The sequence below is a fragment of the Saprospiraceae bacterium genome, from assembly GCA_016713025.1.
Lineage (GTDB): Bacteria > Bacteroidota > Bacteroidia > Chitinophagales > Saprospiraceae > OLB9.
Genome location: JADJPZ010000004.1, coordinates 1326444 through 1384114 on the forward strand (window position 1 = coordinate 1326444; position 57671 = coordinate 1384114).

Annotated in this window: 55 protein-coding genes and 2 pseudogenes (2 of these 57 cut by a window edge); 23 read left to right on the forward strand and 34 right to left on the reverse strand. The window is 36.5% G+C overall.

Going from position 1 to position 57671, the window contains the following annotated elements; translation table 11 throughout:
* The 4 genes from IPK35_12010 to miaA form a co-directional block, all read right to left on the reverse strand.
* On the reverse strand, positions 1-1094 hold the 5' portion of the coding sequence (locus IPK35_12010; protein MBK8053963.1) for an MFS transporter. Its footprint begins 133 nt before the window's first position; 1094 of the gene's 1227 nt are visible here — the first part of the coding sequence; it begins with the start codon at positions 1092-1094; its stop codon lies off the left edge, out of view.
* 1 nt (position 1095) lies between these two features.
* Positions 1096-2751, reverse strand: coding sequence for a DNA repair protein RecN (gene recN / locus IPK35_12015; protein ID MBK8053964.1), 1656 nt, complete (start codon positions 2749-2751; stop codon positions 1096-1098).
* Positions 2752-3582: 831 nt separating this feature from the next.
* A complete protein-coding gene (locus IPK35_12020; GenBank protein ID MBK8053965.1) occupies positions 3583-4146 on the reverse strand; it encodes a YceI family protein in 564 nt (187 codons plus the stop codon).
* A 216-nt stretch (positions 4147-4362) separates the two neighbouring features.
* Positions 4363-5289 carry a tRNA (adenosine(37)-N6)-dimethylallyltransferase MiaA gene (gene miaA, locus IPK35_12025; protein ID MBK8053966.1) on the reverse strand — a complete coding sequence of 309 codons (927 nt, stop codon included), beginning with the start codon at positions 5287-5289 and terminating at the stop codon, positions 4363-4365.
* A 55-nt stretch (positions 5290-5344) separates the two neighbouring features.
* Here miaA and IPK35_12030 point away from each other — a divergent pair, with 55 nt between their 5' ends.
* From IPK35_12030 to IPK35_12065, 8 genes are all read left to right on the forward strand, one after another.
* Complete coding sequence (locus tag IPK35_12030) at positions 5345-6589, forward strand: 1-acyl-sn-glycerol-3-phosphate acyltransferase (GenBank protein ID MBK8053967.1); 1245 nt, start codon at positions 5345-5347, stop codon at positions 6587-6589.
* Positions 6590-6697: 108 nt separating this feature from the next.
* Positions 6698-6970, forward strand: a complete 273-nt coding sequence (locus tag IPK35_12035; protein ID MBK8053968.1) for a hypothetical protein — start codon at positions 6698-6700, stop codon at positions 6968-6970.
* A gap of 386 nt (positions 6971-7356) precedes the next feature.
* Positions 7357-8862, forward strand: coding sequence for a S8 family serine peptidase (locus IPK35_12040; GenBank protein MBK8053969.1), 1506 nt, complete (start codon positions 7357-7359; stop codon positions 8860-8862).
* A 728-nt stretch (positions 8863-9590) separates the two neighbouring features.
* The gene (locus tag IPK35_12045; GenBank protein ID MBK8053970.1) at positions 9591-12386 is read left to right on the forward strand and encodes a S9 family peptidase; all 2796 of its coding nucleotides are present in this window, start codon (positions 9591-9593) and stop codon (positions 12384-12386) included.
* A 3-nt stretch (positions 12387-12389) separates the two neighbouring features.
* On the forward strand, positions 12390-12902 hold the full coding sequence (locus IPK35_12050; GenBank protein ID MBK8053971.1) for a hypothetical protein: 513 nt from the start codon (positions 12390-12392) through the stop codon (positions 12900-12902).
* 399 nt (positions 12903-13301) lie between these two features.
* Positions 13302-13640 carry a hypothetical protein gene (locus IPK35_12055; GenBank protein ID MBK8053972.1) on the forward strand — a complete coding sequence of 113 codons (339 nt, stop codon included), beginning with the start codon at positions 13302-13304 and terminating at the stop codon, positions 13638-13640.
* Positions 13598-14308 carry a transposase gene (locus IPK35_12060; GenBank protein ID MBK8053973.1) on the forward strand — a complete coding sequence of 237 codons (711 nt, stop codon included), beginning with the start codon at positions 13598-13600 and terminating at the stop codon, positions 14306-14308. The genes IPK35_12055 and IPK35_12060 overlap by 43 nt, the downstream gene beginning before the upstream one ends.
* 14 nt (positions 14309-14322) lie before the next feature.
* Positions 14323-14547: a hypothetical protein gene (locus IPK35_12065; GenBank protein ID MBK8053974.1), complete on the forward strand. Its 225-nt coding sequence runs from the start codon at positions 14323-14325 to the stop codon at positions 14545-14547.
* 406 nt (positions 14548-14953) lie between these two features.
* On the opposite strand, the pseudogene IPK35_12070 reads toward IPK35_12065, so the two are convergent.
* From IPK35_12070 to IPK35_12085, 4 genes and pseudogenes are all read right to left on the reverse strand, one after another.
* A pseudogene (locus IPK35_12070) lies at positions 14954-16166 on the reverse strand (IS256 family transposase).
* A 258-nt stretch (positions 16167-16424) separates the two neighbouring features.
* Positions 16425-16589, reverse strand: coding sequence for a hypothetical protein (locus IPK35_12075; protein ID MBK8053975.1), 165 nt, complete (start codon positions 16587-16589; stop codon positions 16425-16427).
* Positions 16564-17514, reverse strand: coding sequence for a transposase (locus tag IPK35_12080; protein MBK8053976.1), 951 nt, complete (start codon positions 17512-17514; stop codon positions 16564-16566). Before IPK35_12080 ends, IPK35_12075 begins: the two co-directional genes overlap by 26 nt.
* A gap of 132 nt (positions 17515-17646) precedes the next feature.
* Entirely contained in the window at positions 17647-17808 is a 162-nt protein-coding gene (locus IPK35_12085; GenBank protein MBK8053977.1) for a hypothetical protein, read from the reverse strand.
* A 485-nt stretch (positions 17809-18293) separates the two neighbouring features.
* On the opposite strand from IPK35_12085, the gene IPK35_12090 reads away from it, so the two are divergent.
* Positions 18294-18920: a rhomboid family intramembrane serine protease gene (locus tag IPK35_12090; protein ID MBK8053978.1), complete on the forward strand. Its 627-nt coding sequence runs from the start codon at positions 18294-18296 to the stop codon at positions 18918-18920.
* Between the two features lie 18 nt (positions 18921-18938).
* On the opposite strand, the gene rfbD is transcribed toward IPK35_12090, so the two are convergent.
* The 3 genes from rfbD to der form a co-directional block, all read right to left on the reverse strand.
* Positions 18939-19829, reverse strand: a complete 891-nt coding sequence (rfbD, locus tag IPK35_12095; protein ID MBK8053979.1) for a dTDP-4-dehydrorhamnose reductase — start codon at positions 19827-19829, stop codon at positions 18939-18941.
* 157 nt (positions 19830-19986) lie between these two features.
* Positions 19987-20538 (reverse strand): dTDP-4-dehydrorhamnose 3,5-epimerase, encoded by a 552-nt coding sequence (rfbC, locus tag IPK35_12100; GenBank protein MBK8053980.1) that lies wholly within the window; start codon positions 20536-20538, stop codon positions 19987-19989.
* A 6-nt stretch (positions 20539-20544) separates the two neighbouring features.
* Positions 20545-21858 (reverse strand): ribosome biogenesis GTPase Der, encoded by a 1314-nt coding sequence (gene der / locus IPK35_12105; GenBank protein ID MBK8053981.1) that lies wholly within the window; start codon positions 21856-21858, stop codon positions 20545-20547.
* Positions 21859-21965: 107 nt separating this feature from the next.
* Between der and IPK35_12110 the strand changes: the two genes are divergently transcribed.
* Positions 21966-23027, forward strand: coding sequence for an AI-2E family transporter (locus tag IPK35_12110; protein ID MBK8053982.1), 1062 nt, complete (start codon positions 21966-21968; stop codon positions 23025-23027).
* A gap of 79 nt (positions 23028-23106) precedes the next feature.
* Here IPK35_12110 and IPK35_12115 read toward each other — a convergent pair whose 3' ends face one another.
* From IPK35_12115 to IPK35_12195, 17 genes and pseudogenes are all read right to left on the reverse strand, one after another.
* Complete coding sequence (locus tag IPK35_12115; GenBank protein MBK8053983.1) at positions 23107-23787, reverse strand: hypothetical protein; 681 nt, start codon at positions 23785-23787, stop codon at positions 23107-23109.
* A gap of 635 nt (positions 23788-24422) precedes the next feature.
* On the reverse strand, positions 24423-25352 hold the full coding sequence (locus IPK35_12120; GenBank protein ID MBK8053984.1) for a DUF3570 domain-containing protein: 930 nt from the start codon (positions 25350-25352) through the stop codon (positions 24423-24425).
* A gap of 33 nt (positions 25353-25385) precedes the next feature.
* Positions 25386-25616 (reverse strand): DUF4266 domain-containing protein, encoded by a 231-nt coding sequence (locus tag IPK35_12125; GenBank protein ID MBK8053985.1) that lies wholly within the window; start codon positions 25614-25616, stop codon positions 25386-25388.
* Positions 25594-26544: pseudogene (locus tag IPK35_12130) on the reverse strand (FAD:protein FMN transferase). The gene IPK35_12125 and the pseudogene IPK35_12130 overlap by 23 nt, the downstream one beginning before the upstream one ends.
* Before the next feature lie 6 nt (positions 26545-26550).
* Positions 26551-26826 carry a T9SS type A sorting domain-containing protein gene (locus IPK35_12135; GenBank protein MBK8053986.1) on the reverse strand — a complete coding sequence of 92 codons (276 nt, stop codon included), beginning with the start codon at positions 26824-26826 and terminating at the stop codon, positions 26551-26553.
* A 14-nt stretch (positions 26827-26840) separates the two neighbouring features.
* The gene (locus tag IPK35_12140; protein MBK8053987.1) at positions 26841-27359 is read right to left on the reverse strand and encodes a hypothetical protein; all 519 of its coding nucleotides are present in this window, start codon (positions 27357-27359) and stop codon (positions 26841-26843) included.
* Between the two features lie 244 nt (positions 27360-27603).
* On the reverse strand, positions 27604-27762 hold the full coding sequence (locus IPK35_12145) for a hypothetical protein (protein ID MBK8053988.1): 159 nt from the start codon (positions 27760-27762) through the stop codon (positions 27604-27606).
* Positions 27763-27780: 18 nt separating this feature from the next.
* Entirely contained in the window at positions 27781-28101 is a 321-nt protein-coding gene (locus IPK35_12150) for a hypothetical protein (GenBank protein MBK8053989.1), read from the reverse strand.
* Positions 28102-28164: 63 nt separating this feature from the next.
* Positions 28165-29265: a VIT1/CCC1 transporter family protein gene (locus IPK35_12155; protein MBK8053990.1), complete on the reverse strand. Its 1101-nt coding sequence runs from the start codon at positions 29263-29265 to the stop codon at positions 28165-28167.
* Positions 29266-29267: 2 nt separating this feature from the next.
* Positions 29268-29966, reverse strand: coding sequence for a DUF1003 domain-containing protein (locus tag IPK35_12160; GenBank protein ID MBK8053991.1), 699 nt, complete (start codon positions 29964-29966; stop codon positions 29268-29270).
* Positions 29967-30000: 34 nt separating this feature from the next.
* Positions 30001-31143, reverse strand: coding sequence for an efflux RND transporter periplasmic adaptor subunit (locus IPK35_12165; GenBank protein ID MBK8053992.1), 1143 nt, complete (start codon positions 31141-31143; stop codon positions 30001-30003).
* 45 nt (positions 31144-31188) lie between these two features.
* A complete protein-coding gene (locus tag IPK35_12170) occupies positions 31189-32421 on the reverse strand; it encodes a TolC family protein (protein ID MBK8053993.1) in 1233 nt (410 codons plus the stop codon).
* 28 nt (positions 32422-32449) lie between these two features.
* Positions 32450-35605 (reverse strand): efflux RND transporter permease subunit, encoded by a 3156-nt coding sequence (locus IPK35_12175; protein MBK8053994.1) that lies wholly within the window; start codon positions 35603-35605, stop codon positions 32450-32452.
* Positions 35606-35803: 198 nt separating this feature from the next.
* Complete coding sequence (locus IPK35_12180) at positions 35804-36190, reverse strand: hypothetical protein (protein MBK8053995.1); 387 nt, start codon at positions 36188-36190, stop codon at positions 35804-35806.
* A gap of 122 nt (positions 36191-36312) precedes the next feature.
* The gene (locus tag IPK35_12185) at positions 36313-36936 is read right to left on the reverse strand and encodes a carbonic anhydrase (protein MBK8053996.1); all 624 of its coding nucleotides are present in this window, start codon (positions 36934-36936) and stop codon (positions 36313-36315) included.
* Positions 36937-36998: 62 nt separating this feature from the next.
* Positions 36999-38594, reverse strand: coding sequence for a SulP family inorganic anion transporter (locus IPK35_12190; GenBank protein ID MBK8053997.1), 1596 nt, complete (start codon positions 38592-38594; stop codon positions 36999-37001).
* A 158-nt stretch (positions 38595-38752) separates the two neighbouring features.
* Entirely contained in the window at positions 38753-39073 is a 321-nt protein-coding gene (locus tag IPK35_12195; protein MBK8053998.1) for a hypothetical protein, read from the reverse strand.
* A gap of 175 nt (positions 39074-39248) precedes the next feature.
* Between IPK35_12195 and IPK35_12200 the strand changes: the two genes are divergently transcribed.
* The 4 genes from IPK35_12200 to can all read left to right on the forward strand — a co-directional run bounded on the left by IPK35_12200 (position 39249) and on the right by can (position 43102).
* Entirely contained in the window at positions 39249-40214 is a 966-nt protein-coding gene (locus tag IPK35_12200) for an IS30 family transposase (protein ID MBK8053999.1), read from the forward strand.
* A gap of 22 nt (positions 40215-40236) precedes the next feature.
* Positions 40237-40527 carry a hypothetical protein gene (locus IPK35_12205; protein ID MBK8054000.1) on the forward strand — a complete coding sequence of 97 codons (291 nt, stop codon included), beginning with the start codon at positions 40237-40239 and terminating at the stop codon, positions 40525-40527.
* 287 nt (positions 40528-40814) lie between these two features.
* The gene (locus IPK35_12210; protein ID MBK8054001.1) at positions 40815-42452 is read left to right on the forward strand and encodes a SulP family inorganic anion transporter; all 1638 of its coding nucleotides are present in this window, start codon (positions 40815-40817) and stop codon (positions 42450-42452) included.
* 11 nt (positions 42453-42463) lie between these two features.
* The gene (gene can / locus IPK35_12215; GenBank protein ID MBK8054002.1) at positions 42464-43102 is read left to right on the forward strand and encodes a carbonate dehydratase; all 639 of its coding nucleotides are present in this window, start codon (positions 42464-42466) and stop codon (positions 43100-43102) included.
* A gap of 437 nt (positions 43103-43539) precedes the next feature.
* Here can and IPK35_12220 read toward each other — a convergent pair whose 3' ends face one another.
* Positions 43540-44604: an agmatine deiminase family protein gene (locus IPK35_12220; protein ID MBK8054003.1), complete on the reverse strand. Its 1065-nt coding sequence runs from the start codon at positions 44602-44604 to the stop codon at positions 43540-43542.
* Between the two features lie 339 nt (positions 44605-44943).
* Between IPK35_12220 and IPK35_12225 the strand changes: the two genes are divergently transcribed.
* Positions 44944-45951 (forward strand): sensor histidine kinase, encoded by a 1008-nt coding sequence (locus tag IPK35_12225; GenBank protein MBK8054004.1) that lies wholly within the window; start codon positions 44944-44946, stop codon positions 45949-45951.
* Complete coding sequence (locus tag IPK35_12230) at positions 45948-46706, forward strand: LytTR family transcriptional regulator DNA-binding domain-containing protein (GenBank protein ID MBK8054005.1); 759 nt, start codon at positions 45948-45950, stop codon at positions 46704-46706. The genes IPK35_12225 and IPK35_12230 overlap by 4 nt, the downstream gene beginning before the upstream one ends.
* 259 nt (positions 46707-46965) lie before the next feature.
* On the opposite strand, the gene IPK35_12235 is transcribed toward IPK35_12230, so the two are convergent.
* The 3 genes from IPK35_12235 to IPK35_12245 all read right to left on the reverse strand — a co-directional run bounded on the left by IPK35_12235 (position 46966) and on the right by IPK35_12245 (position 47851).
* Positions 46966-47238, reverse strand: a complete 273-nt coding sequence (locus IPK35_12235) for a hypothetical protein (GenBank protein ID MBK8054006.1) — start codon at positions 47236-47238, stop codon at positions 46966-46968.
* A 137-nt stretch (positions 47239-47375) separates the two neighbouring features.
* A complete protein-coding gene (locus tag IPK35_12240) occupies positions 47376-47639 on the reverse strand; it encodes a Txe/YoeB family addiction module toxin (GenBank protein ID MBK8054007.1) in 264 nt (87 codons plus the stop codon).
* The gene (locus tag IPK35_12245; protein ID MBK8054008.1) at positions 47630-47851 is read right to left on the reverse strand and encodes a hypothetical protein; all 222 of its coding nucleotides are present in this window, start codon (positions 47849-47851) and stop codon (positions 47630-47632) included. The genes IPK35_12240 and IPK35_12245 overlap by 10 nt, the downstream gene beginning before the upstream one ends.
* 433 nt (positions 47852-48284) lie before the next feature.
* Between IPK35_12245 and IPK35_12250 the strand changes: the two genes are divergently transcribed.
* Together IPK35_12250 and IPK35_12255 are read left to right on the forward strand one after the other, a co-directional pair.
* A complete protein-coding gene (locus tag IPK35_12250; protein MBK8054009.1) occupies positions 48285-48515 on the forward strand; it encodes a hypothetical protein in 231 nt (76 codons plus the stop codon).
* A complete protein-coding gene (locus tag IPK35_12255; GenBank protein ID MBK8054010.1) occupies positions 48496-48912 on the forward strand; it encodes a putative toxin-antitoxin system toxin component, PIN family in 417 nt (138 codons plus the stop codon). The genes IPK35_12250 and IPK35_12255 overlap by 20 nt, the downstream gene beginning before the upstream one ends.
* A gap of 330 nt (positions 48913-49242) precedes the next feature.
* Here IPK35_12255 and IPK35_12260 read toward each other — a convergent pair whose 3' ends face one another.
* Positions 49243-50376 carry an agmatine deiminase family protein gene (locus tag IPK35_12260; GenBank protein ID MBK8054011.1) on the reverse strand — a complete coding sequence of 378 codons (1134 nt, stop codon included), beginning with the start codon at positions 50374-50376 and terminating at the stop codon, positions 49243-49245.
* Between the two features lie 50 nt (positions 50377-50426).
* Entirely contained in the window at positions 50427-51521 is a 1095-nt protein-coding gene (locus tag IPK35_12265) for an agmatine deiminase family protein (protein MBK8054012.1), read from the reverse strand.
* 235 nt (positions 51522-51756) lie between these two features.
* On the opposite strand from IPK35_12265, the gene IPK35_12270 reads away from it, so the two are divergent.
* The 5 genes from IPK35_12270 to IPK35_12290 form a co-directional block, all read left to right on the forward strand.
* On the forward strand, positions 51757-52884 hold the full coding sequence (locus IPK35_12270; GenBank protein MBK8054013.1) for a helix-turn-helix transcriptional regulator: 1128 nt from the start codon (positions 51757-51759) through the stop codon (positions 52882-52884).
* 188 nt (positions 52885-53072) lie between these two features.
* Entirely contained in the window at positions 53073-54950 is a 1878-nt protein-coding gene (locus IPK35_12275) for an FAD-dependent oxidoreductase (GenBank protein MBK8054014.1), read from the forward strand.
* Between the two features lie 94 nt (positions 54951-55044).
* Complete coding sequence (locus IPK35_12280) at positions 55045-56403, forward strand: FAD-dependent oxidoreductase (GenBank protein ID MBK8054015.1); 1359 nt, start codon at positions 55045-55047, stop codon at positions 56401-56403.
* Between the two features lie 369 nt (positions 56404-56772).
* Complete coding sequence (locus IPK35_12285) at positions 56773-57060, forward strand: helix-turn-helix domain-containing protein (protein ID MBK8054016.1); 288 nt, start codon at positions 56773-56775, stop codon at positions 57058-57060.
* A 5-nt stretch (positions 57061-57065) separates the two neighbouring features.
* Positions 57066-57671: the 5' portion of a DDE-type integrase/transposase/recombinase gene (locus IPK35_12290; protein MBK8054017.1), read on the forward strand. 30 nt of this gene lie beyond the right edge of the window; the window shows 606 of its 636 coding nt (coding positions 1-606); its start codon is at positions 57066-57068; its stop codon lies off the right edge, out of view.

Here is a 57671-nt window from a genome sequence, read left to right on the forward strand (position 1 = left end):
GATACAGGAGCAATAATATGTGCGATACCATACGCCATAGCATATAATGCCATAAACTGACCTCTTCTGTCTTCAGATGGTCTCGATACAGCATAGTTGGTCATAAAAGGCATAGCAAACATTTCTGCAAGGGACATAAAAACTATAAATAGAATGGCAGCCAAGAGAAAAGGCAGACCTGCAACTAAAGCTAAAAAACTTAAAACCAAACAAATACTGCCTATAGAAATCATCCGCATGTAATTGGTAATGTGTTCTATGCTCTTTACCACCGGCATTTCTATCACGACGATGATCAACCCATTTAATGCCAAGAGAATTCCTATCATTTCTTCTGACATAGCAAAATTATTTTTCCAATATACTGGTGCGGAGGTAAATAACTGGAAAAACAGAATTGCCCAAATAGAGGTCAAAAAAATAAAAATCAGATATTTTGAATCCTTGTACGCAGATGTACCTGTTTTGATCGTTTCTTTCTTTTCCGCTACTCTCAATGATGGATCATATGGCAATAATTGATATAAAACAATGGCAGCAATCAGACACGTGACGGCATCCAAAACAAAGATCCATTTATATCCCAACATCCCCGCCGTAATGCCTCCGATAGCCGGCCCTATAGAAAAACCAAGATTGATGGCAAATCTCATGAGAGAAAAAGATCTGGTCCTGTTTTCAATTTCAGAATATGAAGCAATGGCTACGCTGTTTGCCGGTCGTAATGAGTCAGCTACCGTGGAAAACAAAAAAACCAATATCATAATAGACCAAAATCCATCAAGAAATATGAGTGCAAACAGCAAGATACTACCTCCTATAAGTGAATATAACTGAACATGGTAAAATCCAAATCTGTCTGTAAGTTGTCCACCCATATAAGCTCCTAAAATACTTCCAACTCCATATGCTGCCATCACATATCCTGCCTCTGTCAAAGAAAAATTCAAACTCTTTGTGAGATAAAGGCTCATGAACGGCAGTACCATTGCGCCTGCCCTATTGATAAACATGATAAAACTGAGCAACCAAACATTGCGATTAAGCCCGGAGAATGAGTCTAAATAGATACTTATGATTCTGCTGCCTGGCATATTACAATCCTATCAGCTCTCTGGCATTGGCACGTGCCACATCTGAAGGCGGATTTCCACTCAGCATTTTGGCTATCTCTGTTACCCTTTCATCTACTGATAATATCTTCATAGAAGTCATGGTCCTCTTAGCATCTTCAGTTTTATAAACCCAATAATGGCTTTCCGCTTTTGCAGCAATTTGTGGAGAATGCGTGATGGAAATCACCTGATGCTTTTTCGAAAGACGATGCAATATTACACCCATTTTTTGGGCTACATCTCCCGACACACCCGAATCAATTTCGTCAAATACTAAAGTAGGCAATGTTGTCGCGCCCGCAACAAGTGACTTCATACACAAGGCGAGTCTGGACATTTCTCCACCCGAAACTGTATCCTTCAATGGTAAGAAATTACTTCCTTTGTTTGGTGAAAAATGGATATTGATGATATCCATACCTGTCGATGTCAACTCTGATGAAATACTCGTTTGTACCTTAATAAACGCATGTTGCATTGATAATCCTACCAGTAGTTCATGTACCTTCTTTTCAAAATCAGGAATGATTTTTTTTCTGTTGTTACTGATGATTTGGGCTATATCTATCAACTTTTTTTCCTGTGATCCTATTTCCTTTTCCAACGATAACATCTCACCTGACAAATCTGAAAAAGTGTTAAGTTTACTTCTTATATTTAATTCTACTTTGATAAGCTCATCCATGGCAGTTACTCCATGTTTTTTTTGCAGTCTGTTGATGACGTTTAATCTGCTATTGAGTAATTGTATTTGTTCTTCATCATATTCTACAGTATCAGAAATTCTTTCAGCTTCTTTTGATATATCTGAAAGTTCTTCTTTGGCAGAGATCAGTCGATCATACAACTCCTGATAATTTTTATCAAGGTTTTTGATACTGCCAAACTGGTAGATCAATGATTGTAATTGATTGATAATTGCATTTTCATCTTCTTCCAGAGCGTGCCTGAGTAATGTACTTTTTGTCTTGATATCTTCGGAAGATGTAAGTTTTTGAAGCAATGTCTCTAACGCTTCCTGTTCGCCTTCTTTAAGCTCAGCCTGAACGAATTCATCCATCTGAAATTTGAGATATTCGATTTCCTGATGTGCATTTCTGTTTTTTGCATTTAAATCTTCGAGCTTTTTAGTATTAGTTTTATATGATTTATATATATCTGAATAATGGTCAAAATGCTGTCTGTTTTCCGCAAGTGCATCTATCATTTTAATCTGAAAAGATGGGTGCTGTATATCCAAAGTATCGAACTGCTGATGAATATCTATTAAACTATCTGACAAATCCTGAATAATATCCAAAGTCACAGGCGTATCATTGATAAATGCCCGACTTTTACCTCCGGGGGCAATCTCTCTTCTTATAGTCGCCTCATCAAAATAATCAAGTTCATGTTGAACAAAAAAATCCCTGAGAGCATATGCACTTATATCAAAAACTGCTTCTACATAACATTTTCTATCCTGATCATAAAGTACTTTAGTATCTGCCCTTTTACCCATTATCAATCCTAGTGCACCAAGCAGGATAGATTTTCCTGCACCGGTTTCACCAGTAATGATAGCAAGTCCGGAAGGAAATGTTATTTCCAGCTTGTCTATAATCGCATAATTTTGAATTTCTAATCTTTTGAGCATGATGTCACAAAGGTAAAAATTTCTGAAGATTTATTCACAAGAGTTCCATCGTCATCCAGAAATAAATGTTTTTAAGTTTGATTTGTTCCGACCTAATTTCAACAAAAAAATAGGTATAATTGACATTTTAAATACTATTTTTTAGATCGCATGATCTACACGGTCATTTTGGATGTTGATTATTTTTAGCGTGAGAAATTATAATTAATTTGGGAAAGAAATTTCTATATGCTCCAAAATTTGTCTTGCAGACAAAAAAATGGCTGACAACTTTTGACAAGGTATCAGCCAATAATTATTATTTCATAAGTCTCAGACGTTGTCTCTTTTTTTTTGAAAGGGGCCGAGTCCGGCGACCCGACCCTCTAACTATGAAAAAACTACTGTCTCTTTATGAAGTACCATTATTTATATCTCAGACGTTGTTTCTTTTTTTTTGAAAGGGGCCGAGTCCGGCGACCCGACCCTCTAACTATGAAAAAAACTACTGTCTCTTTAAATAATGATATTTATATCTTTGCATTAATATATTATAAACATGAAATCAGAAACTAAAGTTCACAGACGTTATTTTTTTTATTTGAAAGGGGTCGAATCCGGCGACCCGACCCTCTAACTATGAAAAAAACTACTGTCTCGTTTCAGGCTAACACCTGTTTATCTTTATTAAATCTTTCAAATTTCCTCGCGAACTCTTTTGTTCATTATTAATTCTTTGGCAAAAGTAATTTTATTTTTAATTTATGAAAAAAATAACAAGTAGAATTTTTAAGAAACTTCTAAAAAAAATTATTACCAGTATATAAAAAAAAAATTACTTTGTCTTTTAAATTAATAAGTCAAAGCCACAGTAAGGTCAAACTCATCATAAATGGTTTTGTCACCCAGATTGTCAATGAATGATCCTGAACCATAGCGAATATCAAAATCTGATCTGTCCAATTTAATAGTAGCCATGCCTTTACCATCTTTTGCAGTGGCATTAAATTTAATTTCTTTAGTTGTATTTTTGATCGTGATATTGGCTGTAATTTTATATTCACCTGCCACTCCTCTTGAAGTTACTTTTGTAAATTTGATAGTAGCTGTCGGGTTCTTCGCTACACCAAAAAAATCATCTGACTTTAAGTGACCTTCCAGATTTGTTTTTCCTTTGCCTTGTAAGTCAGTGACTTCAATGGTTGTCATGTCCACAACAAGGTCCCCACCGGTCAGGACATCGCCATTAAAAGTAAGGCTGCCTGATTTAAATTTTACATTGCCGTCATGTGTTCCTGTGACTTTCGCTCCTTTCCACACTACATTTGATGTTGCAACATTGACAGCTTTAGCCATCTGGGCTTGCATTCCTAAAGATGAGATCATCATACTTGCGATAAATAATAAAAACTTCATTTGAATTTAAATTTTAATTGTAAAAAAAAATAATTAACATTTGTTGCAACAAATATATAGAAGATTAGTTTCGGCATGATCAATAACGTCTAATACTTTAATAAAATTTTAACAAATCCATAGTCAAAATAAATGACCAGTTTTTTAAAAAAAAGGTCTTTCCAAAAAAAATTAAATCATCGAACAGTAGTAGCTGGGATGAAATTGGTTAAACGCTTATATATTATTTCCGGTGACATCGCTGATATGCTTAAAAATATCTTCATCTGACATAGGATGAAAACAAATCCAGTTGCCGTACTTTTTAAACCAAGTAATTTGCCTTTTGGCATAGCGTCGTGAATTTTGTTTGATCAAGTCAATTGCCTTGATAAGGTCTTGCTTGCCATCAATGTAATCAAACATTTCTGTATATCCTACAGTCTGTAAGGCTCTCAGATGTCTATGATGGTAAAGATTCCTGGCCTCTTGTTCCAGTCCTGTTGCAAGCATTTGATCTACCCTATTGTTGATTTGATTGTACAAAATTTCTCTTGGCAATTCAAGCAGTATCTGTATGACATGAAAAGGAATGTTATTTTCCGCCACCCTGCCCAAAAATGAAGAATATGGTTGTCCTGAAGCTTTAACTACTCCCAGAGCTCTTAAAATTCTTCGTGGATTCTGAATGTCCACTTTATGGAAATATTCAGGGTCATGTTCTCGCAATTGATCCTGGATATACGTGATACCAAAATCATGATACCATTTATTGATTTCAATAGCTACCTCTGCCGGTACATCCGGAAATGTATCTATTCCCTGAAGAACAGCATTGATATACAGGCCTGTACCACCTGTGACGACTGCAATGTCATGATTTAAAAAATATTTTTCCAGTCTTTGATGAAAATCGGCAACATATTTACCCACAGAATAAGGCTCATGCACACTGATTTCGTCGATAAAATGGTGTCTGATTTCATTTAATTCTTGCTGTAATGGCTTTGCGGTACCTATCGTCATCTCCTTATAAATCTGTCTGCTGTCTGCCGAAAAAATTTCTGCATCAAACCTTCGCGCCAGTTTCATTGACTGTGCAGATTTTCCAATACCAGTCGGACCGGCAACGACAATTAAAAATTTATTTTGATCACTTATGATACCAGACATGCAGCTTTTATTAGCTTTACGGTGCAAAAGTAGTTATTAGATCGATATGTTATATAGTTTTCTTCGCGTTCTGGTGGGATTTACTCTTAGAATATTTTTCCAAAAAATTTATATCACGGGTACGGAGTATGTACAACATTCCAAGCCTCAGCTTATAGCCAGTAATCATCCAAGTGGTTTTCTGGAGCCACTCATCATGGCATGTTTTTTCCCAAAACCGCTTCATTTTCTGGTGCGAGGAGATGTCTTCGACAACCCATTTCTGAAACCTTTACTGCGAGGCACCAACCAGATTCCGGTTTTCAGATTTAAAGATGGATTTTCAAGACTTCGTGAAAACAATCAATCTATAGATGAAAGCCTTCAGGTATTGAAAAATAACCACAATCTTCTTATTTTTGCAGAAGGCAATACTCAAAGTATCAAACAACTCAGGCCGCTGCAGAAGGGTATCTCAAGGATTGCCTTTCAGTCCATGGAACAAAATCCGGAATCTGAACTGGAAATCTTACCTGTAGGAATCAATTTCAGCCAGTTTTTGAGTTTTAATGAAGTGATCATGCTTCGCATTGGCCAACCCGTCAAGGTGAGCAACTACATCACAGAATATAATACAGACAAAAACTCCGGCCATCACAAAATCCTCGATGATGTTTTTTGTGCAATGAAAAAAAATGTAATCCATCTCGAGCACCAGGAAAGAATTCATATTTTTGAGAAGCTGAGCATACTTCAGAATTTGTCACATGACGAAAAATACTCTCCTATTTACTCAAATTCATCTGAAATGCTGGACAAAGCGATCTTACTCGCTAAAAAAACTGACAATCTGGATGATGAAAAGTGTCAAATGATCTCAGAAGAATTGCGTGTTTTTGAAAAAAATATCAAGTCAAAAGGTGTAAAATTTAAAGATCTAAAGAAAAAACCTTTTAATATTATTAATCTTTTATTATTGATCATCGGTTTTATACCTGCTTTGGCCGGTCTTATTTTCCATTTTGTTCCCTTGGCAGCGGGTTATGCTTTTATGAAAAAAAATGTTAAGGCGCTGGAATTTAAATCTTCGATCCTGATGGTGGCAGACCTGGCATTGCTGTTGATATATTATCTTATTTTGATAACCACTATTTTTGTGTTGGGTTTACCTATATATATCATATTGATTTCTTTTTTAAGCGGCATTTGGCTAAGGTTTTATTACAGCTCGTGGAAGACATTTTCATTCCTAAGAACCAGTGCTTTTGATAAAATCAATAGCGATGCTGAAGCCATTTTGAACAAACTTTAAATCAAAAAATAAGAATTTCCTGTAAATCCGCCATATCGAACATAAAATCATTTATGATTCTTTTCTTCTGTAACACTTGGAAGGTCATAATTATCAATATTATTAGCCATGAAATATTATAAAGAAATTCTTATTGCTGAAGCGATAATATTTACAATATTCTGGGCAAGCAATGAATATCTGGCAACATTGTTAACATTTATAGCTGTTCCTATTTTTAGCTCAATCCTGATCATCTCCCTGATAGCTGAAAAGATAGAATCATCAAAAATTGGGAAAATATATTTTATTTTAATGGCAGGATTGGCTTTGGTTCCGGCTATCATATTTGGTGTGATGACAGTAATTAATGGAGGCACAAGCTTTGATTGGGGAAAGTAATCGTAGATATTGACTCACGCCAATCCTATAAAAGCATAGAAAATATAGAAAAAAAACATCCTCTCATGTTTATTAGGTTAGTCGCTTTCTTTCAGAATAAGATATTATAGGTAAGTCGATGATTAGTAGCCATATATATATTGATATCGAGAAAAATTATTTTTTCAATTTGCGATTATTTTTTTTCAAATTGTACAATTTATCAAATTTGATTCCGTTAGTAAAAAACATACAATATTAATTGATGTTATTCAAAACAGGATGTAAAGCAACTTAAAACATATGAGAATTATACCAATCTGCCTTTTCACTTTGTTATCTATTTGTTTGTATGCTGGTAATGGTACACCCACAAATGGCATCATCATAAAGTGTACAGAAAAAAAGTGAAATCTATTAAATCTAAATTAAATTCAGCTAGAGCAGCAGAAATCAAATATGAAAATTTAGGAGTAGGTAGTGACCTTTTTTTGATCACTGGAAGTATTGACGATAGTTATATTTATGAATATTGCAGGAAAGAAGGAGGTGTTGAAGCTTTAGAGTATAATTATAGACTTGACTCCAGAATCAAGCCTAACGATACACGTACTGGAGATCAGTATTACCTTGAAACTATAAAGGCTTTTCAAGCCTGGGATTTGGTGACTGGAGGCAAAAACTTTGCTGGCAAGGAAATTGTGATCGGGGTCATAGATGAAGGGTTTGAAATTACTCATGAAGACCTTAAAGACAATATATATATTAATCCAGATGAAATCGTAAGAGATGGAATAGATAATGATGGAAATGGTTGGAAAGATGATGTGAATGGTTGGAACATAAAAAATAGCAATGGAACACATGATCTAACAAGCCACGGCACTAATGTAATTGGTGTTATGGGGGCAAAAGGAAATAACCAGCTAGGAATTTCAGGTATCAGTTGGAATGTGAAAATTTTGCCAGTAACTATAGGCAATTTCGTTAGTGATGTCATCAAGGGATACCAATATCTTTTGGCAGAGAAATCGGCGTATATCAGCTCAGGAGGCAATAAAGGAGCAAATATTGTTGTCACCAATTATTCAGGTGGTCTGCCAAAAGCATTCGCCAGTGATCATCCGATCTGGTGTGGCTTGTACGACAATCTTGGGATTCAAGGTATGCTGAATGTAGTTGCTACTACCAATGATAATGACAATGTCGAAGTAGTAGGAGACATGCCTTCAACATGCCTCAGTAACTACTTACTGGTAGTTAGCAGTACCAATAAAGCTGACGAAATCGCTTCTAGAGGTTTCGGAAGTTTAAGTGTGGACATTTCAGCTCCTGGTGAATCCATTTTAACCACTGAGTTAACAACAAAAGGAAAATACAGAACTGATTCTGGAACATCACTTTCAACACCTATGGTTGCGGGTGCGGCAGCTTTGCTTTTCTCCATCAAATGTGAAGCTTTCCATGATATAGTCTCAAAAGATTCAAAATCATCTGTGCTTAAAGTCAAGGAAGCATTGATGGCTGGAGTTGACAAAAAGAATTCACTTTCGAAAAAGACAGTTTCAGAAGGTCGTATGAATATTTTGAATAGCCTCAATATATTATTGAAAGATAATTGCAGTAAAGAATTATCCCCTGTCGGTGATCTAAAGATAACCCAAATCAGATTTAATGAAGGTACAATCACTATTGACTATCTCAGTCCCGATACCGAGGAGTTGACTTTAAATCTTTTCGGTAGTGACGGAAAATTGGTTTACACTTCTAAATTTGTCCCTCCACTCTTCGGAATAAAACAATTAACATTCACTCCTGACTTACAATTATCAGGACTTTATTATTATTGCAGCATTATTTCAGGCCAAAATATAGCCAGCAAAGGATTTACTGTGCAGGATGTATCTAAGTAGTTTTCAAGGAACCCATTTTTTTAAAGGAAAAAATTGACTTTTTCCACTAATCCATAACACAAGGATTGAAAAGTTAGAGTATGTTTAAAATTTTTCTTACTTGCAAATCAAGAGATTATGGTTCTGACGATAAAATAATCAACGCATTTAGCTTGCCTGACAACTATGATAATAGGCGGGCAGGTGAACTTAATAGGGCAATTATTTTGAATTCAGGTTCATAATACATTGATTTTAAGGCAATAAAAATTTAAACATACTTTTATTACAAAATAGTTATATGAGCTAAATCTAGAATGTATGATGAATCAAGCTTCATTTTTTTCTATTATTCACATTGAAACCTGAATTTTTTCCATAGTTAAGGATAAATGTATGGGTAAATTAGGGTCACAATTGTTGGGTTAACCCAACAGTTTCCAATAAATAGGAAAGCCCGTATAATTTGACAAAGTAGCATTAGAAACTTACAAATAATGGGTGTATCACATTTTTGCACTAAAATTGTTTAAACTGCCCGCTACCCTCATTCTGAAGAGCCTGTCAAGCTACGCTTGAGACGTCCCACCCTTTAACTCTTATCTACTAGGATAATACACTAAATTTTAAACTTAAAAATTATATAATATAGTGCAATTTGGGGATATACTAAAAAATATTAAGTTTCTGCACTTTTTTATCAAGCTGGTATCAATAAATTTCTACATTTGCAACCAAAGATAAGTCAAATGAAAAATCCAGATTCATTCCATAAATATCAGCATATAGTCTTTCTGTTTCTACTCTTTACAATAGTCAATCCCTTTAAAATAATAAGTCAGGGCAGTAAAAAAATGACTCCGTCTGTTTATAGTGAATGGAATAGATTAAAGAATGTGAAAATCTCTGATTCGGCCCAAATAGTAACCTATACATTGGACAAAGAAGTCGGAGATAAACAACTATTGATTTTTGACAGGGCAAAAAACACCAGTCACCATTTTGACAGAGTAGTGAAACACATGCAGGATCCCAACGGAGAGTATGTCGTGATAGCACATGGCCTGTCTTATGACAGCATCAGAACTTTGAAGAGAAAAAAAACACCTAAAGATAAAATGCCAACAGACAGTCTGACCATTTTTAATATTAAAACATTAGAAAAAACCACCATTGCAGATGTTAAGGATTTCAATATCCCTGCAAAATACACAGGATATGTGGCTTACACAATCAAAGAAAAAAACAATGAAACCAAAGACAGTTTAAAGTTCAATGAACCTAGAAAAAAACTTGTTTGCGAAAATCATAATCTCATAGTGAGAAATCTGGGATCAGGTGAAAATGATACAATCAGATATATCAAAGATTTTGTAATGGCTGAAAAGCAACCATTTATATTATATTCTGTATGTCGTGGTGACAGTGTACCAAGTTATGATGTATATATCAAAAACCTTCAAAACAGAGAAGTCACTTTAGTCACAGAAAACAAAACTGAAGTGACCAATCTCAGTATCGATCAAAAAGGGCAACAATGGGCTTTTCTCGCTACTGACCAAAAATCTGAAAAAGCCCAAAAACCTTATAGATTATATGCCGGCAATCCAAATGCACCTGTTGCTGTTGATATTTCAGAAAAATTCATTATGCCCGAAGGTCATGTCATCAGCTCCAATCAAAAATTGACATGGACAGAATCGGGTAAAAGACTATTTTTTGGCATTGCTCCCCTACTTCCTGAAAAAGACACCACCAAACTCGAAGATGAAATCGTGAATGTCGAGATATGGCACCACGACTCACCACGACTATATACGCAAATGGAAGCATCGATAGAGAGCGACAGAAAAAAAACATTTGGTGTGATGTATGATACTGAAAGTTCAGATTTTCATCAGTTTGAAGATATTGAATTCGACAAAAGTGTACAGTCTGTGAGGGGAGATGGCAGATATTTTCTGTTACTTCATTCAACACCATATCAGAAAGCAGTCACGTGGCAGGGTGAACTTTTGAAAGACATGTACCTTTATGATACTGCCTTGAAAAACAAGGTCAAAATCGGTAGTGCTGAATCCGGAAACCCCGCATTTTCGGCAGGTGGAAGATACCTATACTGGTGGAGCAGACAGGATTCTATCTGGAAAACATATGACACCCAAACTTCAGCACTCGGATATCTTGGGTTATGGTCGATTTCCAGATTTCATGATGAGGAGCATGATACACCCTCCCTTGCAGAAGGCTACGGTATTGCAGGATGGCTGAAAAATGACTCTATTGCTTTAGTATATGACAGATATGATATATATAGGATTGACCCCAAAGATGCATTCAACTATACCAATCTGACAAACGGCAGGGAAAGCAAAACTATCCATAGAGTAATACAGCCAGATCCTGACATCAGATATATAGATCAGGATGTACCGTTATTGCTGCATCAACACAATGAAGATACTCGTGAAGAGTCCTACTCGTGGTTAGATTTGACATCAGGACAAATAACCAAATCATTGAGTGGAGCTATTTCATTAACAAAAAATGTATTGAAAGCTGCCAAAGAAGATACATATATCTTTACACAGGAAAATTTCCAAACCTTTCCGGATCTTTTGTTGAGTAATAAAGATTTCAGTATGCACAAGAAGATTTCTGATGCTAATCCTCAACAAATCAACTATGGTTGGGGTACTGCAAAATCGTTCTCCTGGAAAAATCTCAGAGGTCAAAAAAACAATGGTATGGTGTTTTTTCCTCCAGGATTTGATCCCGAAAAAAAATATCCTCTCATCGTAAATTTTTATGAAAAATCATCTGAAGGGATATACAAGCACAGTGCTCCGGAAGCAAACAGATCCACTATCAATTACACCTATTATACCAATCAGGGCTTCGTAATATTCAATCCTGACATCAAATATTTGACAGGTCAACCCGGAGAAGATTGCTTCAATGCCGTAGAAAGCGGAGTCGACGAACTGCTAAAAAAAGGATATATCGATGAAAGCCGAATGGCACTCCAAGGGCACAGTTGGGGTGGATATCAGATAGCATACCTTCTCACCAAGACTGGCAGGTACAAATGTGCGGAGTCTGGTGCACCGGTCGTCAATATGGTAAGCGCCTATGGTGGCATAAGGTGGGAATCAGGGATGAGCAGGATGTTTCAGTATGAAAAGGCTCAATCCAGGCTGGGAGTTTCTTTATGGGACAATGTAGGCCTATACCATAAAAACTCTCCGATCTATGAGATGACCAATGTCATGACCCCGGTTCTCATCATGCATAATGATGAAGACGGAGCTGTGCCCTGGTATCAGGGTATTGAGTACTACATGGCACTCCGAAGATTGGGCAAACCCGCATGGCTTCTCAATTACAATGGTGAACCACACTGGCCTGTTAAATGGCAGAATCGTCTTGATTTCAATATCCGGTTAGAGCAATTTTTCAAACATTATCTCATGGATGGTCCTTTGCCGATTTGGATGAAAGAGGGCAACACACCTTTAGAAAAAGGCATTCTGGATAAATATTAAATTATGAATATCAGGGCTCATTTGCTTACAGAACACAGTAAGGCCATTACCGATAGTATTGTACATTGTGTTCAGGCAAATCCTGACAAATTGGGCGAACTCATGGCATGCTTTTTTGATCCAAACCTGAGAATTTGTCAAAGAGCAGCATGGTCTGTGGGAATATTGGGTAAAAAAAATCCTGAAATGATGTATCCCTATCTCCCTGACATGATCAACTATCTCCAAAATCCACCGCATGATGCTATAATCAGGAATACAGTCAGAACGTGGCAAACTATGAAAGTCCCGGAAGAGTATCAGGGAGAAATTTTCGAAATATGTTTTAAATATATCATACATCCGAAGTATCCTGCAGCTATCAGAGCATTCAGTATGTCGGTGTGTACCAAAATTGCAAAAGAAATTCCTGAACTAAAAGAAGAATTGATTCTCGCCATAAGCGACCAGCTTGAGTTTGGGTCGTCAGGTATCATCAACAGAGGGAACAGAATGATTAAAGAGTTAAGTAAATAAGTTGAGCACAATTCAGTTTCGTCAGGTCATTTATCCTTTCAAAAATCTGTCCACTGCAATAAAAATAAAGAACTACCAGATCAGGCTTTGCGTAACTAATCGTTCAGATCATTCAAGTTCAAATTTTCGTGTGTATAACAAATTGCACAAATTCATATTTTCCTCCCCGCTACCCTCATTCCCTTATATGTTTGCATTTTAAAAATTAATGGTTTCAAGATAAACAAATAATTTATAACTTGGCGGTTGAAGGGGAACACCCCTTGATACTTAGATATCGTCCTTTAGTGTCCCTTTCGCCAAGCTTAATCATGAGGTATAACTTGATACATTGATATCGTATAATATAAGGGAATGTAAGGCTTGACATTTTTTAACACATTTTAAAGTAATTTATGTATGAAAGTTGGATTTGGAGGACTGGACGCAAGTAAAGGTTATTGTGATTTCAGTTTAATTTCGAAGGGTAATGAATTTACTAATCGCAGGATGAATTTTATTGATAATCAATCCGGTCTTGATGAACTCAAAAAAGTCTTATCACAGGCACTTTTGTCTATTGATAAAATCTATTTGGCTATTGAAAGTACCGGTGGGTATGAAAACAATTGGTATAATCAATTGGTAAGTTTTGATAAGCGAATCATCATGTTCAGGATTAATCCGTTGCGGACACATCATGAGTCAAAAAGAATATGCATCGCAATATTAATGACGCCATCAGTAGTGAAATTATAGCTAGGCATGTATCTGAAAATTATGAGGAACTAGAGAAAGCCAAGCCTAGATCCTTACATTTTTATACTGCGAAACAGATGCACAAAACTATACAAGGATTTATTAAACAAAAGACGAGAAATATCAACCAACTTGAGAAAGTAGTGTATAGTTGTATTCCTGGTCTTTTAACTTTTAGTAAAAATGGCATGCCAAAATACATGTATAAATTACTTCAAAAGTATCCATCAAAGGCAAAGATATTAAATGCGAAAACAGCTTCTTTGGCTAAAATCAAAGGGTTAACCATGGAGAAGGCTGAGGCCATCCAAAAAGCGGTGAAGCTAGATTCAGGGTCGGGTAATACGATACTTACTGAGCTAAATATTAAAACATTGGCCCAAACTATTAACTTATTCTCCACCCAGATCAAAGAACTTCAATCAGAACTTGCTAAACACGGAGCCAACGACTTAGCGGATTTATTAGTCACAATTCCTGGTTGCGGCATCGAGTCAGCAGTGTCATTAAGCATAGAAATAGAAGATATAAATCGATTTAACAGTGCCGCATCACTTTGTTGCTATTTTGGAGTACACCCAGAAAACCATACAAGTGGTGATATATCAAAGAAACCTAAAATGAGCAAAAAGGAAGTAGTTCATATAGGGGTACAATATACATGGTAGCTAAAAATGCGATTATGTATGACCCTTATTTTAAAGAGGTATATTCAAATCAAAGAGCGAAAGGTAAGACCTATAACGATGCTTTAGGTGTAATAATGAACAAGTTAACAAGAGTGATCTATGGTATGCTTACAAACAAAGAGGCATACGATTCATCAAAACCTAAAACAAAAAAAAAACAAACCAGTAGACGCAGATCAGCAAATAGAGAAGTTGGAAAAAGAAACCGCAGATTATAAGGCAGAGCTAGAAAAGATGCAAAACGCACCAGTTTCTCGAAGAGCAGAAAATAAAATAAAATAAAAAAGGCAATGGAAGAGTCTCAAAACTCAATTGAAGAGTTGCGCACGAGATCAAAACCATTACCAAGTGCAAACATATAAATTTGTTTGAACTTGGTAATAAAAAACACCGCCAAATAGAGGCTGTAAAATATTTTGTGTAAACAAAACTTCAAAGAATTATGGCTGAATCAAATTATCCTCAAAGATAATTAAAATTTCATTATGAGTAATATGCCAGTTATGAATTGGCATTGTCCATTTAACTTGAATTTGCTGAATAGCAAGATATACAGATTTCAAGGCTGCCTGATCATTTGGAAAGAGGCTGTAAAATATTTTGTGTAAACAAAACTTCAAAGAATTATGGCTGAATCAAATTATCCTCAAAGATAATTAAAATTTCATTATGAGTAATATGCCAGTTATGAATTGGCATTGTCCATTTAACTTGAATTTGCTGAATAGCAAGATATACAGATTTCAAGGCTGCCTGATCATTTGGAAAAAGTGTTTTGGTTTTGGTAAATTTTCTGATGGCTCTGTTGAGGCCTTCAATGGTATTAGTGGTATACATAATTTTACGAATGTTAGTAGGATACTGAAACATGGGAGATAGATTTGACCAGTTTGCTTCCCAACTTTTAATGGCATAGGCATATTTAGACCCCCATTTTGCTTTAAAAGCTTCAAAAGCAATGAGAGCAGTTTCCATATTTAAAGCGGCATAAACAGTTTTTAAATCAGCCAGGAAGGCCCTTCTATCTTTCCATGGGACAAACTTCATAGAGTTTCTGATTTGATGAACGATACAAAGCTGGGATACGGTATCGGGGAAAGCAGTTTGAATGGCCTGAGTGAATCCTGTAAGATTGTCAGTGCATGCAATGAGCATCTTTTTAACGCCCCTGTCTTTGAGCTCATTTAAGACAGAAAGCCAAAACGCGGCAGACTCGTTGGCGCTCATCCAGATGCCCAAAACTTCTTTGATCCCATTGGTTTTCAGTCCTATAACGATATAAATACTCTTGTTGATGATTTTATTATCCTGCCGGATTTTAAAACAAATACAATCCATCCAAACGATGTAATAAGTATTATCCAAAGGTCTGTTTTGCCATTCCTGGATAGCCGGAATCATTTTGTTTGTAATATCTGAAACAAAGGTTTTAGAAACGTCTAAGCCATAAATTTCCTGAATTTGAGCTGTTATGTCATCGGTGCTCATACCTCTGCTGTAAAGAGATGTAATGACAGATTCTACTTTCTCAGTGGTAGTTTGGCCCTTGGGAACAATGATAGGCTCAAATTCACCGTTACGATCCCGTGGAATATCCAACTCTACCTGTCCTTGTGTAGTGCGTATCTTTTTCTTATAAGACCCATTCCGGGAATTACCTGAATTAATCCCATCGGGCGAGTGTTTTGAATAGCCTAAATGATGACTTAGTTCAGCTTTTTAAAAGTTCTTGAATGCCATCTTTGTAAAGGCCATTCATAACATTGTCAAAATCATTAAGAGACTTGACATCCTGAAGAAATTCAGAGAGATTAAGATTAAATTTGTTACTTTGCATAACTATTAAATTTGTTAGGTTAAAAAATGTGTCTGTACTTGGTCGCACAAACATATTAAAAAATTTTCCATCTGTGGGGGGTACCCCCCACAGATGGAAGCCTAACTCCTTGATACTAGTTTACACAATCTTTCTTACACTCCCTTTTCTTCTTCGCTACCGCCCAATTCTCCTAATAAAAGCGCTGCATTCCCCTTTAGTTATACCGTTGATTTTATAATATTTGGCGGTGTTTTTTATTACCAAGTTCAAACAAATTTATATGTTTGCACTTGGTAATGGTTTTGATCTCGTGCGCAACTCTTCAATTGAGTTTTGAGACTCTTCCATTGCCTTTTTTATTTTATTTTCTGCTCTTCGAGAAACTGGTGCGTTTTGCATCTTTTCTAGCTCTGCCTTATAATCTGCGGTTTCTTTTTCCAACTTCTCTATTTGCTGATCTGCGTCTACTGGTTTGTTTTTTTTGTGTTTTAGGTTTTGATGAATCGTATGCCTCTTTGTTTGTAAGCATACCATAGATCACTCTTGTTAACTTGTTCATTATTACACCTAAAGCATCGTTATAGGTCTTACCTTTCGCTCTTTGATTTGAATATACCTCTTTAAAATAAGGGTCATACATAATCGCATTTTTAGCTACCATGTATATTGTACCCCTATATGAACTACTTCCTTTTTTGCTCATTTTAGGTTTCTTTGATATATCACCACTTGTATGGTTTTCTGGGTGTACTCCAAAATAGCAACAAAGTGATGCGGCACTGTTAAATCGATTTATATCTTCTATTTCTATGCTTAATGACACTGCTGACTCGATGCCGCAACCAGGAATTGTGACTAATAAATCCGCTAAGTCGTTGGCTCCGTGTTTAGCAAGCTCTGATTGAAGTTCTTTGATCTGGGTGGAGAATAAGTTAATAGTTTGGGCCAATGTTTTAATATTTAGCTCAGTAAGTATCGTATTACCCGACCCTGAATCTAGCTTCACCGCTTTTTGGATGGCCTCAGCCTTCTCCATGGTTAACCCTTTGATTTTAGCCAATGAAGCTGTTTTCGCATTTAATATCTTTGCCTTTGATGGATACTTTTGAAGTACTTTATACATGTATTTTGGCATGCCATTTTTACTAAAAGTTAAAAGACCAGGAATACAACTATACACTACTTTCTCAAGTTGGTTGATATTTCTCGTCTTTTGTTTAATAAATCCTTGTATAGTTTTGTGCATCTGTTTCGCAGTATAAAAATGTAAGGATCTAGGCTTGGCTTTCTCTAGTTCCTCATAATTTTCAGATACATGCCTAGCTATAATTTCACTACTGATGGCGTCATTAATATTGCGATGCATATTCGTTTTGACTCATGATGTGTCCGCAACGGATTAATCCTGAACATGATGATTCGCTTATCAAAACTTACCAATTGATTATACCAATTGTTTTCATACCCACCGGTACTTTCAATAGCCAAATAAATTTTATCAATAGACAAAAGTGCCTGTGATAAGACTTTTGAGTTCATCAAGACCGGATTGATTATCAATAAAATTCATCCTGCGATTGGTAAATTCATTACCCTTCGAAATTAAACTGAAATCACAATAACCTTTACTTGCGTCCAGTCCTCCAAATCCAACTTTCATACATAAATTACTTTAAAATGTGTTAAAAAAAGTGTCAAGCCTTACATTCCCTTATATTATACGATATCAATGTATCAAGTTATACCTCATGATTAAGCTTGGCGAAAGGGACACTAAAGGACGATATCTAAGTATCAAGGGGTGTTCCCCTTCAACCGCCAAGTTATAAATTATTTGTTTATCTTGAAACCATTAATTTTTAAAATGCAAACATATAAGGGGTTGGGGGTATGTATAGGCAAATGTAGCAAGTTAATTTTTTTCACAAAAGTGCAATATGTTATACACACCATATCCCATCTCTCAACGCAAGAATCAGAAAATTAAAAATAATATTCTGAGAAACCATTGATTAGATTGTACTTTTGACATTCACATCAGAATTTTTTTTACACATGTGAAAGTATTATTGTTTCTTCAAATTCCAGCCATTATGTTTTATTAATTACTTTTGACGCATTAATTTTATATTATATTACCTTCAAATGAGTGCAACATTAATCCTGGTCATCGTCACCTGTATCATCTCAATATTGTGTTTCAATGATAAAAGACTATTTGATAGTCTCAAACATCATCCTGCAACTGAATACAACAAAGGACAGTACTATAGGTGGCTTACTTCAGGATTTGTCCATGGTGATTATATGCACCTCTTTGTCAATATGTTTGTTTTATACCAGTTTGGCGGTCTGGTAGAGAGCTATTTAATATATCATTTTGGTACACCGGGAGGGCTAATTTTGTACATCATCACCTATCTGCTTATCATCATCATGGGTGATGTTCCTACTTATTTTAAACATAAGGAAAACTTCTATTTTGCCAGCGTAGGGGCTTCGGGAGGCGTATCAGGGATTATTTTCACATATATTTTGTTATTTCCCTGGCACAATTTGTATTTGTTTGCCATTGTACCTCTTCCTGCCATTGTTTTCGGAGTATTGTACCTTTGGTACAGTACCTGGGCATCCAGAAATCAAAATGACATGATCGATCATGAAGCCCACTTTTATGGAGCAGTAGCAGGCATACTTATTGCAATCATCTCCAGACCAGAAATTTTTTCAGAATTTCTTTTTAAACTGGTACAGGAATTTCCTTTGAGGTAAAAATATAATGGATGTATCTTACTGGTCTATTTTAATAGCCGCAAAGCATTCTTTCAGTGCCGTGTACCAGTGTGGTATCTCCAGCCCATAAGCTTCTCTGATTTTGTTTTTGGCCATCACACTCCATAAAGGTCTTACAGCCGGAGTGGGATATTCTGCTGTTGTAATAGGCTGTACTTTACAACTCAGACCTTCATCTTTCATGATGCGATCAGCTATGTCATACCAGGAGGTGATGCCCTCACTTGAAAAATTATAAGTTTGATTGAAAAGCCTTTGATCAGCACTTTCAGAAGTCATGGCAGTAATGATATCCAGCACCGCTGAAGCAAGGTGTCTTGCATACGTAATGGCTCCTAACTGATCATTTACAACATTAAGTACACTTTTATCCTTACCCAATTTGAGCATAGTTTTGACAAAATTGTGACCAAAAGAAGAAACTACCCATGAAGTCCTCAATATCAAGGCTTCTGTTTCGCTTGCCCTGATGATATTTTCACCTTTGAGTTTCGACTTGGCATACATACCGGAAGGATTACATGTTTCGGTTTCCCTGAGTGGAAATCCATCATAGACATGGTAAACATAATCGGATGAAAAATGCACCAGTCTGACAGGTCTTCCCTTAATAGCATTGCAAATATATTGACATGCCTTGGCATTGATCAAAAAACATTTCTCCTGCTCGCTTTCTGCTTTATCCACTGCAGTATATGCAGCGCAATTGATTACATAATCAAAATTTTCAGATTGCAATACTGACCTCACGGCTTCCTGATCAGCTATATCGCAATCATCCCTTGAAAAAAAATCAAAGTTCATGTATTCATAACTCTGATGCAAAAACCTAAACTCCTGGCCCAACTGACCATCGGCACCAAGTACAGCTATTTTTATTTTTTTCATGATCATTTCACCAAATTAAGTTCCATAAAAAGAAGTTCATAGAATAAAAAGGCTGGTAAACGATTATAAACAGGTAAAGATACCATATGACAATATTTTTGTGATATTTTCATTCGATATTGATCATACATCATTGGTAAATCAAGGAAATTTTTAATTACACAGTAAAAGGGATATGCTGATCAAAGTTGGGTAAGTTCCTGTCTTTTTCAGATACTAAACACTCATCAGCAGGTAACAACCAGTCTATTCCCAAACCAGCATCATCAAATTTAATGCCTGCTTCTGCACTAAAATTGTAAAAAGCATCACACTTGTATGCAAATATAGCTGTCGGAGACAGGACTACATAGCCATGAGCAAATCCTTTAGGGACGAACAGTTGCTTTTTTTGTATATCATTGAGTATCACAGTAAGGTGTTGACCAAAAGTAGGTGATCCTTTTCTTATATCCACAATCACATCGAGAACTTCACCCTGTACGACTCTTACTAATTTTGATTGAGCATGAGGCGGCAATTGATAATGTAAGCCACGTAAAACACCTCTAACAGATGCTGCCTCGTTGTCCTGTACAAAAGAAATGTCCCGAAGCTCATCAGGTAATCCTGAAGCATTATATGTTTCAACAAAGTAACCTCTTTGATCTTTCCATACTCGAGGTTCAAAAACCCACACTCCCTGAAGGTTTGTTTTTATCCAGGTCATACTCAATTATTTTTCTCTGAAATATACACTTATAGAAGCCCCGGTGAGCGTAAAATGTTTTCTCAGCTGATTTTCCAAAAAATGTCTGTAGCTCACTTTTACGTGATCAGGATAGTTGCAATAAAAAACAAAAGCCGGGTAAGCCACAGGCAACTGGGCAACATATTTTATCTTTATATATTTGCCCCTGTGAGAAGGAGGTGGATTTTTTTCTATAATCTCAAGCATGACATCATTAAGGGTTGATGTTTTTATTCTTTGCTGTCTGTTTTCATAGACCTCCAGCAATGTCTCAACGGTCTTGAAGATTCGTTGTTTTTCATGTACTGAGGTAAATATCACAGGTACATCCGTAAACGGTGCCATTTTTTCTTTAAGATTTTTTTCAAAATCTCTGGCGGTATTGGTTTCTTTTTTGATTAAATCCCACTTATTGACAAGGATGACAAGACCTTTTTTCCTTTTTTGTATCAAAGACATGATACTCAAATCCTGAGATTCTATACCAACACTTGCATCGAGCATCAGCAGACAGACGTCAGCTTCTTCAATAGCATTGATAGCTCTTAAGACTGAATAAAACTCAAGGTCTTCGTGAACTTTTGCTTTTTTTCTAATTCCGGCCGTATCTATCAGATAGAATTTTTTGTCAAACTTATTGTACAAAGTATAAATAGCATCCCTGGTAGTGCCTGGTATGTCAGTCACTATGTTCCTCTCCTCTCCTATCAGTGCATTGGTCATGGATGATTTTCCTACATTTGGCTGACCTACGATGGCTATTTTAGGAATATCTTTATCCAGACCTTCAGGTCCATTCTCGCCTGATGGAAGGATGTCTGCAATGATGTCCAACAGATCACCGGTGCCGCTACCGGAAATGGAAGATATAAAAATGGTATCTTCAAAACCCAAACTCCAAAATTCATTGGCTGACATTTGTCTTTGGGCGTTGTCGACTTTATTGACTGCGAGGATTACTCTTTTTGGATTTTTCCTGAGCATACGCGCTATTTCCTCATCGAGATCCGTAATCCCTGTGGATACATCCGTCAGAAACACAATAACTCCAGCTTCATCCATGGCTATTTGCACTTGACGTCGTATTTCTGCTTCAAAGATATCTGTGGATCCTTTTACAAAACCTCCGGTATCTACTACAGTAAAATTTTTTCCATTCCAGTCAGAGAAACCATAGATTCTGTCTCTCGTGACACCACTTACATTATCTATTATGGCTTTTCTTTCCCCAATCAAACGATTAAAAAGAGTAGATTTACCCACATTTGGTCTGCCTACAATGGCAACAATATGCGACATATACAATTTTTCAAAATGCAAAGGTAAAAAAATATCCCTAAAGCACCCCGAATATATCGTCATTTTGGAAATATTGCTTTACTTTGTATTATAAATTTATAAAACAAATGAGCTATAAAAACCATATTTCCAAATCCATTATTCATCCAAACATCATAAGGCAGATTTTTTTTCTTGCTTTATTGATATTTCTGGGATTTATAATCGTGATGGAACTGTATTATCTGGTCAGCGCTTTTTTCGGGGCAGTGACTTTGTATGTCATTCTTATGTATCCTGTCAAATATTTAGTTATCATCAAAAAATGGAAGCCTGCGTTGGCTGCCATCGCACTGATGCTGGTTTCATTCATTGTTATGGTCATACCTTTGGCTTATATGGGTTCAGTGGCTGTAGATAAGATCACGCCTATCATCAATAATCCCAGTACGATCAATGATGTGTTTTCAAAAATTAATAGTTTTCTGCTATCATCATACAATATTGACATACTCAATGAAGCAAATGTCAGTAAGGTAACCGGGCAGTTAGTACCATTTGCTCAAAAAACATTGGGAGGCACATTCAGTGCAATGGGCAATATGGTCATCATGTATCTTGTTCTTTACTTTTTACTCGCCAATACAAGAGAAGTCGAAAAATGGCTAAGACAAAGTGTTCCTTTCAAATCAGCCAATGTAAAGTCTATTATCAAAGATATCAGAGCTTTGGTATACAGTAATGCCTTGGGAATACCTATCGTCGCTGTAGTTCAAGGTTTTTGTGGCTTTATCGGATATTGGATTTTTGGAGTGGAAGAATTTATCCTGATGGGTATCTTGACTGCGATCAGTTCAGTGATTCCGATCGTCGGCAGCCTGGCCATATACCTGCCGTTAGCGATCTATCAATTTGCATTTGTAGGCACCTGGCAGGGAGTCGGAGTGGCGCTTTGGGGTTTTATCGTAATAGGTTCTGTAGATAATATTGCCCGATTTGTGGTACAAAAACAACTTGCGGATATCCACCCATTAGTAACATTGCTTGGCGTCATGCTTGGTATCAGTCTTTTCGGATTTATAGGTGTCATCTTTGGCCCATTGCTGATTTCTGTATTTTTTATACTTTTTAAAATCTATGTGGATGAATTCGGGAAAGTAGATGCCAATCATCCCGATAATATTTCATAAAAACAAAAGGCGGCACTTTCTTTAAAGTGTCCGCCTTTTATCAAATCACTGATAATCAGGATTCATAAATCAACAATAATTAATTACATGAGTCTTTAAGGGCTGTCAACTCTTCCTTAGATTTTACTGTTACTTTTGTGCCATCTGACATCTCAAATGTAGCCGGAAACTTCAGAGTAGGTTTTGTTCTTGCTGCACCAGGATTAGCCGTGTAATATGCCTTTATGGCATCGTGAAGTGCTTTTCTGTCTGTTGCGCTGTTTAATGTAAATTCTTTGCCATCCGGAAGCAGAACAGTGAACGGGAAGACAGGCTTGAAACACATTTTGTGATTACCTTTTGGGCCTTTAGGTCCGTGACCTGGTCTTCCGCACATTGCTTTTAATGCTTTGGCCTCTGCATCAGTCGTAACGTTAACATATTCACCATCTGGTTTGACCACTTGGAATGGTAGGGCGATTTTAGGTCTGATTTTGCTTTCAGGATTTTTTTCTCTCCAAGCTTTGATAGCATCCTTCATAGCTTCATAAGAGTCTGCTGTTGCAGTAGAACTGTCTCCAAAAACTAATGTAACCGGAAATACAAGCTCAAAACATCCTTTACGGCCTACGCCTACTGAGTCAATAGTTCTGAGTACTGTTTCTTCAGCATATTCGTCAAGGGAAGCAGATGATAGGTCATCACTTTCAGTACAAGATGTGATAAATAATCCAACAAAGAGGAGGAAAATTGGTGCGATTTTAAAAAGATTCGTTTTCATACGGATTAAAATTTTTAAAGTTTTGAATAAAATGTTTTACAAATAGATAAGTATGGACTAATACTTTTGTACTCATATTTTTTAGTAAAAAAATAATTATTTTTACATAATAATTTATAATTACATATTAAATATTGATTATTAATGAGTTATGTTATTTAAAATAGAAAAGTAAATTTATAAAATATTTATGCCAAAAAATAACATAAATATCAATGTCGTTCAGATAAGGAATTTTTCTTTTTTTTTTTACCCTATCTAAATCTTTCCCTTACAAGGGAAAAACTTCATAGAGATGTCTTAACTAAACGACATTGGCATAAATATTCAAAAAACATATTCTCACTGTTATATCTAAAATCCTTTAAATTGCACATGAAATGATACGATACCGGCATTCAAACCATCACTGCGATGATATACAGCCCTCTTAGTTCAAGCTGACTGATGGCAAATAAATTGAGCATCGTTTTGAAAGGTGTATGCCTTACTCCTATACCATAAAAATTACTACTCAAATCAGACAAGTCAAAATCTGATGAAAAATACTTAGCATCAATAGTTGTCTCACCTTTTGGGGCAAAATAATCAATGGCTGATTGTGTATGATATCTGTAAAAAGGACTTAAAGAATATCAAGATGAAAGTCGATAAGGCACCTCTATTTGCAGGGTATGGGCTTTCATCCCCCAATCATCCTGATAATACCGGTAGAAGGACCTGATGATCATTTTCTCTCCGACAAAATAATTAGCCCTTATTCCTATAGGAATTCTTAATCTCATATCAGGAAGTGTCTCTCGTACCAATGAACCATCCGACTTATAAACCCTATGAAAAGGCGTACTTAATAAGCCATCCTGATAAGCCACATCCAGCGTTAAAGCCGCTTGGAAACGTTTTGTCAATATTTGGGACAGTGTCATAGACAAATCAAAAGTATTTCTGGCAGCATTGCCGATTTCGCCTTTCTTTTGCTGTCTGGAAGGTAAACTCGATCTGAATTCCGTAGGCACAATCTGACTATAAGTATCCAAAAAGACATTGAATCGTGCTCCGAATTCTGTATTTTGATTCTTTGACTTTTTATTAAAGTTGACACCACCGCCAAAAGATGTATAATCATATTCCTTGGAAAAAGCAAGGTTTGCCCCTTTAGAAAATCCTGTTTTTAGGTTTTCATTAGTGTAATTGATTGGAGGATAAAATCTGACATCTGACGAAGAAGCTGATGATACTTTAAAATCAATATTGTCTGAAGAAGCTGATGTATAGTAATCGATGCCCATTTCCGCACCGAAGATATGCTTTTTGCCTTTTCCATTTTGGTAGGATAACTTGAAGTAAATAACATTGGCTATGTCGGTTAATTTTTCAGTACCAATACCACCTGTGATGGCTGAATGATTACCATCCTGATGATAAAATGATGTTACTATATTTGCTTCATCAAAGGTTAAAGATTTTTTTTCAAATGTTTTTGTTGTATCAATTTTAAATGTTTGAGAAAAAAGATGCAAACTCAAAAAAAGAAAAAACAAAGTATTTATAGTGATTCTGATCATTTCTGATTAATTATTTTTTTAATGATAGGAAATTTAATTACAACCACAACCACCACTACTCTTGCCACCGGTAGCGCCGGCAGCACCTTCTCTGTACAATTGGAAACTGATTTCTGATTTTTCTACTTTCCTGATAGATAATGGCATTTCACCATCATTGATGTAAATCAAGCTTAGTGGCTTGGCACTATTGCAAGATGCCAAAAGTACTATGGCAATACTTACAATGGCAAATTTAAAATTACTCGATTTTAAGATTTTCATTTTTTGATATTTTAATATTTTTTGAATAATAAATTTTATCGGTGCTGTCTATCAATATAGCTTCTACGCCATGTATCTGATTGATAAAGTGCAATCCTGCTTCTACACCCATAATAATAACAGGAGTAGTCAGTGTATCACACAATTCAGCAAAGGGAGCTATGATCGTAACAGATTTCATTCCTTCTGCCGGCATACCGGTTTTTGGGTTGATTGTATGTGAATATTTTTTGCCACCGATAACGACAAATTTTTCGTAATCACCACTTGTAGCGACAGAACCGTTATTGATTTCAAAACGACCAATGATATGATGTTTAAAATTTGGATTGGCTACACCAATAGTCCACGGTTTTCCATCAGCCTGATGTCCCCAAGCCGTCAGATCGCCAGAAGCATTTACCACACCATCATTTATGCCTATATTTTGCATCACTCTTTTGGCCATTTCTGCTGCATAACCTTTGCCGATACCACCAAATCCGATTCGCATTCCTTTATATTTTAAGAAAACGGTTTACTCTTTGGCATCAAGCACTAGATTTCTATAATCTACCAATTTTACGGCTTTTTTCGCTATCTTTGGATCTGGTAATTGGGTCATTTTGGTATCAAAATTCCAATATTTTTTATCAACCGAGCCATAAGTGATATCAAATGCTCCTTGCGTCAGATTGGAAATTCGTTGGCATCGTTCAATGATATGGAAAACTTCATCAGGAACTTGAACAGGTTGTAGACCAGCATTTTTATTGATCGAGGCCGTGATACTGTCTTCAGAAAAAGTAGTCAATAAGGCTTCAATTCTTCTGACTTCTAGGATACCCATTTCAATTGCTTGTTTACAAATTTCTAAAGACTCATGGACAGCCGTTAATTCAAACTGGTTGCCCATGAGTTTAAGATTTGTTGTATGTGTTTGCACCATTAAATATTAATGAATTATGGTTATGGTTTTGGATAGAGAAGCAGACTCTGATTTAAATGATAGGTAGTAAATACCACTCTTTAGTGCTTTTACATTTAAAGTCTTGAATTTGTCTAATGTAAAATTCATAATTTCAGTACCATTTGGATTCATAATCTTAACTTGTACAGGATCAAAGTGCTCAGATTTTAAGTTAATAAAGTCAGATGTAGGGTTAGGATACACATGTATTTTTATTTCACTTTCATTCTCGGTTGTAGCTGATGTAGAAGAAATACCCACTACCTTTTTACCTTTTACAACATTATCTCCTGTTTTTGACCATTACCATCTGCCTGTAGCATGACATAATAAAAAAATGCTGAATCTCCAAGTATAGAAGCTGGTGATGTCCATCTAAATGTATAAGATGCTTTACCGCCAGATAAGGTAGTAGCACTTGTTTGTCTAATATACATTTTACTACCAGCAGTTTTTATGTTATTGTTAGTTCCTGCTGTTAAGGTACCACAATTAGCATTGCTTATATCCAATACCTTCAACTCAAAACCTGTATTGACACAAGTGGATACTAAAGTAATACTCACATTGTAGGACGTTAATGGCTGGATTTTGTCTGTCAATCCTTCCAAGGCAACACTTCCTGAGTAGTTCCCTCCGGAATGACACCCAGCCGCAGTGCTACAAGTTGTTTCATTAGGCGCGCCAGTCTGCCCCGTAGGTGGGTTTTTAGGATCAAGTTTGAAACCTGATGATATATTAAAAACCACTAAAAAAGACACACACAATAAAGTGAATTTAAAAAAATAAGACATAAACTTTAATTGTGATTGGAAAAAACTATTAATAATTATTTTAAATCAAGATAAAAACACCAAATATTAGACTCTTTCTGGAATACTATGAACATCCCACATATATACGAAAACATCTTATAAATGGTGTGGTGCTCGGAAATATTTTTGGATCATCAGTTACATTATTGAACCCCTAATCCATTTTTTGGAATAAAATAGACAAAAACCTACCCTGACTTTTTCAGTCTTATACAAATTCTAATCAGTCATCATTTTCTACACCGTTGCCTTCAGGATCAACTCCTTGACCACCGTCATACCCGACTCTGATTTCTGTGTGTCTGATCTCTCCTCCTGATGTGCCCGTCATTTTACCGAAATACAGACCAGCCAATCCAAGGCACAAGACTGCTATTGCCATATAATTGGCAAATGATTTTTATTTCCAGTATGCCCAAAAGCCTATCAAAGATACAAAACCAAGTATGTAATTGATGATGGCCAATATTTCTGCCTTCTCTTCATGTTCATGGATCAATTGTTTGGTGACGTCAGGTAATTTTTCAGCTATTTCTTCCGCACCTTCACCTGTGTACATGGCCGGAAAGGTGAGAATGGCTCCCAATACAAACACGCCCAAAGCGGTACTCTTTACAACATCGGAGTCAATAAAAAAGCCTACTATTAAAATCAAAAGACCAACGATAGGTACGATGATCGGGAAGTGATTAAACACTAAATGCAAATGTGCGTCGTTCATGATAAATATTTTTTAAAATTATGAAAAATTATGTTGTTGCGTGTAAGGTAAATGATGAAAAATTTATCCTGCTACCTGTACACCGATCAAGCTACCGATACCATAGGTTATGGCCGCCGCAGCCAAACCAAAAAAAACCTGTCTCATACCAGAAAACCAGATACTTTTGCCTGTAAAAAGGGTGATGGCTGATCCTATGATAAATAAGCCAATGGCACTTACCACAGTACTCAAAATCACAGCATTAAATCCTGATAGAAAGAAAAAAGGAAAGACCGGAATGATAGCGCCAATGGCAAATAATAAAAATGAAGTTATGGCTGCTTCCATGGCTGAGCCTTTGAGTTCTTCACTATTAATACCCAATTCTTCTTTTACTAATATCTCGTGTGCTTTGCTTTTATCTTTTATAATTTCAGCAGCCATTTCTCTGGCTTGAGATTCTGGAATTCCTTTGGACATATAAATGAGTGCGATTTCCTTTTCTTCTCCATCAGGATTGACTTCAAGCTCTTCCATTTCGAGATTCATTTGATTTTCATACAGTTCCTGCGAACTTTTGACCGAAATCCATTCACCCAATGCCATGGAAAGTGCACCTGCCATCAGACCTGCCATACCTGCTAATAACACTTCATCATTTCCGCTAGTGGCCCCTGCTATACCCATTACCAAACTAAAATTGGATACCAAACCATCATTACCACCTAGAACAGCTGCGCGCAATGCGTTGCCACCTACTGACCTGTGACGCTTTTCAAATCTAGCAAGATTAGAACCTGAAACTTTGGTCTGATTATCCAGTAAGTTTTTCAGTATCGTGACATGAGCAGTATCTGAAATAGATGATGAATCAGGCTTCAATTTTATTCTGGTATTGATTATTGTGTTTGAAAGACTTTTTTCTGTGTCCATCAGCACGCCAAGGATGTAGTCATAGCCCATCACTTTGCCTATAAATTGCAGCATTTTAGCTCTGCCCGAAGGTGCTGGAAAAGGCTCTGAAGGTATATTGTGTTTAACCATAAAAGCCAACGCATGACTTTTTTCAATGTCACTCATCTGACGAAAGATTTCTGCCACGTCGGGATTTTCTTCGTGCTGCGCAAGGATACCATACAAATAACTAGCATCTACTTCTGTTTGAATGTTTTGGTTTTTCATTTTCAACTTTTATTGATTGATTTTAGGATATCATTCATCATTTCTATCTGCACTTTTTGTATTTCAAGCAATTGTTCCTGCTGATAGATAATCAAATGATCTATTTTTTCGTGAAGTGCTTTGATTTCGAGTTCAGCTTTCAGATTGATCATGTAATCCTTTTTTGACCGCTCGCGGTCCTTTTCTTCCTGTCTTTTTTGACTCATCATAATAACAGGCGCTTGAATTGCAGCGATACAAGACAAGATTAAATTCAAAAGAATAAATGGATAGGGATCAAAACCCTTATTGTAAAATACAAACACATTAATGCATATCCAGACCACAAGAAAAAGAGCAAAATACCCAATGAATGTCCAACTTCCTCCAAAAGTGGCTACATGATCCGCCATGCGCTGTCCAAGCGTAGGTACTTCCACTTGGTCTGCTTCCAGTTTGTCAGAAATGGTAGTCCTTTCTTTAAACTTTGCCATGACAGTATGTTCAAGTTTAGAAATTGCTTTCAACTCCTGAGCAAGGTAATCTGAAATATATTGTTCCCTGAATTCATTCAACTCCTGAATGGCAATAAATGAAGATTCATTAAAATCTGGAAAAGTTTCCTTGATTTTTTCAAAGATAGCAGGCCTGATTGAACTTGCCGATACTTGTTCTCTTATCGGAAAACTTTTTTGAGATACATCACTTATAAATTGTTTCATAAATCGTTTATTTTTAGACTACAAGTTAACAACACTACTCAGCCACATTTTTCATCTTCATCAATAATGTGTACGCACCTTTAGTAACAATTTTCTTACCTGTAAAGATTTGAAAATTAATGATTTGTGTTTTTCCTGATTCTTTTTGGCCTGGTTGAATCTCTAGCATTTCAAAACTTTGATTCCCCTTTTCAAAAAAGACATATTCCTTGCCTTCAAAACTTACGATGGCATCATTCGGAACTGTCCAACTCGCCGCGCGATTTGCTTCTATCTCTGCATTCATATACATGCCTTGCAGTAAAGGCATAGATTGGCTTTCTACTGAACAAATGATATTGGCAAATCCTTGATCGCCAATGGTATTGACTATATAATCGATTTTTCCATTCAACTTTTGATCTGGTTTTGCGTTTGAAAATGCCAATAACTTTTGCCCTGCCTGGAGATAAGGAAGGTCTTTCTCAAATGCCTTTAACACTAGCTTTGCACCAGTATTGTCTATCATCCGGATCATGGCTTCTCCTGCTTGAACATACTTACCGCTATTGACCAATACTTCTGCTATGGTGCCTGATGCGGGTGCGACCATTATTATCTGCGATGTCATATTATCGGCAGAAAGTGTCGCCGGATTGATGTGGATGAGTTTCAGTTTTTCGCCGAGTGATTTCACCAAGATTTGATTTTGTCTGACTTTCTCATCAGCCTGTTGCAATACCTTTTCGCTGGCTGCCTGATTTTTGGAGAGTTCTGACTGACGATCGAAATCCAATTTTGCAAACGCCAAAGCATTTTTGGCAGAAAGATAATCCTGCTGCAATTGAATGTACTCCTTCTCCTCTAGGCGGACCAATGTCTGACCTTTGCTTACCTTCATGCCAGGCATCAACTTGATCTGACGTACAAATCCTGCCATAGGACTGCTCACCGTGATGGAATTCTCGGGCATCACTTCTATTTTGCCGTTCAGGTATATGACGTGGCCTATGTTCATTTTCTCAGGAAGTGATAGTTGCAACTGCGCATTCTTGAATTGAGCATCCGTAAGATCAACTACGGACTCTACGGCTACGACATGGGCAGTATCTACGGTAGTTTCTTCTCTTTGCTTACAGCTATGAAATATTCCTATTGAGAAAAAAAGAATAAGTATATTTATTTTAAAACTTGTCATTATTTATTTATTTTAAATATTTATAAAATATTTTTTTAGTTCTAACTAATAATTACTGGTGAGATAATTGAGATGAATGATGTGTGTATTAAGATTGCGTTTTAGCTCAAGGTATTCGCTTTCTATATTTATTGCCTGATTGGTCAGCATGACATATTCAAGGTAATTGATTTGCCCACTGCCAAATTGTTGTTCGGAAACAATTCGGATTAAACGTGCATTGGGTAAAGCACTCTTTTCGTATTGTTCCAATTGTGCCATAGTTGCATTATAGAGCACATACTTTTCTTGAATTTGAGCATTGATTTCTGATTTTTTGGCTTCATACATATTGGCTTTGACTTCCTCCACCATTTGAGCAGAATGGATTGACGCCCTGATTCCTTTTTGGAATATAGGAATGCCCACACCAACTTGAAAACTACTAAATCTATCGCCACCTTGATAAACTACATTGTCAGCACCTGTACCTCTGATACTCACATTTCTGTAACCTGCGTTGAGTTCCGGCCATAATGCTGTTTTCTCAGCTTGGGTCATTGCTCGGGCTGTTGTTATTTCTTGTGCTGCCATTTGTAGGATAGGATGCTTTTGCAAAGAAAGGCTATCGTAAAATATTCCGTATTTCAACACTCCAAAATCATCAGTCTGAGGAACATACTTTCGTCCATCATTGAGATACCATTGCAACTGCAGAATGACATATTCCTTCATCTTGCCGATCATGGACAATTGATTGGATATGTTGAGTTTTTGCTGCTCCGCAGTTGTTTTTTCGAGGATGTCTGTTTCGCCTTTCTGCCATCTTAAAAGTGACTTCTGTACGAATGCGTTGTATAAACTATCCTGATTTTTCAGCAAATTTTCTTTAGCTGTCAGATAACTATACTCCATAAAAATCTGATCCAACTGTTGTCTGATTTCTGCTTCACTTAGCTTGAGATAATATTCTGCAGTTTTGACCTGTTGCTGATAGGCTGCAGCCCGACGTTGATAAACCTTAGGAAGGCTGAATGTCTGTGAAAAACCCACCCCAGTATCAAAGTAAGTGCTGTTAAATTGTCCCAATTCTGCATTGATTTGCGTCGGTGCAAAATTATAGGCCGTATTGACAAAAGCCTGCTGATACTTCAGCAAACCGGCATCTGATCTGAGTTTTGCATTGTTGGCTTTTGAAATTTCTACAGCCTTTTCAAGATTGATGATTTCCTGTCCATATAAATGTAAAGATATCAACCATATAAAGACAACGACTATATTTTTTATTGTAAGGTTCATACTATTTGTTTTTGAAAAAAATAATTTACTAATGTTCATCATATGGCAATTCAGTCATATCTTCCTTCTCTAAAATCTTCCTTTCGAAAAGGATATACAAGATTGGAAGAACGATCAACGTCAAAAAAGTGGCGACCATCAGTCCACCGATAACTACCGTAGCCAAAGGCCTCTGCACTTCTGCACCGGCGCCATTACTGATCGCCATAGGCAAAAATCCCAGTGATGCTACAAACGCCGTCATTAATACCGGACGTAAACGCACCTTTGTACCCATGAGCACTATCTTTCTCAGATCTTTCCAACCTTCTTCCCTGAGCCTGTTGAACTCTGCTATAAGGACGATACCGTTGAGAACAGCTACCCCAAACAAAGCAATAAAACCCACACCGGCGCTGATACTGAATGGCATACCTCTGAAAGCAAGGAAAAAGATTCCACCAATCGCTGATAGCGGTATGGCCGAATATATAAGCAAACCTTGCCTTACCGAATTGAAGGCAAAAAACAAGAGTATAAATATCAGTATCAGGGATACCGGTACAGCGATCATGAGCCTGTTTTTAGCCTGATTGAGATTTTCAAAAGCACCACCGTAAGTGATATAGTATCCTGCTGGAAATTTGATTTGACTATTGACTTTGCCTTGCAATTCGGTCACGATACTCTGCACATCTCTGCCCCTGACATTGAAGCCGACCACAATCCTGCGCTTGGCATCTTCCCTTTGTATCTGATTAGGTCCGTCTTTGATGGAGACATCAGCCAGTTTGGATAGCGACACTTGCTGCCCATTGCCGATAGGTATAAGCAGTTTTTGGGCATCTTCGAGACTTTGCCTAGCTTCAGATTTTAACCTGACTACCAGATCAAAACGCTTTTCACCTTCGAAAACCATGCCTGTACTCTGTCCTGCAAACGCCATATTGACCGCTTTATTGACGTCTGCTATACTTATATTGTATTGGGCCAATGCATTTCTGTCATAGGAGATGATAACTTGAGGAACTCCAGTCACTGCTTCAACATATAGATTCTGTGCTCCTTCCACTGTGTTGACTAATTCGCCAATATGCTTTGCATAATGAGCCAAAGTGTCCAAATCTTCTCCAAAAATCTTGCATACTACATCCTGTCGCGCTCCGGTCATCAATTCATTGAATCTCATCTGTACAGGATACTGAAATCCTGCCGTGATGCCGGGCACATCTTCCAGTTCCTTGCCCATTTTTTCAGCCATTTCATCAAAGGTTTTGGCATTTTTCCACTCTTTCTTAGGTTTCATGATCACCATCATATCGCTGGCTTCCATGGGCATAGGATCTGTAGGCACTTCACCGCTTCCAATCTTTGTCACCACTTTTTCTACTTCGGGAAATCGTGTCAGAAGTATATGAGCGGCTTTTTGGGTAAATTCTACGGTAGTATTCAGATTACTACCAGTTAGTACCCTTGTATCTACAGCAAAATCTCCTTCTTCCAGAGCAGGAATAAACTCACCACCCATTCTTGACATAATCAATACAGATATCACAAAAAGAATCAATACAGCTGTAATAGTGATTTTGGGTATCTTGAGAAAAAACTCCAGTGACTTTTGAAAGATAATTTCCAACCGGATCATGACTTTATCCGAAAGATTGAGATCGTGTTTAAGATTCTTACTTAAGACAATGGTGCTCATCATCGGTATGTAGGTTACTGAAAGCAAAAATGCACCAAGAAGCGCAAACATCACGGTCTGTGCCATAGGAAGGAACATTTTACCTTCAATTCCGTCTAATACAAGGATAGGAAGATATACAATGAGGATTATCACCTGAGCGAAAACTGCACTATTCATCATTTTACCTGCTGATTGTTTCACTTCAGTATCCATTTGATGATTGGAAAGTCTTTCTATTCCTGTATAATGTTTACTATGTCTCAACTGATGCATGACAGCCTCTACGATAATGACTGCACCATCTACGATTAGCCCAAAATCCAAGGCACCAAGGCTCATCAGATTGCCACTCACGCCAAAGATATTCATCATGATGATTGCAAAAAGCATGGCCAACGGTATGACAGATGCTACCAGTAAACCAGCTCTGAGATTACCCAGAAACACCACCAATACAAAAATCACAATCAGAGCGCCTTCCATCAGGTTTCTTGATACTGTGCTGATGGAATTATTGACCATCTTGGTTCTGTCTAAAAAAGGTTCTATCTCGACGCCTTCTGGCAAATTCATTTTGATTTGTTCAATTCTAGCTTTTACATCTTTGATCACCTCGCTACTATTGGCACCCTTGAGCATCATCACTACTGCGCCAGCTACTTCTCCCTGATCATTGTAGGTCACGGCTCCGTACCTAGTGGCATTGCCCTCAGTTACTTCTCCTATATCCCTTATAAGTAATGGTGTACTTGATACAGATTTGACCGTTATTTTGCCAATATCATCTTTTGAACCAATAAGTCCTTCAGTACGAATATACAGAGCTGTAGCATTTTTTTCAATGTATCCGCCACCGGTATTCTGATTATTAGCTTCAAGGGCATCGAATACATCATAGATAGTGACCCCATGTGCATTGAGCTTATTTGGATCGACAACGACTTGGTATTGTTTGAGCTTACCTCCAAAGGATGAAACTTCAGCGATACCTTTGACGCCCATTAACTGGCGGCGTACTACCCAATCCTGAATGGTACGCAGTGATGTAGCGTCGTATTTTGATTCGTATCCTTTTTGGGGCTTAACTACATATTGATAGATCTCACCCAATCCAGTGGCAACAGGACCCAACTCTGGTATACCGATGCCAGGTGGGATTTCTGTTTGTACTTTTTGCAATCTTTCAGCTACCTGCTGTCTTGCCCAATAAACATCTATCTTATCATCGAAGACCATGGTAACCAAGGACAAGCCAAATCTGGAAAAGCTACGAATTTCTTTGAGTCCTGAGATATTACTGTTGGCCTGTTCGATTGGAAAAGTTACCAATCTTTCGATATCTGTTGCCCCAAATGAAGGAGCCTGAGTGATGACAAGTACTTGATTATTGGTAATGTCCGGTACAGCATCGATAGGTAATTTGGTAGCTTCATAGGCACCGATTGCAATCAATGCAATGGTCATTAAGCCTATAATGAGCTTATTATTAATCGAAAAATCAATGATTCGATTTAACATGTTTGATTATTTAAATTTCCTGAATGACTGAAAATATTTCATTGCCAATATGGTAAGGCAAATAATATTCAGCCCTAATGTGTCATGCAGATAAGTTGAAAGCTATTTATCATACTATTAAAAACAATTACATTATGTATAAAGAAATATACTTTATGCAAACAGTAAGTTAAATTTCAACTTATCTGAAGTTAATGGTCAGGAAAATCTGGGAGGGTGGAAGATGCCTTTGAGCTTGGCGTCTTCAATGAAGAGAGAAAAAGCTGCGTTGAGATGCTGCTCATTGTCGTGGGTGATAAATGCAGGTCTGATTGGCCACTCATGATCAGCGGAAATTAGAAAAGTGGGAATTTGACTGTATTCAAATGTTTTGAATGGGAGCTGTCTGTCTTGTTCGTAGTCTTCATCAAAATGTATATCGATGGTATAGTGCATGAAGTAAAATTGCTTCCATGTCATCTCAGGCATTTCTTCAAGATGGTCAAGATAATGGATGACAATCAAAGGTGCTTTGATCACTTCTTTCATTGGTGTAAAAGAAATGATACATAAAAAAACAAGCAATCTTGCGACATATTGTTTCATGATGCAAAGATAGTTATAATTTGCAAATATCGATTAAAACCAAAAAATGATATTCATTGCTTGCATTATGATTTAAATCATAAGCAAAAAAAAACCGGGCTCTCACCCGGCTTATTAATCAACTATTCATAAAAGTCAACTTTTCCTGTATCCACATCATACATCCCACCTACGATTTTGATTGCTCCTGACTCTTCCAATTCGTGGATGATGACACTTTCTCTCCTTATCCGCTCCATGGTCAGATGTACATTTAGTGAAGCTACTTTTTCCACAAATTCAGCATTTTTGCTGGTTCTGTTTTCTGTGGTGGTTTTTTCTTCGTAAACTGCAGGTTGTATTTTATTAAGCAGAGTGGTGAGATTGCCCATTTCTATATGGTCGCATGCTCCTTTGACAGCGCCACATTTAGAATGGCCAAGTACTACGATGATTCTCGAGCCAACCACTTTTGTGGCAAATTCCATAGAGCCGAGGATATCTTCATTTAGAATATTACCTGCAATCCGTACACTAAATATATCTCCAAGCCCCTGATCAAAAATCAGCTCTGCTGATGTACGGCTGTCAATACAACTCAAAACGATGGCAAAAGGCCATTGACCTTCCCGGGTATCATTAACCTGCTCGAGAAGATTTCTGTTTACTTTCAGATTATTAACAAATCTGCCATTCCCTTCCTTCAGAAACTGAAGTGCTTTTTCAGGAGTGACTGTGGATTGAGATTCTGCGCTATGTGCTTTCATATTTTTTGTTTTTATTTTTTTATTAATATTTAATTTCCAAATTATAAATTTTAAACATACTCTTAATTACTTTCTACCCAGGTATGCCTGTTCTCTTCAAGGGTGTTTTCAAGTTTGTACTTATCTTTAAAGCCTACTAATTCTACATTGATCCCTTTTTCTGGACCACCCGCTTCTTTAAATTCTTTGATCAGGTCGAGTACATCATGGGCTATATACTCAGACTGAGCAGCATTGATGACCACAGTACAGTTTTCGGGAAGGTGCCCAAGTGTTAACTTTATAGCAGCCTTATTTAAAAAAGATACCTCCTGCGCCAGGTCAATGTGTATAATATCTCCTGAATGATAGGATTCCTTTCTAAAATAGTAAGCGCGCTTCAGATTGCCCTGTAAAACAAACAATATGCTTATAAACATCCCTATCGCAACACCAGTCAATAAATCTGTAAAGACCACTGCAAGCAATGTAACTATAAAAGGGATAAACTGAAACTTACCCTGAGCCCAGAATTTTTTGACTTTATCAGGGTGAGCCAATTTGAAACCAATCAATATTAGTATAGCAGCCAAAGTAGCCAAAGGAATTTTATTCAATAGTGACGGTATAGCAAGTACACAAACCAATAACAGCACTCCATGAATAATAGCCGACAACTTGGTCCTTGCTCCTGAATTGATATTTGCTGATGTTCTCACTACTACTGATGTCATGGGTAATCCGCCTATCAGTCCGCTGAGTACATTTCCGATACCCTGAGCTTTTAATTCAGTATTGGTGCTGGTGTACCTCTTATATACATCCATGCGATCACTTGCCTCTATGCACAACAAAGTCTCAATAGAAGCAACAATCGCCAGTGTCACAGCCACTGTCCATACTGCCTTACTGGTAAGACCTGAAAAATCCGGTAATGTGATCAGAGAGCCGATTTCTGAAATTGAATTTAGCACCGGAAGTGTCACTAAATGTGATGAATCTAATCTCAGGCCCGATCCTGTTTGTATAAAAATTTCATTTATTATAATACCCGCCAATACGGCAACCAAGGCGCCCGGCAATAATTTTATTTTCTTCAGAGCAGGTACTTTGTCCCACATCAACAGTATACCTAAGGATACCACAGTGATTATTGTCGCACCTATGCTGATATGGTCAAATGATTCTAGCAGAGTAGTAAAAGTATTTCCGCCTGATTTCTCTTCAAAAGCAAGGTCTCCTTCAGTATCTTTGTCATATCCGAAAGCATGTGGTATTTGCTTTAAAAATATGATGACGCCTATACCTGCAAGCATGCCTTCTATTACATTATTGGGAAAATAGTTTGATATACTTCCCGCTTTAAGAAAACCAAGTATAAGCTGTAGGGCACCAGATAATACTACTGCAAGTAAAAATAACTCAAATGATCCCAAAGTCGTGATCGAAGATAACACTATCGCAGCCAAACCGGCAGCAGGTCCTGAGACGCTTACGTGAGAATTACTTAAAAATCCAACTACCAGACCACCAATGATACCCGCAATGATCCCTGAAAACAAAGGCGCACCGGATGCCAGTGCAATACCGAGACATAATGGCAATGCTACAAGAAATACCACAAGTCCTGATGCAAAATCTGAATTTAAATGTTTTGTTGTTAAAAATTTGTTTTCCATTTTTTGTTTAATTTATAAAAATAAGATGACTAAAAAACATTTTTCGGTCAATCCTAATCAATTTATAATCAAGGCTATATAATGCCAAATAGCTTGATGATTAAAAAGTGTGCAATTTCTATTCTTTATTAAAATAATAGAAATTGCATATATAAAAATTAAACTTCCGGTGGATTGTCAGGTGGTGGTTTTATTCCTGCCTCATTGTGATGCAATGAATAATAAGCATTTTGTTGATTCCATTCATTGTTCTTAATGCAACAAACTACCATGTTTTTCTGTGGCGTAAATAAATATTCGTCGAGCTTCTCACCTGGTTTAGAAGACTTTTCATCAGAAGAGTTTTCTTCTTCCCCTCCCAAAATAATAGAAATTTTGACACCTTTGTATTGAGCAATAGTTGTATATATGGTACAATGTACCATTGCAAGTAAAAAGACTATCGATATATACTTACCCAACATGATTATACTTAACATTAAAAATTATTATTTGTTCAATTAAAAAAATTCATTAATTCTTAGATTCAAGTTATAAATGCAACTTTTCGGGAGGTAAAAATGCCTTTATCAATTTTTTTCAAAGGAAAGGAGTACAACTCCCTTCCCCTGAATGGTAAAGTCACTATATTGTCTCCCGTCCAAAGATGCCAATATGAGTCACTTAACACAAGAACAAAGGTACACAATAAGTGTGATGAAGAAACAAGGTTATAAACAAAAAGATATATCAATAGCCATCGGTAAAGATAAATCAGTAATTAGCAGAGAACTCAAGAGGAATTGCAATCAGCGTAACGGTATATACCACTGCGATCTGGCGCAAAGCAAGTACGTTAAACGGCAAAAAGACAAGCCGCGTGCCATCAAGTTTACAGAAGAAGTCAGGCAATATGTAGACAAGCAACTGGAACAAAAGTGGAGTCCTGAGCAAATCAGCAAAACCCCGGCACCTGGTGGGTTGCAGATGGTGAGCCATGAGCGCATCTATCAATATATCATCGCCGACAAGAAAAAAGGAGGTGATAAGTACAAACATTTGAGGCGCAAGAAGAAGTACAAAAGGCGATGTGTGACGGAAGATCGTCGAGGAAAACTAACAAACACCAAGAGTATCCACGACAGACCACAAGAGGTCGACCGCAGGTCGCGATATGGTGATTATGAAGTAGATTTAATAGTCGGCGCAAATCATAAAGGAGGGCTGTTGACCATGAATGATAGGAAGACGGGCCTCGTAAAGATAAGGAAGATAGAGGGTAAAAACTCAAAACAAATCGCCAAACTCATCGTAGCAGCCCTAAAACATGAGAAGGGGCGAATACACAGTATAACATCCGACAATGGTCGGGAATTTGCAGATCACCAATATATAAGTAACAAGCTGGGCATTGACTTTTATTTTGCAGACCCATACAGTTCTTGGCAAAGAGGTTCAAATGAAAATTTAAACGGTTTGATTCGTCAATATTTTCCTAAAAAAACTAACTTTGACACAGTTTCCAAAGAAGATGTAAAGAAGGTAGAAAATCAACTTAATAAAAGACCTCGCAAAAGGTTTGGATTTAAGTCGCCAATACAGGAATATAATTTATTAACTAAAGTTGCATTTGCCGCTTGAATTCAGGCTTTTACAAGATTATATGAGCGATAAGTTGAACAAATATTGTGTGTGGCTGATATTAATTGGTTTTCTGAATCTTACTTTCAGTACTAATCAATTAAATGGCTTTACTTTTGAAACTGAATATTGTGAACAAATAGATGCAGAAGGCTTTCAAGCCATTGATATTACAGAAAATGTATTTTCTAATGAGTTTATTATTTGCAGCCCATTCCTTTCTCTTGTAAGTGAAAGATCCTTTCCGGAAATTCAAATCTATATAACTCATACAGACTTCACTATAGATACTCCTCCTCCCGACATGACTTAAACAGATAATACCACCCTCAAAGTAGGTAAAGACATTTCTTCATCTTTGGTGTTATCGAACTTTCGTATGACAACTTTATTTATTTTTTGGTGATGTCGAATATTCATTTTGCATGAAATCGACTTAAAAAAATAATCATGTTGCCACAACTATTGTTCATACTCAATTTGTCAATTATAAAAATACAAAATTAATATGGACATGGCTATTTTCATCAAAATATTTTCTTTTTGTGATTTGGCAACGGTCCAACCTTTTTTAAAAAATACAAACAAAATTTTCTTTTTATGATTTCAAAAGATACTTTACGCGGAGATCTTTTTGGTGGTATCACAGCAGGTATTGTGGCGCTGCCACTAGCGTTGGCCTTTGGGGTTCAGTCTGGTTTGGGCGCAGCTGCGGGACTTTATGGAGCAATAGGTCTCGGTATATTTGCGGCCTTATTTGGTGGCACCAATACTCAGGTGAGTGGCCCGACAGGACCTATGACAGTTGTTTCTTCAGCTATGATCGCCTTAATTATTGGCCAAAAAGGCAGTCTTGAAGCTGCAATTCCTGCTATTCTTTTGACTTTTGTGCTTGCAGGTGCTTTTATGATTGTCATGGGATTTGTCAAAATAGGTCAATACATTAAATATATCCCATACCCTGTAGTATCGGGCTTTATGACCGGTATAGGCGTGATTATTATATTCCTACAGTTATTTCCTATGCTTGGCCATGTTTCTCCCAAAACTATACCGGAGATCATAATGAATCTCGGGACACCATTTTCAGCCATTCATTGGCCTTCACTGGGTATGACATTATTAACCATGGCTATCATCTATCTTTTTCCACGCATCACCAAAACGATACCCAGTACACTTGCCGCTTTGTCAGGAGTCACAATATTATCCGTTTTCCTGGACTCAGGAGTGGCAGTCATCGGTGATATCCCCAAGGGTTTGCCCACGATTCATTTTAACATTCTTTCTGCCATTTCGGAGTATAATCTTATTTTGATGCCTGCCGTCACGCTGGCAGCATTAGGCGCTATCGATAGCCTGCTCACTTCGGTGGTTGCTGACAATGTAACTAAAACAAGCCATAACTCCAATAAAGAACTCATAGGACAGGGTATCGGAAATATGGTGGCTGGATTTATAGGTGGAATACCCGGAGCAGGAGCAACAATGAGGACATTGGTCAATATAAAATCAGGCGGAAAAACAAAATTGTCAGGAGCCATTCACGGCGTATTTTTATTATTGGTATTAGTAGGTCTGGGATCATTGGCATCCCGAATACCACTGCCTGTGCTATCAGGTATTCTATTGACTGTAGGTATAGATATAGTCGATAAAAGAGGACTCAGCCATATCGGAAAGATCACCAAATCGGATGCATTTGTTCTTGTTTTGGTATTGATTTTGACAGTTTTTGTCGATCTTTTGCAGGCAGTAGCAGCCGGCATGATCGTATCATCTGTCATTTTTATCAAACAGATGGGTGATATCACACAAAAGGAGTCGGCCAGTACATCTATGCAAACTTCCAAAGAACAGGAAAAGCTTCATGAAAGATACCATATACCTGAGAATATCAGAAAACATGTCGCCATAAAAAAAATCAATGGCCCACTCTTCTTCGGTAATAGCGAGTATTTTATGCAATTAGGAAAAAAAGTTACAGAGGATGCGAAGTTGTTAATTATAGACATGAAAAGAGTACCCTACATCGATCAGTCCGGTCTATACTCACTAGAATCTATCATACTCAATCTTGAACAAAAAAATGTGCAGGTATATATACTGCATTTGCAGAAACAACCGGAATCCATGATGCGCAATATCAGTCTTATCCCGAATGTGGTTGAAGAAAATACTCTCTTTGATGACGAAGAGCTATGTGCAGAGGCAATCAAGTTATTTTTAAAAGAATAAAACAAAACAAAATGAGTCAATTATATCAAAGTTTATTAGAAAAAAATAAGAATTGGGTAGCAAAGCGAATAGCTTCTGACCCTGATTATTTCTTGAGACAAAGTGAAAGTCAGTCTCCTAAATTCCTTTGGATCGGGTGTTCTGATAGTCGTGTACCAGCCAATGAGATCACAGGAACAGAGGCGGGTGATGTTTTTGTCCATCGCAATATCGCCAATATGGTGGTCCACACGGATATGAATTTACTCAGTGTATTGGATTATGCTGTTAATGTTTTGAAGGTAAGACATATTATCGTATGCGGTCATTATGGCTGTGGCGGCGTAAAAGCTGCTATGGGCAATTCGAATATTGGTATCATCGATAACTGGATAAGACATATTAAAGATGTGTACAGATTTCATTATCGGGAGCTGGATGCTATAGAAGATGAAAAGGCAAAATTTGACCGTTTTGTTGAGCTCAATGTAGTAGAACAGGTTATGGATCTTGCCAAAACATCCATAGTTCAGGGAGCATGGAATAAGGGACAGGATCTTTGGATTCATGGTTGGGTGTATGATATCCGCAATGGATTGGTCAAGGACCTTGAAGTCAATTTTGGTAGCAATGAAGAATTGCCTGATGTGTACAAGCTGGAAATTATCTGAGACTGAATACCTAACGCCGGTTTACCTTTTCATGTTTGAGCTTAATCGAGCAATTTAATATTTTTCAAGTTTAGGTTGCGTCTGCTTTCGAAGAAAGAGTATATTTTTTCTACTATGAATGCATTGCATCTTGCTGATAATACCGAATATAATACCCAATCCAATCAAAGGTTTGATTGGTTCCTTTCATTAAATCGTGATTTCTATTACGATTTTGGGTCGTATGATTCAGTTTGGCTCGCAGCTAATACTGAATGTAGCTGGTCAAGACGATTTTTTAAAAAAAATGTCCTGATCGGGACAGACACGTACCGAAAGTTCAAGTGTAGATTGACACGGTACGACCAAAAATATAACGCTGGCTAAAATAATCAGCGAAAACAGAATTTTTTTTATCATGTTTTCGCTGATTAAATTTTCTGACAAAATAAAATAACCTACAATGGTTGCTGCTGCGTCACACAATGGATCATTCCACCGTTTTCGTATAAGTTACGGACATCAATACCAACGACCGTTTTTGTTGGGTAAAGCGACTGCAAGATATTTTTGGCAACCTGATCGTTGGGATCATTATAAAATGGTACTAAAACCTTTGTATTAGCTACATAAAAATTGACATACGAACCTTTATACCCTAGGTTTTTGCCATAAGCTGTTTTTACATTATTTTGAGTCAATGGAAGATGCACGAAATCGTATGCTTGACCGTTGGCATCTTTTGCAGCATAGAGTTTAGTGATGTCAGACTGTGGTACCTCCCAGTAATTTAGATTTGTTGCGTTCATGGTGACGATGGTATTTTCGTCCCCAAATCTTGCAAAACCATCGATATGCATATCTGTGACTTCCAAACCAGGGACACCATCGAGCCATATAAAGTTTGTCACACCAAGATATTGAGTAAAAATACCTTCTGCCTGTGCTTGTGTCATGCCTTTATTGCGATTGCTATTCAAGATTGAACTCTTAGTCGCCATAAAAGTACCATTGCCATCTATCTCAAATCCACCACCTTCGACCTTCATTGTACTATTCAGATTTACCACTGATTTTCCTGTGGCAGTACCAATAGATTTAGGTATAGGATTACATAATGAAAACGGAGCTTTGTTGCCCCAGCCATTGAAGCCCCAATCTAGAATAACCAATTGATTGCTGCTGTTTTCAACATAAATAGGGCCATTGTCTCTAACCCAGACATCATTGGTTTTGAATATCCTGAAATCTACATTTGTTAAGGGTACGCTTGCAGCATTTAGCAAACCGGTGATTCTATTTTTTTCAGTATTGTTGTAAGCGATGATGTGCACTTTTTCGCACTGTACCAGCTGTTTTGTCATCGCTACCCATGTAGGATCGAGCCTGTTTCTGTAGGTGGTGCCATACTGATAGTGATGTGGCCACTGCAACCAAGTGCCTTCGTGTGGTTGTGTTTCGTCAGGCATGTAGTATGTTGACGACCTTAACTCTGTGTTGACTGCTTGATCTGAAGATTGCATGGTTTCTTCTTTACTGCATGATGAAAATAGGATAGTAACTGTGCATAAAAATGCTGAAGCAAAAAATCGAAAACCTTTCATTTTAAAATTATTGTAGTGATAAATAAAAACTAATTACGCTACAAAAGTATGGGCACATGGAATAGCAAAAAAATCTTAGTAATCGTTGGATTTATATATGTACCGGATGCATCAATTTACGGTATGAATGGTGCTTTTAAGACAAAATATCTATTCGTACTATAAAAAGTGTATTTCGTTCCATAAATGTATGCATTGGTGAATAGATGGCTGAAAATCTCGGTTTCTGACTATCTTTGTGACACAAAATTCTCATTAATGTCAAATCAAAAAAATTTTCAGAAACCATACTTAGAGCATCTTGCTTTTTGGGTGTTTATGTTACTTTTTATATTTGATTATCATTTTGTGGATGGCAATTGGTGGATAGGTATAAGAAATGCTTTGCTGGAAATATCTACTTACGCTATTATCGTATATCTAAATTTGAAAATACTGATACCTTATTTTTTACAAAGGAAGAAAATTACGCTTTATATAATTTGCATCGTTTGTTCAATTTTACTTTATGTTTTTGTTGTAAAATTATCCGGGCTTGAAACTATATTTTACAGTTTTTCAGGAAGCAGAAATGTATTTTCAATGATACTCAATACTTCTCTTTTTCTCATGATCTCTACACTCTATTGGTATTTCAAGCAATGGTCTATTGAGCGTGAAAACAAATTGAAAATGAAGACTGAAAAACTAGAGTTTGAACTGGATTTTTTACGTAGTCAGATAAGTCCACACTTTATATTCAATAGTCTAAATAATGTGTATGCACTTGCTCTCCAAAAGCATGACAATACTGCACCAATGATAGCCAAAATTTCTAATATCATGCGCTACATTATCTATGACACAAAAGAAGGAAAAGTTTCGTTGGATAAAGAACTCAATATCCTACAAACCTACATTGACCTGCACATGTATCGTCAGCCGATGTCACAAAACATTGACTTTTATAAAGAAGGCAACCTCAGCCCATGGTCCATAACACCGAGTCTATTGATTGATTTTATTGAAAACACATTCAAGCACAGCAATTTTCATCAAGATAAAGATGCATGGATCAAGATAAGTGCTGAAGTCAGCGAAGATGGAACATTTGACTTTACAACAGAAAATAACATTTCGAAAGAAATATCTCCCAAAGGCGGCCTAGGCTTATCTAATGTTCAGAGACAAATGGAGCTAAGATATCCCAACATCCACAAAATACATACACAGGCAGTAGACAATATTTACACCATGACCCTTCAAATAAAACTATCAGGCGTATGATTAAGTACACTTGCATTATCGTAGATGACGAGCCGCTTGCCAGACAAATATTACAGTCTTATGCAGATAAAATTCCTTATCTCGATGTTGTCGCGGTATGTCAAAACGCCATAGAAGCCAAACTTGCTATTCAGGAGAAGAAGCCGGATATCTTGTACATTGACATACAAATGCCCAATTTATCAGGTTTAGAATTGCTCAAGATGCTCTCCAATAAACCTGCTACGGTGTTGACAACTGCGTACTCTGAATATGCCATAAATGGGTACGAGCTTGATGTCATTGATTATCTTCTCAAACCCATAGAATTTGAACGTTTTTTTAAAGCTACCAATAAATGTATGGAGTGGATCGGCAAAACAAGCCAGGCAGCACTCGATACATCCTTAAAGCTTACTACAGAAAATGTGGACACTCGGTCAGAAAGTAAAGGCAATTACTTTTTTGTAAAATCAGATTATAAGACTGTCAAAATAGTATTTGATGATATACAATATATCGAAGCACTCCAGAAATATGTACGCATACATACCCAAAAGGAGCGTATCGTCACACTGATGTCCATGAATCAGCTAGAAGATGCTTTGCCCAAAAACCAATTTGTACGGATACACCGATCGCACATTATCAATATCGATAATGTGGATAATATAGAAGGTAATATTGTGACTGTAGGAAAATTTAAACTACCCCTAAGCAAAGGCCAAAAAGAAGTATTTTTAGACTTTATCAAGGTAAGAAAGTTGGGGTTTTGATAAGTAAAAAAGGAGAACTTACAGTTGAATCTCTACCGCAAAACCCCTGACAGGTCTGCCCGATTCTGGGCAGATAAATGTAACTGCGATCCTATTATTTATGAATCAGTCTAATGGCTGACTGATTTAAATTCAATAGCAGAATGATCAATATACACATCCGCATTTTAGAATTTAGAGGATAACGCAATTAATGAACGCGACCAGCGTCAGTGGGATGCTGGAAATACGGCATCGTAGTTAGAAACTGCTGAAAAAGTCATCCATTGATTTTGGATACATATATTTCGAAGACGTTCCGTTCAAAAAACAGCAATAGAGAATGAAGCAGCAAAAGTGCGTCTGTTGCCAAACAAGCACAAAAACCAAGAAATTGAATAAAAGTGGCAACAGAAAAAGCATTTTGCAGCGAGAATGAACGGTGCTCCGCAATTGCCTTTTTTTGAACTAGCGTTTTTGAATACTTTTTTGGCAATGCAAAAAGTATTTGCCGAGCCGGCATGAGGCGACGATCAACTTGATCTAGAAGCATGAGTTTTGAATGAAATGATTAAAAACCTTTGCACTTATTTATTCGAAATTGCATATAAAACTATGATTATCATATATTTAGATTAATGCAAGCAGGCCCTAGTTAGAAACTGCGGCAATCGTATTTGATATGCAGTCTTATAATTCATAATGTCCTTTAAGTGAGTAAATGAAAAGTGTATCATTTTCGAATAAGTAAACATACCTGTGTTCAGATGTTATTCTTCTGGACCATTTTGGCGCAAGCTCATATTTTAGTGCTTCAGGCTTTTCAATTCCACTATAAGGATCTTTTAAAATAGCGTCAGTTAATTTAGAAATTTTATTCAAAACTGCTTTGTTACCTGTTTTTCGCCAATATTGTAAATGAGATTTAGCTTCAGAACTTAGTTCTATTTGCATAATTCTTTGAATTCTTCAACTGACATTTTTATTCCCCTACCAGAAGTAAATTCTTCATCACTTTGTTTAATCTTTTTTATAAATTCTGGGTTATAAGGACTTTGATCTTCTTTTGCTAGCTCAAATTTTATTTTAAGAGATTTCACAAATGCCTTTATAGCATCAATCTGTGAATTATCAGTGGTATGAGCTTTGATATGAATAGTATCCATTTGTTTTGGCCTTTAATAAAATAATTTATTATTATCTAAGCAAACAACGGAAAAAGTATCAATAAAGTTCATCAGATTATCAAAGATCACTGATGATGATGGCAGGTTTAAATTCAATAGCAAAATGATCAATATACACAGCTGTTTTTTAGTAATTAGTAGATAACACGCATTAAAAATGCTTGAAATACAGCATCGCAGTTGCAAACTGAGACGATCAGGGTAAGGGGCACAAGTTACAAACTTGCGCCAGCACGGGACGATCGAAATAAGAACGATGGTCCACGATCCGATAATCGCTTTTGGTTTGGTGTTTGAACTTAAATTCAAATTTTAACGTTAGAAAGTTTGTTACGCATTTTTGATTATGTGGTGATTTTACAATTTAGCGCTTTATTAGGGTTTATTATTAAATATAAAATTCATTTAAAAGATGAAAACAGCAGTCCAAATAGATTTGACATTTGAGCAAGTACTATCTGTGGTCAAGCAGCTTCCCAAAGAGCAGCAAGTACAATTAACCAAAGAATTGGAAAAAGAAGTTATTGGAGATAAACTCTCAAGACTCCTTCGATCATTTAGGACAAATGATTTGTCCATAGAAACAATAAATGAAGAAGTTGAACTTGTAAGAAAAGAAATTTATGACAGAGAAAAAAGTTAAAGTTATATTCGATACTAATGTTTGGATAAGTTTTTTAATAGGTAAAAGACTATCCAATATAAAACAATATATTGTAGATGGCCGTATCCAAATCATAACTTGTGAACAATTAATTACAGAAATCAGGTTGGTCACCTGCAGAGAAAAATTAAAAAAGTATTTTCAAGAAGAAGATGTAAATGAATTATTACAATTATTGGATATTATTGGTAAAAAAGTTGAAATAAAACCAACTCACTTTATTAACAGAGACCCTAAAGATAATTTTTTATTAGACTTAATAGATTGTTCAAAAGCAGACTACTTGATTACAGGAGATAATGATTTATTAGAACACAACCCATTTATGTCAGCACAAATATTAACTACTTCTGAATTTGAAGCAGAAATTTTGTAGTTACTGACAATGATCGAGACCTGATCGCCGATGTATGCGACCCGAATTGCACTAACACCACCAAACTCGGAGACGATGGTCGAAGTTTGTAACTTCGTTCCTTTTATTTAAGAATTTTATAATTCAATAGTAGAATGACTATAAATATAGATAGCAGTTTTTTAGAAATTAGTAAATAACGCATTAAAAATACTTGAAATACAGCATCGCAGTTGCAAACTGCGACGATCAGGTGTGGTGCTCGGAGCATAAGAAAGTTCTTTTAGAGTATAAAAGTATTGAAGATCCAAATGTATGGATCTTCAATACTTTATAGTCAATAGATTCTACTTACTTTGGTTGTTGCTGCGTCACACAGTGGATCATTCCACCACTTTCATAAAGGTTGCGGACATCGATGCCTACGACTTTTCTTTGTGGGTAAAGCGCTTGAATCAGCGCATTGGCGGCAGCGTCATTGGCATCATTATAGTTGGGTACCAAAACTTTAGTGTTGGCAATATAGTAGTTTACATATGAACCTTTGTATCCCAAATTTTTGCCCTTTGTAGTTACAACATTGTTTTTTGTGAGTGGTAGTTTTACAAATTTAAAAGCAACTTTATCTTTGTTCTTAGCTGCGTAAAGTTTGTCAATGTCTTTTTGTGGGACCGACCACTCTAACAAATCACTTTCGCTCATCGTGACAATGGTAGTAGCGTTGCCAAATCGTGCAAAACCATCGATATGCATATCTGTGATCTCCAGACCTGCGACGCCATCGAGCCATATGAAGTTTGTCACACCAAGATATTTAGTAAATATTTCTTCAGCTTTAGCTTGAGTCATTCCTGGATTTCGATTGTCATTCAAAATTGAACTTTTGCATGCCATGAAAGAACCATGACCATCTATCTCCACACTACCACCTTCATTGATCATAGTAGTATTCAAATCTACCAATGTTTTACCTTGATCTTTTGCAACCTTTGTTGGCACAGCGTTACAATTATTAAATTTAGTTTTATTGCCCCAACCATTGAAGCCCCAATCCTGGATCACCATGTTGCCAGTTTTGTCCCGAGCATAGATAGGGCCATTGTCTCTTGCCCAAACATCATCTGTAGGATATACTCTGAAGTCGATATTGCTAAGGGAGACACCAGCATTATTCAATAGGTCTATGATTCTTGCTTTTTCGGTTTCGTCATAAGCTACAAGGTGCACCTTTTCACTACTCACCAATTCGCGGGTCATCGCTATCCATGTATCATCAAGGCCATCTCGAAATTCTATGCCATACTGATATTGGTGTGGCCACTGTAACCATGTACCTTCATGTGGATCACTTTCTTCCGGCATTGTATATAATATTTCTGTTGGGTTTGGATTAGGGTTAGGATCGGTTGTGTCTTCACCTTCATCACCGCATGAAATAATAAGTGCCGTCAATAAAAGCAAGGCAGAAATGTTTAATATTTTCATTGTTTGTATTTAAAATTAAAAAAATGTTAATTGTAAAAAATTGATAATATTTATTTCGGTTGTTGTTGCGTCACACAGTGGATCATGCCGCCATTGGCATAAAGATTTCTGACATCGATGCCTATCACTTTGCGAGTAGGATACAGACTTTGTATGATTTTATTGGCTATTTGATCATCTTTGTCATTGTAATTAGGTACCAGCACGACCGTATTGGCTATATAGTAATTGATATACGAACCTTTGTAATCCAATACTTCACCTGATGGTTTTACGACTTCAGCTGATGTCAGTGGTAGGATTAAGTGCTTATATTTTTTACCTTCTTTATTTTTGGCTTGATACAGGATCTCAATATCTTCATCAGGCACGCTCCACTCTTGCAAATCTTCTTTGCTCATAGTGACAATGGTCTCATGATTGCCAAATCTTGCAAAACCATCGATATGCATGTCTGTGATCTCCAGACCAGGGACACCATCAAGCCATATAAAATTAGTCACACCGAGATACTTTGTAAAAATCTCTTCGGCTTCCTCCTGATCCATATTGTTCCTGTTGATGTTCAAGATAGAACTTCTGCAAGCCATAAAACTTCCTTTGCCATCGATCACCACGCTGCCCCCTTCATTGATCATGATTTTGTTGATATCTATCCATTTTTTGCCTTGCTCATTTGCTATTTGCTCGGGTATCTTATCACAATAGTGTCTCTTTGCTTTTTCGCCCCAGCCATTAAATCCCCAATCCTGAACTACAATTTGGCCAGATTTGTCCCGAGCATAAATGGGGCCATTGTCTCGTACCCACACATCGTCCGTTTTAAAAATGAAAAAATCAACTTTCTCCATTTTGACTCCTGCCTCTTCGAGCATCATTTCAATCCTTTCTTGAGCTGCATCATCATATGCTATAATATGTACCATCTCACTTGTAGCAAGGGCCTTGGTCATATCTACCCAAGTCTGATCCAGATTGTCACGATAATCTCTTCCATATTGATGCTCGTGTGGCCATTGTAACCAAGTGGCTTCATGTAGCTCTGACTCTTCTGGCATGGTATACAGTATTTCCGCCTGTTTGCCTTGGCATTGGACCAACAATGGTGATAGTATTATCATCCACCTTAAAAATATTAATTTCATAATAAGATATTTAGCCACAAATGTAAAGAACATTTTAATCTGTGCTTCAGCATTTCCACTAATGGCCCATATTTTGGAACGAAAGGCTGTTCATGTCTATTTCATTGCAAAATCTAATCGTATTACTTCAATATAGTTTTTAACAGATAAAAACAGGTGGCTAAATACTTTTAGTGGCGAACTTTTTACGTTGACTTTTACTTTTATTACTGCTTTTGATTTATTTTTGTAATAAATGAGCAATATTTTCTATGTTATAGGTGCATCTCAGGGATTTTTATTGTCCGTCTTTTTATTATTAAATAAGGACAGAAAAATGCATTTACCCCTTATTATTATGGTGTTTTTGGCATCATTCCAACTTTTATCGGAGTATTTATACGCATCTGAACAAATCGTACATATTCCGCACCTAATCTATCTTTCATTGCCTACAAATACACTTTGTGGCGTGTTGCTTTATTTATTTATTCGAAATGTTTATAACTCAGGACCTTCATATCGGCGTTCTGATATTTTGTTATTTATCCCCTTTTTACTGAGTGTTGCATATTTTTTTTCTACTTATACTTTGAATGCGGAAGAAAAAATGGCTCTCTTAAAAGAACATCAACAATTGGGGATTTTGAATCATGAATACTTATTTGAATGGGTTTTTGAAATTGTTTCCAACTTACCTTTTTTAATAGCGGCTTATGTTTTATTGAAGAAGTATGAAGAAAACATCAAAAATGATTACATCAATACAGGCTATCCACTGGCTCGCGTTTTACTGCCTATTTTTATAGGGCTATATTTTTTTGAGACCGCAATTATTATCTTGGGATTTATGGGTATAGGTTGGGAAGAGTTGACCTACAGTGTGTTTTTTTTAACGACATGTATCATTTATCTCATCGGATATGAAGTATTAGTGCATCGAAATAATAAAAATATCCAACATGAAAAAACTTTAGAATCCAAAGAATCTTTGCCGATTGATGGTACAAAGTATAATAAAAATATTTTAACTGAAGATAGAAAGCAGGCCATTGCAAAACAAATCATCAAATGTATGGAAGATGATAAGATGTACCAGAACCCTGAACTACGACTTATTAATCTTGCTCAACATGTAGAAGAACATCCTAATACTGTTTCGCAAGTGATCAATGATGTATTCAAACAAAATTTTTATGATTACGTCAATCATTATCGCATCGAAGAGGCTAAACGTCTGTTAAAGGCTGATGAATTTCAAAATTATTCTATAATATCAATTGGCGAAATAGTAGGTTTTAACTCAAAATCCACTTTTTATAGTGCTTTTAAGAAATCCACAAATTGTACTCCTTTACAATACCAAAACTTACAAAACCATTGATAATTCTGACTTTTTTGTGCCAGAATTGTCCAAACTTATAAGTTAAGACTTGTAGTTCTTGTGAAATGGTGTGTCAACTTACAAGGTTCGACCTATATCTACAATTTCATTACTACTTTTGCCACCAAATATGGAAAACTATATATTTGGTAATCTTTTTAAATAGCAAAACATTAAACATATTAGATTTGGAAAGAAGAAAATTTGTTAAAAATACCTTGGCGGGAATGCCTTTAGTATTTCTATCGCCATCATTTTTGCCAAGTTTAGGAAATGCCATAAACGAAAATCCTAATGGAAAAACAGTCATTGTCATCGGGGCAGGTATTTCAGGACTGGCAGCAGCTAAAAAATTGAAAAATGAAGGATTTACTGTTATCGTCTTGGAAGCTCAAGATAGAGTTGGTGGCCGATTACGTACTAATAGAAGTTTGGGCGTTGCCTTTGACGAAGGTGCAAGTTGGATACACGGAACCACGGGAAATCCATTAACTGCACTTGCCCAACAGGCAGGCATGACAACAGCAATTACAAATGACAATAGCTTTATCGCCTATGATTTAGGCGGACTTGAAATCAGTGATACGATATATGCTCAAACGGAAGCACAGTATTATACAATATTAGATACTTTAATGAATAGTGGAAACTTGATGCAAAGTTTTGAAACAGTTTTCAATACTTTATATCCTGCTAATAACACCAGACTTTGGAAGTTTCTATTGTCAACTTATTTTACTTTTGATAGAGGAGATTTAAATAACACTTCATCGTTGATCTATGATGAGGGATTAGAGTTTGGAGGTAATGAAGTAATTTCGACCAATGGATATGACACCATACCTAATTACTTGGCTATAGGATTAGATGTAAGACTCAACCAAAGAGTGACAAAAATTGACTATTTAGCTGCAAAAACAAAAGTCACTCATAATGGTACTGTAACTGAGGCCGATTATGTTTTAGTAACTGTACCATTAGGTGTATTGAAAAATAATAGTATTCAATTTGTTCCATCGCTACCGACAGCCAAACAAACAGCGATTACTAAATTAGGAATGAATTGCGTCAATAAGTTTGTATTAACATGGAATACTGCTTTTTGGGATAATGAACAGTATATTGCTTACACTCCAAACGAAAAGGATAAGTTTAATTACTTTGTTAATGTTAAAAAATTTCATCCTACGGTGAATGCTTTGATGACTTTCGCTTATGCTGACTATGCAAGACAAACTGAATCTATGACCGATGCAGCTGTTATTAGTGAAATAATGGCTCATTTACGTGACATATATGGAAGTGCAACTCCTAATCCTACAAGTATGCTAAGAACCAAATGGAATAGCAATATAAATTCTTTTGGGGCTTATTCATATACAGCGATACAAACCGAAATGCACCATTTTGATGACTTGGCTGCACATGTTAATAATCAAGTGTTTTTTGCAGGTGAGCATACTCATATAGATTACTTTTCTACTGCGCACGGAGCTTATTTGAGCGGCTTAAGAGAGGCTGATAAAATTAAACTTTGTCCTACTCCTACAGCTTTGCCTGTTACTTGGCATAGTGATGTAAAAGCCACAAATATTAATAACTATAACCTAATCGAGTGGTCTGTAGCATCGCAGGTCAATAATCAACAATATATTATCGAACACAGTTCTGATGGAGCAAGATTTTTAGCTATTGGTGAGATACCTGGCGATGGAAATAATAATGATACCAAACATTATGAGTTCAAACACAGTTCTCCGCAATTAGGTATCAATTATTACAGGGTTAAGCAAGTGGATTATGATGGCAACATAAGTTTTTCCAACATTACTAGTGTTAATTATATTGAAGACAATGAAATAAACATTTTTCCAAATCCTGCGGGATTAGAAGTGAATGTTGGCATAGCATCTGATGCCTTGCTCAAAATCAAAGATATCAACGGCAAGTTACATTTAAAACAAGACATCTACAAAGGAATTAATAAGGTGAACTTAGAAGGAATTCCATCTGGAATGTTGATATTTTCTATAGGTAACCTACGATTCAATGTGCTAAAAGTGTAGATCTAAAAGAACAAAATATATACTTTTGCAGTTTGACATGCATTTTAAGGTCTAAAAATTTTAATAATAATAATATAGTTATACATCAATATTTATGAAACAAAGAAGACAATTCATCAAGACTACATTAGCGGGATTACCAGTAGTCCTACTTTCTCCTACATTGTTAGCAAGCTCATATAGCAGTGGAGACAATAAAGAACCCAATGGCAAAACAGTTATAATAGTTGGGGCTGGTATCTCGGGACTTGCAGCAGCAAAAAAATTGAAAGAAGAAGGATTTAGTGTCATTGTTTTAGAATCACAAGATAAAGTAGGTGGGCGATTACGAACCAATAGAAGCTTGGGTGTAGCTTTTGACGAAGGAGCCAGTTGGATACACGGTATAAAAGGTAACCCTATCACTCCACTTGCTAAAGCAGCAGGTATGGAAACTGCATTCACAGATGACGATAGCTTGATCATATATGATTTGGGTGGTAATGTAATTAGCGATGATTTGTATTCCAAAACAGAAGATGAGTATTATGCCATATTAGATCAACTATCCAAAAGTGGTAACTTAAATCAAAGTTTCGAAACTGTTTTCAATAATTTACATCCAGCTAACAACTCGAGACTGTGGAAATTTATTTTATCGACATTTATGACTTTTGACAGAGGAGATTTAGACAAAACATCTTCTCTCTTTTATAATGAGGGCGAAGAGTTTGGTGGTGAAGAACGAATCTCTACTAATGGTTATGACAATATTCCAAACTATTTGGCAAAAGGAATAGATGTAAGACTCAATCAAAGAGTGAGTAAAATAGACTATACGGCAGAAAAAGTAAAGATTACGCACAATGGCACCACAACTGAAGCAGATTATGTCGTAGTGACTGTGCCATTAGGAGTTCTTAAAAAGAATGTAATTGAATTCAAACCTGCTTTGCCTACTAAAAAGCAGGAAGCAATCCAAAAAATTGGCATGAACTGCGTCAACAAGTTTTTATTAACGTGGGATACTGCTTTCTGGGACGACGAACAATTTATTGGGTACACACCAGACGTAAAGGATAAGTTTAATTATTTTGTCAATGTCAAAAAGTTTCACCCAACAGTAAACGCTTTAATGACCTTTGCTTATGCTGATTATGGTAGGCAAACGGAAACCATGACTGATGCGCAAGTTATAAATGAAATCATGGTTCATTTACGTGATATTTATGGCAATAGTGTGCCCAATCCTAACAATATGCTACGTACCAAATGGAACTCTAATCCAAATGCTTATGGGGCTTATTCATATACAGCTGTAGCTACCGAAATGCATCATTTTGATGATTTGGCAGAAGAAATCGATGACAAACTGTTTTTTGCAGGTGAGCATACCCATATTGATTATTTCTCAAACGCCCATGGTGCTTATCTAAGTGGGCTTAGAGAAGCTGATAAAATTATTGCTTTATAAAAACCCTTAAATTTTTTAATCCTTAATTTATTATAATGAAATTCAAATTTTTAGCCTTATTAATCACTGCATTTTCTATTTCTGGATATGGTCAAGACATCCAAGTACTTTCTAACTTTACTAATGATTCATATAGGTTGACCAATATGATCGAAAAAGATATCAATAGTAAATGGAGTTACTTTGGTATTACTGAAGTTGGATCCGAATATGACAAATTATCCGAAATAAAATTTGAAAGCAATCAATACTTCAATTATGCTTTGAAAAACAATTTTGCATTGACTACAGGTTTTGGGTTTGTCTTGCCCTCAATTAAATGCGAACACAAAAAAAGTTTAAATTTTTTTAAATCACTAATTTTGTGTTATGGAAAACAAGAAAAAAGAAAGAATGAGTACCAATAAAAAGACTGAATTGGTACTGCAATTATTGCGAGGTGAGTCACTGGATGAACTTTGTAGAATCCATCATGTATCTGCCAGTCAATTGAGTGAGTGGCGTGATATCTTTGTCAGCAAAGGTAAAGAAGGTTTCCGTAAGAGCTCGGACGATCATCGTCTGCGTGAAGCCCAAGCGATCATTGGTCGCCAAGCCATAGAGCTTGACCTGTATAAAAAAAAGATGGTATTGATTCGTCAGATAAAAGAAAAATAGTTTCCATGCTAATCAATACAGAACCAAAACCAAATATTAGATTGGCTCTTAAGGTCAGTGACCTAAGCGTAGGAGCTTGGTATGACAGGCGGTCATTGAAGACAGATAAATGTAAGCCAGGGCCAAAATCTGTGTACTCAGACGTTGAAGTGCTTCAAGCCTTAAGGAAGTATATAGCCGAGCCTATTTTTTATTTAGAAGGCTATAAGAAACTCAAGGTTAGGCTCAAAGAAGAATATGGCATCGATGTGGGTAAGGAAAGGCTAAGAAGGATCATGACAGAAAATGAGCTTCTGTGTCATCAAAAAAACAGATCACACCCACTCAGGTATCATCACGACGGTAAGATCATCACGGATTGTCCCAATCAAATCTGGGGCATGGACATCAAAGAATTTCATACTTGTATAGGAAAAATTTACTTATTTGATATCTCGGATCATTTCAATAGCGAAATTAAAGGATGGTACGTAAACACAACATCCAATGCAAATGATGCGATGCAAGCTCTCAGAAACGCTGTAAGAGCCGAGTTTGGCAATGTGGCCAAAGATGTGTGTAAAGGTACAAATCTAAAGCTCAGAGTGGATCATGGCACTCAATTTGATTCC

Bases quoted from the DNA above. Each gene is read 5' to 3' on its own strand.
- recN (MBK8053964.1), bottom strand. From the start codon at position 2,751: ATGCTCAAAAGATTAGAAATTCAAAATTATGCGATTATAGACAAGCTG.
- IPK35_12020 (MBK8053965.1), bottom strand. From the start codon at position 4,146: ATGAAGTTTTTATTATTTATCGCAAGTATGATGATCTCATCTTTAGGA.
- IPK35_12030 (MBK8053967.1), top strand. From the start codon at position 5,345: ATGTTATATAGTTTTCTTCGCGTTCTGGTGGGATTTACTCTTAGAATA.
- IPK35_12035 (MBK8053968.1), top strand. From the start codon at position 6,698: ATGAAATATTATAAAGAAATTCTTATTGCTGAAGCGATAATATTTACA.
- IPK35_12045 (MBK8053970.1), top strand. From the start codon at position 9,591: ATGAAAAATCCAGATTCATTCCATAAATATCAGCATATAGTCTTTCTG.
- IPK35_12050 (MBK8053971.1), top strand. From the start codon at position 12,390: ATGAATATCAGGGCTCATTTGCTTACAGAACACAGTAAGGCCATTACC.
- IPK35_12055 (MBK8053972.1), top strand. From the start codon at position 13,302: ATGAAAGTTGGATTTGGAGGACTGGACGCAAGTAAAGGTTATTGTGAT.
- IPK35_12060 (MBK8053973.1), top strand. From the start codon at position 13,598: ATGCATCGCAATATTAATGACGCCATCAGTAGTGAAATTATAGCTAGG.
- IPK35_12065 (MBK8053974.1), top strand. From the start codon at position 14,323: ATGTATGACCCTTATTTTAAAGAGGTATATTCAAATCAAAGAGCGAAA.
- IPK35_12080 (MBK8053976.1), bottom strand. From the start codon at position 17,514: ATGCATCGCAATATTAATGACGCCATCAGTAGTGAAATTATAGCTAGG.
- IPK35_12085 (MBK8053977.1), bottom strand. From the start codon at position 17,808: ATGAAAGTTGGATTTGGAGGACTGGACGCAAGTAAAGGTTATTGTGAT.
- IPK35_12090 (MBK8053978.1), top strand. From the start codon at position 18,294: ATGAGTGCAACATTAATCCTGGTCATCGTCACCTGTATCATCTCAATA.
- rfbD (MBK8053979.1), bottom strand. From the start codon at position 19,829: ATGAAAAAAATAAAAATAGCTGTACTTGGTGCCGATGGTCAGTTGGGC.
- rfbC (MBK8053980.1), bottom strand. From the start codon at position 20,538: ATGACCTGGATAAAAACAAACCTTCAGGGAGTGTGGGTTTTTGAACCT.
- der (MBK8053981.1), bottom strand. From the start codon at position 21,858: ATGTCGCATATTGTTGCCATTGTAGGCAGACCAAATGTGGGTAAATCT.
- IPK35_12110 (MBK8053982.1), top strand. From the start codon at position 21,966: ATGAGCTATAAAAACCATATTTCCAAATCCATTATTCATCCAAACATC.
- IPK35_12115 (MBK8053983.1), bottom strand. From the start codon at position 23,787: ATGAAAACGAATCTTTTTAAAATCGCACCAATTTTCCTCCTCTTTGTT.
- IPK35_12120 (MBK8053984.1), bottom strand. From the start codon at position 25,352: ATGATCAGAATCACTATAAATACTTTGTTTTTTCTTTTTTTGAGTTTG.
- IPK35_12125 (MBK8053985.1), bottom strand. From the start codon at position 25,616: ATGAAAATCTTAAAATCGAGTAATTTTAAATTTGCCATTGTAAGTATT.
- IPK35_12140 (MBK8053987.1), bottom strand. From the start codon at position 27,359: ATGTCTTATTTTTTTAAATTCACTTTATTGTGTGTGTCTTTTTTAGTG.
- IPK35_12145 (MBK8053988.1), bottom strand. From the start codon at position 27,762: ATGGCAATAGCAGTCTTGTGCCTTGGATTGGCTGGTCTGTATTTCGGT.
- IPK35_12150 (MBK8053989.1), bottom strand. From the start codon at position 28,101: ATGAACGACGCACATTTGCATTTAGTGTTTAATCACTTCCCGATCATC.
- IPK35_12155 (MBK8053990.1), bottom strand. From the start codon at position 29,265: ATGAAAAACCAAAACATTCAAACAGAAGTAGATGCTAGTTATTTGTAT.
- IPK35_12160 (MBK8053991.1), bottom strand. From the start codon at position 29,966: ATGAAACAATTTATAAGTGATGTATCTCAAAAAAGTTTTCCGATAAGA.
- IPK35_12165 (MBK8053992.1), bottom strand. From the start codon at position 31,143: ATGACAAGTTTTAAAATAAATATACTTATTCTTTTTTTCTCAATAGGA.
- IPK35_12170 (MBK8053993.1), bottom strand. From the start codon at position 32,421: ATGAACCTTACAATAAAAAATATAGTCGTTGTCTTTATATGGTTGATA.
- IPK35_12175 (MBK8053994.1), bottom strand. From the start codon at position 35,605: ATGTTAAATCGAATCATTGATTTTTCGATTAATAATAAGCTCATTATA.
- IPK35_12180 (MBK8053995.1), bottom strand. From the start codon at position 36,190: ATGAAACAATATGTCGCAAGATTGCTTGTTTTTTTATGTATCATTTCT.
- IPK35_12185 (MBK8053996.1), bottom strand. From the start codon at position 36,936: ATGAAAGCACATAGCGCAGAATCTCAATCCACAGTCACTCCTGAAAAA.
- IPK35_12190 (MBK8053997.1), bottom strand. From the start codon at position 38,594: ATGGAAAACAAATTTTTAACAACAAAACATTTAAATTCAGATTTTGCA.
- IPK35_12195 (MBK8053998.1), bottom strand. From the start codon at position 39,073: ATGTTAAGTATAATCATGTTGGGTAAGTATATATCGATAGTCTTTTTA.
- IPK35_12200 (MBK8053999.1), top strand. From the start codon at position 39,249: ATGAGTCACTTAACACAAGAACAAAGGTACACAATAAGTGTGATGAAG.
- IPK35_12205 (MBK8054000.1), top strand. From the start codon at position 40,237: ATGAGCGATAAGTTGAACAAATATTGTGTGTGGCTGATATTAATTGGT.
- IPK35_12210 (MBK8054001.1), top strand. From the start codon at position 40,815: ATGATTTCAAAAGATACTTTACGCGGAGATCTTTTTGGTGGTATCACA.
- can (MBK8054002.1), top strand. From the start codon at position 42,464: ATGAGTCAATTATATCAAAGTTTATTAGAAAAAAATAAGAATTGGGTA.
- IPK35_12220 (MBK8054003.1), bottom strand. From the start codon at position 44,604: ATGCAATCTTCAGATCAAGCAGTCAACACAGAGTTAAGGTCGTCAACA.
- IPK35_12225 (MBK8054004.1), top strand. From the start codon at position 44,944: ATGTCAAATCAAAAAAATTTTCAGAAACCATACTTAGAGCATCTTGCT.
- IPK35_12230 (MBK8054005.1), top strand. From the start codon at position 45,948: ATGATTAAGTACACTTGCATTATCGTAGATGACGAGCCGCTTGCCAGA.
- IPK35_12235 (MBK8054006.1), bottom strand. From the start codon at position 47,238: ATGCTTCTAGATCAAGTTGATCGTCGCCTCATGCCGGCTCGGCAAATA.
- IPK35_12240 (MBK8054007.1), bottom strand. From the start codon at position 47,639: ATGCAAATAGAACTAAGTTCTGAAGCTAAATCTCATTTACAATATTGG.
- IPK35_12245 (MBK8054008.1), bottom strand. From the start codon at position 47,851: ATGGATACTATTCATATCAAAGCTCATACCACTGATAATTCACAGATT.
- IPK35_12250 (MBK8054009.1), top strand. From the start codon at position 48,285: ATGAAAACAGCAGTCCAAATAGATTTGACATTTGAGCAAGTACTATCT.
- IPK35_12255 (MBK8054010.1), top strand. From the start codon at position 48,496: ATGACAGAGAAAAAAGTTAAAGTTATATTCGATACTAATGTTTGGATA.
- IPK35_12260 (MBK8054011.1), bottom strand. From the start codon at position 50,376: ATGAAAATATTAAACATTTCTGCCTTGCTTTTATTGACGGCACTTATT.
- IPK35_12265 (MBK8054012.1), bottom strand. From the start codon at position 51,521: ATGAAATTAATATTTTTAAGGTGGATGATAATACTATCACCATTGTTG.
- IPK35_12270 (MBK8054013.1), top strand. From the start codon at position 51,757: ATGAGCAATATTTTCTATGTTATAGGTGCATCTCAGGGATTTTTATTG.
- IPK35_12280 (MBK8054015.1), top strand. From the start codon at position 55,045: ATGAAACAAAGAAGACAATTCATCAAGACTACATTAGCGGGATTACCA.
- IPK35_12285 (MBK8054016.1), top strand. From the start codon at position 56,773: ATGGAAAACAAGAAAAAAGAAAGAATGAGTACCAATAAAAAGACTGAA.